Origin of the sequence: Pseudomonas sp. CAN1, from assembly GCF_030462585.1 — a bacterium.
Classification (GTDB): domain Bacteria; phylum Pseudomonadota; class Gammaproteobacteria; order Pseudomonadales; family Pseudomonadaceae; genus Pseudomonas.
Genome location: NZ_JASMRU010000014.1, coordinates 55619 through 112188 on the forward strand (window position 1 = coordinate 55619; position 56570 = coordinate 112188).

Consider the following 56570-nt stretch of genomic DNA (forward strand, 5'->3'; position numbering starts at 1 on the left):
GTGGCATGCCGCACCACCCGCTGATTCATTCAGGCGTCGCCGGAAACCTCAGGAGGAAGTGCGTCGGCCCTTCCTCCGAGCTCTGCGCGCTGGCCGAGCCCAGGTGCAGCTCCATGATCGAACGCACGATGGCCAGCCCCAGGCCCGTGCCACCCTGGGCCCGCGAGCGGCCCTTGTCCACCCGGTAGAAGCGCTCGAACAGGTGCGGCAGGTGCTCGGCGGCAATGCCCGCGCCGGGGTTCTGCACCTGCAGCGTCACCGCTTCGCCATCGTCCTGCACCTGCACGTTGATGCGCTCGCCCTCCGGGGTGTGGCGGATGGCGTTGGACAGCAGGTTGGAAATGGCGCGCTGGATCATCAGGCGGTCGCCCACCACCCGCCCATGACCTTGGATGTCGATGCGCAGCGCCTTCTCCTCGGCGCTGAAATCGAACAGCTCGGCGACCTTCGCCGCTTCCTCTTCCAGCTGCACCGGCTCCTGCGGCAGCAGTGCACGCGGGTGGCTGACCTGGGCGAGGAACAGCATGTCGCTGACAATCCGCCCGACCCGTTCCAGCTCCTCGGTGCTCGCGGCCAGCACCGTTTCGTACTCTTCCTTTTGCCGTGGTCGCGATAGCGTCACCTGGGCCTTGCCCAGCAGGTTGCCGATGGGCGAACGCAGTTCGTGGGCGATGTCGTCGGAGAACTGCGTGAGCTGCTGCACGCCGCCGTCCAGCCGGTGCAGCATCAGGTTCAGCGCCTGCGCGGCCTTGCCCAGTTCCCGTGGCAGGTCCTGCAGCGGAATGCGGTGGCTGAGGTCCTGGGTGGTGACCAGCGCGGCCACCTGGCCGAACTGTCGAAGCGGTTGCAGGCCGCGCTTGGCTACCAGGCGCGCACCAATGGCGATCAGCAGCAGCAAAGGTGGAACCGCCAGCCAGGCCGAGCGCAGGAAGGCGCCAAGCAGGGCGTCGTCGTCGCGGCGATCCAGGGTCAGGAATACCCGCAGGCTATTGCCGTCGCGCAAACGGATCAGGCTGCGTTCGGTTAGCAGGCGACGACCGTCGGACGCGGTCCAGCCAAAGGCACGGCCGTTGCCGGCGAACTCATCGAGTATCGGCAGATCGGCAATCGGCCCACTGCTGAATTGCGCCGGCCGCCCGCGTTGTTCATCGAGCAGCGCCGCGCTGAGATTGTCGTGCCCCATCAGTTGGTCTTGCAGGGCGTGGCCACGCAGGGGCAGGGCGGCGAGGCCGGGGTCGGCCTCCAGCGCGTGGCGCAGTTGCCCGAGCTTGTCTTCCAGTTCGCGGTGGGCACGCTGGTCCAGTTGGTGGTCGAGGGCGAGGTAGGCGAGGGTGAGCAGCAACAGGGTCAGTACCGAACCCAGCAGGCCAACCCACAGGCCGATGCGCAGCGACAGGCTGGCGGGCTTCACGCGCGCGCCTCCAGCACGTAGCCGACCCCGCGCAGGGTGTGGATCAGTTTGGCGGCGAAGGGATCGTCGATCTTCGCGCGCAGGCGGCGGATGGTGACTTCCACCACGTTGGTGTCGCAGTCGAAGTTCATGTCCCAGACCAGCGAGATGATCTGCGTGCGCGACAGCACCTCACCGCTGCGGCTCATCAGCAGGTGCAGCAGGGCGAACTCCTTGCTGGTCAGGTCGATGCGCTGGCTGTCGCGGTAGGCGCGGTGGCGGCCGGGGTCCAGCTCCAGCCCGCCGATCTCCAGCACCTGCGGTTGGTCGATACGTTCGCTGCGGCGCAGCAGCGAGCGCACGCGGGCCAGCAGTTCGGGGAATTCGAAGGGCTTGAGCAGGTAGTCGTCGGCACCCAGGTCGAAGCCCTTCACGCGCTCGGTGAGTCGGCCGCGGGCGGTGAGCATCATCACCCGGATGTCGCTGTGCTGGCGCAGGCTGGCGAGCACGTCCCAGCCGTCCATCTGCGGCAGGTTCACATCGAGGATGACCAGGTCGTAGGCGCATTGCCGGGCCAGGTGCAGGCCGTCGACGCCGTTGTCGGCGCGGTCGACGACATAGCCGCTTTCGCTCAAGCCCTGGTGCAGGTAGTCGGCCGTCTTGTGGTCGTCCTCGATGAGCAGGATTTTCATGGATAGTTACCCGGTAATTGCGTGAAGAGTGGTACGGCAGGCGCAGGGAAGTTCCGCTGCCTGGGGAAAGCGCGCGCAGTCTAGAAGCTGTAGCGACTTCAGGGTCAATCGTGTCGATGTCGCACTTTTGGCCCTGTAAAAGATCCTGGATGTTCTGTAGGTCTATGGTTTTAAAGGGATTTCAGGAATTATGAAGTTCAGCAGGAATGCGCCGAATTGTTTCCTGAAGTTACCTGGGAGAGGCGCGTGGCCTTTTTAAATACATACAACGGGAAGTCGGCGAATAGCCAATTACATGTTTGTAATTATCCAGTCACCTTGCCGCTAGAGAGACACTTCTAGATTCGCCGGTGGAAATGACGGGAAACCGTCGTAGTTGACTCCACCGTGCGAGGTTCGCCGTGTTTTCAAGACGTTCTGTAGTCGCAGCCAGAGCCACGCTGCTGGCGCTGCTGCTCTGGCAATTCCCGGGTTGGGCGCAGGCCCGCGAGATCGGCATCGAGGAGGCCCTGCAGGCTGCTGCCAGCGGTAACCCGGAGCTGGCCGCCAGCGGCCGGGAAATCGGCATCGCCCAGGGGCTGCGCGAACAAGCCGGCCTGCTACGCAACCCGACGCTGTCCTGGGAGCAGGAGGGCACCGAATCGCGCAATCGCACCACCACCATTGGCATCAGCCAGCCGCTGGAGCTGGGCGGTAAACGCGGCGCGCGGGTGGAGCTGGCCGAGCGCGGCCAGGACGTCGCCGCACTGAGCCTGGAGGCGCGGCGCAACCAGTTGCGCGGCGAGGTGATCGCGGTTTTCTACACCGCCCTGCGCGCCCAGGAGCGCGAGCGCCTGGCGCAGCAGTCGGTGGAGTTGGCGCAGCGTGGCGTGGCCGCAGCGGAAGGGCGCGTGCGTGCTGGCAAGGCGCCGCCGCTGGAGGCCAATCGCGCTCAGGTGCAACTGGCAGAGGTACGCCTGGAGCAGGACCGCGCCCGTCGCGAACGAGCCGATGCCAACCAGGCGCTGGCCGCGCTGATGGGGCTGGCGTCGCCGGACTTTACTGGCGTGCGCAACGACAGCGCCCGGCCTTTGCCTGCACTACCAAGCCCTGATGAGCTGCTGCGCCGTCTCGACGGCAGCGCCGAAATGCGCCTCGCGCAAACCCGTATCGACGAGGGTGAAGCTGCGGTGCGGCTGGCGAAGACCCAGCGCATCCCCGACCTCGATGTCAGCCTGGGTAGCCAGGAAGCCATCGAGGAGGGCAATCGCGACCGCATTGCAGTCATCGGTTTCAGCCTGCCGTTGCCGCTGTTCGACCGCAACCAGGGCAACATCCTCGCCCAGTCGCGCCGCGCCGATCAGGCCCGCGACCTGCGCAACGCCACTGAGCTGCGCCTGCGCCAGGAAACCCAGCAGGCGCTGCAGCAGTGGAGCACCGCCCAGGGCGAGGTGAATGCCTTCCGCCAGACCATCCTGCCCAGCGCCCAGACCGCCGTGGAAAGCGCCACGCGCGGCTTCGAGATGGGCAAGTTCGGCTTCCTCGAAGTGCTCGACGCCCAGCGCACCCTGATCACCGCCCGCGACCAGTACCTGCGCGCGCTGTCCCAGGTCAGCGATGCCTGGGGGCGGATCGAGCGGGTCTACGGCGATGTCGGCGCGGCCCGTTAACCGTTGCCGGGCCTGGCTCGGCCTGCTGCTTCTGAGCCTGTCGCCATCGACTGCCGCACCCATTACCGGCGTGCCCGCGCACTGGTGCGTCCACGACCTCTTCAGCACCCTCCATCACCCGCAGGCACCCGCGCAAAAACGCGCTGCCGACGGATTCATTGCGGAGCTTCCATGATCAAGAAAACCCCACTCGCCGCCGCCGTGCTGCTGGCCTCGGCGCTGGCTGTCAGCGCCTACGCCTGGATGGGTAGCGAACAGGCCGGCGGCAGCCATCTCGACGACGCGACCCATGCTGACGGCGAGCACCATAACAGCGCCGCACCGACCCGCCATGCCGAAGCGGCGAGCCATGCCGACGGCGAACATCACGCTGCCAAGGAGACAGCCGTCGAAGAGGAGGGCCTGCACCTGAGCCCTGCGCAGATCGAGGCCGCCGGCATTCAGCTGGCTACTGCCGGGCCGCAGGCGCTGGACGAAGCGTTCAGCCTGCCCGGCGAGATCGGCTTCGACCAGGACCGCACTGCCCACGTCGTGCCGCGCACCCCCGGCGTGGTGGAGTCGGTGGCGGTGGAGCTGGGGCAGAGCGTGAAGAAGGGCGAGCTGCTGGCGGTGATTGCCAGCCAGCAGGTCTCCGAGCTGCGCAGCGAACTGGCCGCCGCCCAGCGCCGAGTCAGTCTGGCGAGCAAGACCTTCGCACGCGAACGGGAGCTGTGGCAGGAGAAGATTTCCGCTGAGCAGGACTACCTGCAGGCGCGCCAGGACCTGGAAGAAGCGCGCATCGCCCTGGCCAACGCGCAGCAGAAGACCAACGCCCTGAGCGGCGTATCGGCCAGCGCTGGCGGCAACCGCTACGAACTGCGCGCGCCTTTCGACGGCGTGGTGGTGGAGAAGCACCTGGTGCCCGGCGAGGTGGTCAGCGAGACCACCGCGGCCTTCACGCTGTCCGACCTGTCGCGGGTCTGGGCCAGCTTCAGCGTGGCCCCGCAGGACCTGGCGCGGGTGCAGGTGGGCAAGGCCGCGCGAGTGGAGGCGACGGACCTCGGCATGCAGGTTGATGGCCGCGTCAGCTACGTCGGCAACCTGCTCGGCGAACAGACCCGCAGCGCGGTGGCCCGCGTCACCCTGGCCAATCCCGATGGCGCCTGGCGCCCCGGCCTGTTCGTCAATGTGCGGGTGAGCAGCAGTGCGCGCCAGGTGCCGATCGCGGTGCCGGAGCAGGCGATCCAGGAGGTGGAAGGCAAGCCCAGCGTCTTCGTGCGCAGTGCAGAGGGCTTCGATCCGCGCCCGGTCGATCTCGGCGCGCGCAGCGCAGGTCAGGTCGAGGTGCTGGCCGGCCTGGCCGCCGGCGACCAGGTGGCGGCCGAAGGCAGCTTCGTTCTCAAGTCGGAGCTGGGCAAGAGCTCGGCGTCCCACGCGCACTGACGGAGCCAGAGCATGTTCGAACGCATCATTCGTTTCGCCATCGAGCAGCGCTATCTGGTGCTGCTCGCCGTCCTCGGCATGGCCGGCCTGGGCATCGCCAGCTACCAGAAGCTGCCCATCGACGCGGTGCCCGACATCACCAACGTGCAGGTGCAGGTCAACACCTCGGCGCCGGGCTTCACCCCGCTGGAGACCGAGCAGCGCGTCACCTACCCGGTGGAGACCGCCATGGCCGGCCTGCCGGGCCTGCAGCAGACGCGCTCGATCTCGCGCTCGGGGCTGTCGCAAGTGACGGTGATCTTCAAGGACGGCACCGACCTGTTCTTCGCCCGCCAGCTGGTCAACGAACGCCTGCAGCAGGCGCGCGAGCAGTTGCCCGAGGGTGTCGAGTCGGCCATGGGGCCGATCTCCACCGGCCTCGGGGAAATCTTCCTGTGGACCATCGAGGCCGAGCCGGGTGCGCGCAAGGAGGACGGCAGCGAGTACACGCCGACCGACCTGCGGGTGATCCAGGACTGGGTGATCAAGCCGCAGCTGCGCAACGTGCCCGGCGTCGCCGAGGTGAACACCATCGGCGGCTTCGCCAAGCAGTTCCAGGTCGCCCCGGACACCCGCCGCCTGGCCGCCTACCGGCTGACTCTGGCGGATGTGATCGCCGCACTGGAGCGCAACAACGCCAACGTCGGCGCCGGCTACATCGAGCGCAACGGCGAGCAGTTGCTGGTGCGTGCGCCAGGGCAGGTGGGCAGCCTGGAGGACATCGCCAACATCGTAGTGGCCAATGTCGACGGCACGCCGATCCGCCTGCGCAATGTCGCCGAAGTCGATCTTGGCCGCGAGCTGCGCACCGGCGCCGCCACCGAGGATGGCCGCGAGGTGGTGCTCGGCACGGTGTTCATGCTGATCGGCGAGAACAGCCGTACCGTCGCCAAGGCTGCTGCCGCCAAGCTCGACGAGATCAACCGCACGCTGCCGGCCGGGGTCAAGGCGGTGACTGTCTACGACCGCACCCAACTGGTGGACAAGGCCATCGCCACGGTCAAGCGCAACCTCACCGAGGGCGCGATCCTGGTCATCGCGGTGCTGTTCCTGTTCCTCGGCAACATCCGCGCGGCACTGATCACCGCCATGGTGATTCCGCTGGCGATGCTGTTCACCTTCACCGGCATGTTCGGCAACCGCATCAGCGCCAACCTGATGAGCCTCGGCGCGCTGGACTTCGGCATCATCGTCGACGGCGCCGTGGTGATAGTCGAGAACGCCATCCGCCGCCTGGCCCACGCGCAGCAGCATCACGGCCGCATGCTGACCCGCAGCGAGCGCCTGCACGAAGTCTTCGCCGCGTCGAAGGAAGCGCGCCGCGCGCTGATCTACGGCCAGCTGATCATCATGGTGGTGTACCTGCCGATCTTCGCCCTCACCGGCGTCGAGGGGAAAATGTTCCACCCCATGGCCTTCACCGTGGTGCTGGCGCTGCTGGGGGCGATGATCCTCTCGGTGACCTTCGTGCCGGCGGCCATCGCGCTGTTCATCACCGGCAAGGTCAGGGAAGAGGAAAACTTGCTGATGCGCGGTGCGCGCCGCGCCTACGAGCCGGTGCTGGACTGGGTGATGGCGCGCCGCGCGCTGGTGTTCGCCGGCGCTGCTGTGCTGGTGGTGCTTTCCGGGCTGCTCGCCAGTCGCATGGGCAGCGAGTTCGTGCCGAGCCTGGGCGAGGGCGACTTCGCCCTGCAATCGCTGCGCACGCCGGGGACCAGCCTGTCGCAATCGGTGGCCATGCAGGAAAAGCTCGAGCGCCAGGTGCTCGACAAGGTGCCCGAGGTGCAGCGCATGTTCAGCCGCACCGGCACGGCGGAGATCGCCTCCGACCCGATGCCGCCGAACATCTCCGATGCCTACGTGATGCTCAAGCCCAAGGAGCAGTGGCCCGACCCGAAGAAGAGCCGTGCGCAGCTGGAGGCGGAAATCCAGGAGGCCGCCAACGGCGTGCCGGGCAGCGCCTACGAGCTGTCGCAGCCGATCCAGCTGCGCTTCAACGAGCTGATTTCCGGGGTGCGCAGCGACGTGGCGGTGAAGGTCTTCGGCGACGACATGGGCGTGCTGAACCAGACCGCCGAACAGATCGCCGGCGTGTTGCGCCAGGTGCAGGGTTCGTCCGAGGTGAAGGTCGAGCAGACCAGCGGCCTGCCGGTGCTCACCGTCAACATCGACCGCCAGCGCGCAGCGCGCTACGGGCTGAATGTCGGCGATATCCAGGACAACGTCGCCGTGGCCATCGGCGGCCGCCAGGCGGGCACGCTGTTCGAGGGCGACCGCCGCTTCGACCTGATCGTGCGCCTGCCGGAGAACCTGCGCAGCGATATCGACGCGCTGTCACGCATGCTCATCCCGGTGCCTGCGCCGGCCAACGCGACGGATTCGCGCATCGGCTTCATCACCCTGGGCGAGGTGGCTCGCCTGGAACTGGTGCAGGGGCCGAACCAGGTCAGCCGCGAGAACGGCAAACGTCTCGTCGTGGTCAGCGCCAACGTGCGCGGGCGGGACATCGGCTCGTTCGTCTCCGAGGCCAGCGCCAGCATCGGGCAGCAGGTGAAGCTGCAGGCCGGCTACTGGACCACATGGGGCGGCCAGTTCGAGCAGCTGCAATCGGCGGCGCAGCGCCTGCAGATCGTGGTGCCGGTGGCGCTGCTGCTGGTGTTCACCCTGCTGCTGCTGATGTTCAACAACGTCCGCGATGGGCTGGTGGTGTTCACCGGGATTCCCTTCGCCCTCACCGGAGGAGTCGTTGCGCTGTGGCTGCGCGACATCCCGCTGTCTATCTCGGCTGGTGTCGGCTTCATCGCGCTGTCGGGGGTGGCGGTGCTCAACGGCCTGGTGATGATCTCCTTCATCCGTAGCCTGCGGGAGGAAGGGCGGGGCCTCGATACGGCGATTCGCGAGGGCGCGCTGACTCGCTTGCGCCCGGTGCTGATGACGGCGCTGGTGGCCTCCCTGGGCTTCGTGCCCATGGCCCTGGCCACAGGCACCGGCGCGGAGGTGCAGCGGCCGCTGGCGACGGTGGTGATCGGCGGCATCCTGTCCTCGACCACGCTGACGCTGCTGGTGCTGCCGGCGTTGTATCGCTGGATGCATCGGCGGGATGAGGAGCTGTAGGTTCTGCCGGACTTGACCTGATAAGACAATTGGACGTCGACGGGAGGGGAGTGCTCTTCCTCCTGTCTCGTCCTTACCGCAAACAAACCTTCGTTATCCAGATGCCAATCGTTCTTGTGAGTCGTTAGAGACGGTTATCTATCAAGCGAATTTCAAGCGCCCACTCCGACAGGGTGTGCTTTATGTTGTGCAGCAGCAGAAGATCCGACAGTTTGTCGATATCCTGTTCAGTTACCTTGTGCAGGAAGTTCTCCTCGAAGAATCCACAGAATTCGAAGCGCCTGGGAATTATCAGGTGAGCTATCGATGAGTACTTGAAGGGCTGCCCCCAATTACCACCGTCACCGATACCCGTGCTGCCGTATTCACCTGCTTTCGGAAGGCCCGACGCCCAATATTGCGCGTCACTGTTCATGCGCTCAAAGGTGGTCCAGGAGCACCAATTTACAGAGTGGAGAAGGGAGTGACTTCCTTCTCCCAGAATCTCATTACAGAGATCCAGTAATTTGACCCAGATTTCATCATTCATGGCAATTCAGATATTCCAGGGCTTCATGGGCACGTCTTCGAGCTCCAACCTTTCGCAGTGGGAGGCCCGTCATTCACAAGTTGAGCGTTCCACTTCTCGAACAGGTTCATATCTGCATCGAACTCCATGCAGGTTTCATGGGGAGCGGTCGGGGCCGAATTATACAATGCGGCTGCCTTCTCTACGGTGGTCGGTTGCCCGTTGACTCTGATTTCTGACTTGGCGAACGAGTAAGTGATAACGCGGTTTTCACCTGCTGATACAGAAATGCTGAAAGCTGAAATAAGCAGAAGAATCCCTTTCATTTGTTAATCCCAATTTTAGCTGGTTCTAGAAAGCCACCCATACTTTCTGGGTCGGGTGGTGTTCGCGAATGGTTTCGACGGCAGCTGCAATGCCGACAAGATCGTCTGCATTCAATTTGTAATTGAAAACCGAGACCTCCATACCTTTTGCGCGTAGTGAGTCGATTTCCGGTTCCGCCATGATGTCGGCGGTCAGCCATAGGTGCGAATTGATATCGCCGAGTGCCTTGAATGCCTGATAACCAGATTGATCGATGACGAGAAATACCATTTTCAATTCCCGGAAATTAAGGTTGAGCCGATCATTGCGTCGACATTCGATTGAAGTCTGCAATGTTCTGGAATACTGCCTCTTCTTTTCGTTTTCCATCTACCAGAAGGCTCAGTCCGCCAACGATGGAGGCGAGATTGTCTAGCCTTGGATCGACGCCGGTGCTTGAGCTTCCAGCCATCGGAGGTGCCTGTGATGTATGTAGGGAGTACTCGAACTCCGCTCCGTCGAGGATGATGTGTGGGCCGCTCTGTTTGGCTTGTGTGAGCTCCCGTTGCCATAGCGCTATCAAGCTCAGGTAAAGGTCATGGCTGATATTCCGGCTTTTGAGGCTGACGGTAACGTCCCTGATGTCGCCCTGCGGTGGAAGGCCGTCGAACCCCTGGAGTTTGTATCCTTGCTGCCGCTCGATGACGTCTCGATTTTCCTGCACGTAATGCCAATAGATGCTGGCAGACGCCGTAGCGACGAACAGGGTGGCACCGGCCTGGGCTGTTTTCACGTAAATGACTTTTTCAGCTGACGTGCTGCTACGAATCATGACCTGCACGATTGAGTCGCTGGCATAGGCGTCCCTGAATACTGTGCGCAGCATTTCAGAGTACTGGTCCGTTCCGTCCAGCATCAGGTTTCGAGGTTCGAGATAGGTCTCTGCATTCGCTCGCGGGCCGAGGAGGAGCATCAGAAGCAGAACTGCATATCTTGGGGAGAGCATCATCAACATCCTTGTTGCCTGATGGAGCTTGCTTGTGAGACGGCCTCTTCCGGCCACGGCATGATGCCTGACATCTTAGGTGATGTTCTGCAGTCATAGGTGAACAAGACGGATTCTAGATACGCTCGGAACTTCGAGTGTCGCTTGCTTGCGAGTTGGCTTGGTGTTTCGTACGAGCTTGCAGGAGAAATTGGTCTCGCAATTCACACGTAAAAAAGGCGCCCATGCGGGCGCCGAGAGTTCCTCTCCCCCCAAAGGGCACGTGGAGCGCCAGGGAGAGCAACGTTGCTGCGGGGAAATCATCACCAGAAGCCTTGGGGGGCGGTGATGGTTTCCGTTATACGCAGGCGTGCCTAACGGGAGGCTGAGGCGCAGCTGACAATTCCGTCATCCGCCCGCCAGGCGCCGGGCATCAGAGAATCGCCAGCGGGTATTCGACGATCAGCCGCACTTCGTCCAGGTCCGATTCGAAGGCGGTGGCGCGGGTAGTCGCCTGGCGCACGCGCAGGGACAGGTCCTTGAGCTGGCCTTGCTGGAACACGTACCTGGCCTCGATGTCGCGTTCCCAGCGCTTCTGATCGGTGAGCGGGTCGCCGTTGTCATCCGTGCGCATGTACACGGCGTTGGCGTTGGAATAATCGGCGTCGGTGCCGCGGGCGTATCGGGTCATGAAGCTCAGGCCGGGCACACCGTAGGTGGCCATGTCGAGGTCATAGCGGACCATCCACGAGCGCTCCTTCGGCGAGTTGAAGTCGCTGTACTGGATGGAGTTGTCCAGGTAGATCGAGTCGGCCTGGCGCAGGTAGTCGAAGTCGTTGTTGCCGTTGTTGCGCTGGTGGCTGACGGCGATGCGGTGGGCGCCGAAGTGCACGCCGGCGCTGGCGCTCCAGATGTTGGTGTTGAACTCGCCGAGCAGCTCGCGGCCCTCGTCCTGCGACTTGTAGTAGTTGAAGCCGCCGAACAGCTCTACGGTCTCGCTGAGCGGGAAGTTCAGCGCGGTGCCGAAGTAGTACTGGTTCCAGGCGTCCTTCAGGCGGCTGCTGTAGAGGCTGACGCTGGCATTGTCGTTGATGGCGTAGTCGCCACCGCCGTAGGCGAGCCAGGCCGAATCCACCGGGCCGGCGTAGAAGGTGGCGAAGCCGTCGTCCATCTGCCGCGACTGCGGCTGACTCATGGAATGCAGACGGCCGCCTTGCAGCGTCAGGCCTTCGAGGCTGGTGTTGTGCAGGGTGAAGCCGCGGAAGGACTCGGGCAGCAGGCGCGAGTCACCGTAATGCACCACGGGGGTCTCCGGGAATACGTCACCGGCCTTCAGCACGGTGTCCCACAGGCGTACCTTGGCCGCGCCGCCGGCCTTGGCGTAGTCGCTCTCGGTGCGCCCGTCGTTGTCGGTGGGCAGCACGTCCACCGAGCTGCCGGCGCCGTTGCGGCCGTCGCCGGTGTCGAGCTGGAAGCCGACCATGGCGAAGGCGTCGACGCCCACGCCGACCGTGCCCTGGGTGAAGCCGGATTCGAACTTGCCGATGATCCCCTGGGCCCAGACTTCCGAGTAGCCGTTGCCGCGCGGCGGCACGGACTGGCCGTGGCGGGCGTCGCGGTTGAAGTAGAGGTTGCGGTTGAGGATTTCCAGGCTGGCGCCTTCGAGGAAGCCTTCGGCTTTCTCTTGACTTTCGGCCTCGGCGAAGACGGTCGGCGAAGCGACCCCCAGTGCCAGCAGCGAAGCGGCCAGCGGGAATTTGCGTCGATACATGGTTTGCTCCCAAGGGCAGGAATGGTCGGTGACCACCTGCTGTTGTTGTTTTTGCCCAGGCGTGGCGAGGGCCACGGGCATCGTGTGGGAGCGCGGATAACGGGCAGGTGAGCGGCGGATGACAAATCTGTCAGACGGAGGAAGAGAGGAGGCAGGCAGCGCTGGCAGACATACCGATGTCGAATCCAGGCAACTCGCTGTTGCGGTTCATGGCTAGGGTGGCGGACCTTCACCGCAACGACTGGAGCTGTCATGTCCGATTTCATCACCGTACTGCGCGACACCTGCCCGACGCCCGTGCTGGACGCCACCAAGTGGAAGCGCATCGGCGGCGACCCGCACACCGTCAACCTCAACGCCTACCTGTCGGCGGACGGCAGCAAGATCATGGGCACCTGGATCTGCACCCCCGGCAAGTTCGAGGTGAACTACGAGAAGTGGGAGTACTGCCATTTCCTCGATGGCTACTGCGTCATCACCCCCGAGGGCGAGCAGCCGATCCACCTGCGTGCCGGCGATGTGTTCGTCATCGAGCCGGGCATGAAGGGCACCTGGGAAGTGGTGGAGACGGTGCGCAAGTACTTCGTCTTCGCCTGATATCGGGCGAAGACGAGAAGGGGAGCCGATGGCTCCCCTTTGTCGTTTCAGCGTTCCGGGTAGATGTTTTCGAACCACCAGCGGCGGCGCACGGCGTAGGGGTCGTCCAGCAGCGCGGGTTGCTGGTCCAGGCTGAGCAGGGGGCGCTGCCCGGCGTCGTACAGTGGCCAATGCGGCAGCCTGTCGCCTGGGGATTCGCTGGCGCCGGCGTAGTCCAGGAGCATGCCTTGCATCAGCCGTGACAAGCGATCGCGCTCCGCAGCGTCGGCGGCGTCCTGCGGCGTGCCAGCCAGCAAGCGGCCGACGTAGGTGTCCAGCTTGCCGAAGAAGTAGACCTGGTCGGCAGCGTGCTGGGCGCGACGACGCGGGTCGGTTTCGCGGTCGAAGCGATAAACCTGCACCCGGTTCCGTGCGGCCAGGCCCTCCGCGGCCCAGAGCGCGGGCATGACGAAGGCGCAGTCGCCCAGCAGGTGCATGGCGCGGACGCCGTCGTCGTCCTCGGGAAATTGCTCGCGGTACAGGGCCTTGGCGGCGTCCTTGAGCGCCGCCGGGATGATCGCCAGGCGCTGCACCAGCGCATCGAGGCCGAGGCGGTCGAGGCTGTCGTCCCAGTTCAGCCACAGCCCCATCTCGTAGTGGGTGAAACCGATCAGGATGTCGATGCCGGTGGCGGCTCCGCGCCGGGCGAACTCGATGGGGTCCAGCGCCGCCCTGGCGTGGGTCTTGGGCCAGAACAGCGAGTCCATGTGGAACAGCATGTCGGTGCTTTCGGCCAGGGCATGCACCCTGGTCATCAGGGCGTTGGTGTCCAGTTGCTGCAGCTGCGCGAGGCTGTCTATGCCGCAATCGGCGAAGAAGCCGCGCGCGAGTTCCTTTGCCGAGGCGTCGCTGAGGCCATGGGCCAGATCGCCGCTCAACCCCGGCAGGCCGGCGTAGCCGCTCATCATCACCACGCGCCGCAACAGCCCCTGCAGATGACCGCCGGCGAGCAGCCAGCTGATGTCGATGCTGCCGGCGGACTCGCCCATCAGGGTGATGTTGTCCGCGTCGCCGCCGAACCGGGCGATGTTCTGACGAATCCAGCGCAGCGCCTGGAGCTGGTCGAGCAGGCCATGGGAATGCGAACCGGCGAACTCCTCGCCGCCCAGCACGCTGACATCGAGGAAGCCGAACAGGCCGAGGCGGTAGTTCAGCGAGACGAACACCACGTCGCCGTTCGCCGCCAGCACGTCGCCGTGGTAGCACTTCAGGCGGCTGCTCTCCAGCCAGTTGGCGCCGCCGTGAATCCACACCACCACTGGCTTGCCTGCGGCGCCGGGGTCGCGGGTCCAGACGTTCAGCGTCAGGCAGTCCTCGGAGCCTACCCAGGGGCGCCCCGGCACTGGAGCGCTGTCGCTGAACTCGGCGTACTCACCCTCGGTTTCGTCGAACAGCTGCGCGGCCGCCGAGCCGAAGCGCTCGGCGCTGCGCACTTGGTTCCAGGGGCGATGGGGTTGCGGCGGGCGGAAGCGCAGGTCGCCCAGCGGCGGTTCGGCATAGGGAATGCCGAGGTAGCGGTAAAGCCCGCTGGCCGGATCGAAGGCGCCGCGCAGCGGGCCCTGGGCGGTGTGGACGAGGGTCTGGTCGGTCATCGCGATAGTCCTGTGACGGGCGCGGGCGCCCGTCGTTGCAGCAGGGAAGGGGGATCAGAGGCCGCTCTTGAAGCGGTTCCAGGCACGGGTCATCAGGCGCAGGTCTTCCGGCGTCGGGTTGGACTGCCAGAACATCTTCTGGCGCACCGCTGCGGGCGGGAACACCGTGGGATTGTTCGCCACCTCCGCAGGCAACAGTGCCTGGCTGGCCGGGACTGCGGTGGCATAGCCGACGGTGGCGGTGAAGTCGGCGCTGACCTTGGGCTCGAGTATCTGGTTCATGAAGCGGTAGGCGGCTTCGGGGTTGGGCGCGTTGCGCGGCATGGCCATGAAGCCGAACCAGGCGACTGTGCCTTCCCTGGGCGCGATGTAGCGGATGTCGTCGCTCTTGCCGGCTTCCTGGGCGCGGCGGCGGGCGATTTCGACGTCGCCGGACCAGCCCAGCACCAGGCAGACGTTGCCGTTGGCCAGGTCGTTGATGTAGCTGCCGGAGTTGATGTAGCGCAGGCTCGGCTTGATCCCGTCGAGCAGCCGGTTGGCCTTGTCGAGGCTCTCGCGGGTGGGCTTCTGCGGGTCGAGGCCGAGGTAGTTGAGGACGATGGGGTAGACGTCCTCGGGGCTGTCGATCAGGCCGACGCCGCAGTCCTTGAGCTGGCCGGCGTTGGCCGGCTTGAACAGCAGGTCGTAGGAGTCCATCGGCGCGTTGGGCAGGCGCGCCTGGACCAGCGTCGCGTTGACCCCCAGGCCGGTGGTGCCCCAGTCGTAGATGAAGGCGTGGCGGTTGCCCGGGTCCTTGCCCTCGACAAATTTCATCAGTTGCGGGTCGAGGTTCTTCCAGTTGGGCAGCTGGCTGCGGTCCAGCTCCTGCAGGGCGCCGGCCTTGGTCAGTTGCTCCAGCGAGGTGCCCGAGGGCACGACCACGTCATAGCCGCTGTTGCCGGTGAGCAGCTTCACCATCAGCGTCGACTCGTTGTCGAAGGTGTCGTACTGCACGCTGATGCCGGTGGCGGCCTGGAAGTCCCTGATGGTGTCCTGGCCGATCAGGTCGGACCAGTTGTACACGCGCACCTGCTGCTGGGCGGCGCCCGCAGCGGGGATCGAGAGCGCGGCGAGCATGCCGAGCGCCAGCTTGATGCCTTTCATCTTCGGTAGACCTCAGGGGTTCTTGTTGTTGTGAAAACTGTATTTTTCTACAAAGTTGTAGTCAACTACAATTTTAGTGCCGAGCCCGGATGGCTTTCACGACGCCATGGCTTGAGTAGAATGCGTTCCTTGACACGAACCGACACGAACCGACACGAACCGACACGGAGCCGCCATGCCCGCCCGCAAGCCCGCCGCCGAGACCTCGCTGCGCGAACGCAAGAAGGAAAAGCAGCGCCAGGCGCTGATCGATGCCGCCACCGAGCTGTTCCGCGAGCGCACCTTCGCCAATACGCGCATGGAGGACATTGCTGCGGTGGTCGAGGTGGGGGTGACCACGGTCTACAACTACTTCCCCAGCAAGCACGAGCTGCTGGTGGCGATCATCGACAACCAGGTGACGCTGGCGCAGCACAAGGTTGGCCGGGTGCTCGACGCGCTACCGGAGGAACCGGTGGACGGGCTGGCGAAGATGATCGGCGCCGACTACGGCAACATGGACCGCATCGAGGACAAGCGCCTGTGGCGCGAACTGCTGGCGGTGATGCTGTTCGCCAGCGCCGAGCACGGCGAGATCGAGCAGTCACGCAATCGCTTCCGCGAGGCCCTGGGCCGCGCGCTGGCGACTTACATCGAGCGCGGCAAGCTGCGAGCCGAGTGTCAGGTGGAGGCGGTGGTGGACATCGTCTACGCCATCTACGCCTATCACTTCCGCAGCCTCGCCTGTGCCGACAAGGCGCGTACCCGCGACGCGCTCAAGCTGGTGCGCCGGGACATCGAGGTGCTGCTGCGGCCGCACCTCGTCTGATGCGAGTTACTGCGGCCCGTCGCTGACCGACCAGCTGGCCGCCGACACGTAGGGTGCCAGCGCCAGCTCGCCGACCAGGGCTTCCAGCAGGCTGTCCTTGTCGGCGGGTGCCAGTACCAGGGCGGCCACTTCCACTTCGCCGCCGGTCTTGCGCGCGTGACTCTCCAGGCTTTGCAGGGCGAGGCCATTGGCGCTGAGGCGGCGCAGCAGGGTGGAGCGCACCAGGGCTTCCTGGTGGCCTTCGGTGACGGCCTCGACGGTGTAGTAGCGCTCGCTGCTCGGCTCGATGGGCGCGTGGCGCTGGATCCAGCGGGTCACCGAGGGCAGGGTGAGGTTGCACAGGACGATCAGCAGGGTGGCGGTCAACGCCGCAGCAAGGAAACCGGCACCCGCCAGCACGCCCACCGCGCCGGTACACCAGACCGTGGCCGCAGTACTCAGGCCGCGTACGCTGAGGCCGTCGCGCATGATCACGCCGGCGCCGAGGAAGCCGATGCCGGTGACCACCTGGGCGGACATGCGCACCACCTGGTCTTCCGCACCCATGAGGAAGGGCAGGGTGGCGAAGGTGGCCGCGCCGAGGGCGACCAGGCCGTGGGTGGCGACGCCGGTGAAGCGCTGGCGCCACTGGCGCTCCATGCCGATCAGCGCGCCGAAGCAGAGCGCCGCGAAGAGGTCGAGGACGATTTCGAAGGACATGCCTTTGTACTCCGCGCCGGCCCCGCGCCGACGCTGGTGGAAAGGGGCATCGTGCCCCCGGTGGATAGGAAGGTGCGGTCAGTCTAACGGGCTGGCCTGGTAACCGGGGTGATATGTGGCAGGCCGGCGCCGACTGGGCTTGTAGGAGCGAGCTTGCTCGCGAACCGCTTGATGTCGGAAGTGCCGGGAGGGCTGTTCGCGAGCAAGCTCGCTCCTACAGCGCATGGCGTTCCGAATAGTGGGTGGGGCGCCGGCCTTGCCGGCGGATCGCGGATAAGATCCGCTCCTACGAGAGCAACATGGAGCACCCGGCAGGGTGAGCTCCGACAATGGACTGAGCGCAGGGTCGAATCCGTTTACCGATCTGCGGATTTGCCCGGTACAGTGTCCGCCCCTTTCACCGGAAGAGAGTTGGCGAGATGGTCACCTGTTACCTGCGCTACGTGCTGGACCCGTACAAGCTCAAGGAATTCGAACACTACGGCCGCTTGTGGATCCCGCTGGTGGAGCGCTTCGGCGGTCAGCACCACGGTTACTTCCTGCCCTCGGAAGGCGCCAGCAACATTGCCCTGGCGATGTTCACCTTCCCCAGCCTGGCCGAGTACGAGCGCTACCGGCAGGAGTCCATGGACGATCCCGAGTGCCAGGCGGCGTTCCGTTATGCAGAGGAAACCCGCTGCATCCTCAGCTACGAGCGCAGCTTCTTCCGGCCGGTGTTTGGCGGCTGACTTTCGTGCACCAGTGCGGCGGATAACCCGTTCCGGGTTATGCGCCCTACGGACAGGTCCGATCTGACACCGTAGGAGCGGACCTTGTCCGCGAAATCCATCGCGGCCGAATCCATGGCGGCAGGTGCATACCGGCGTATGGCGCCGGCCCTGCCGGCGGATCGCGGATAAGATCCGCTCCTACAGGGAGAGCATGGCGTCCAGGCCCAGCGTAGGGCGAATAACGCCTTGGGCGTTATCCGCCGTTGCAGGGCAGAGGATCAACGCTGCGCCGTGACGTCACCGCTCCAGCCACCGCCGAGGGCGCGGAACAGGTCCACCAGGGCGATCTGCCGCTGGGTGCTGGTCTCGATGTAGGCCGACTCGTTGACGAAGTTGCTGCGCTGCGCGTCGAGGTAGCGCAGGTGGCTGTCGACGCCGCCTTCGTAGCGTGCCTTGGCCAGCTTCAGCGTTTCGTTCGTGGTGTTCGCCAAAGCCCTGCGCGCGGCTTCCTCGCGGCGCAGGGTGTCGGTGGCGGCGAGGGCGTCAGCCACTTCGCGGAACGCCGTCTGGATGGTGCCTTCGTAGGCGGCCACCGCCGAGTCCTTGCGCACCTTGGCCAGGTCGAGGTTGGCGCTGTTGCGGCCGGCATCGAAGATCGGCAGCGACAGGGTCGGCACGAAGCTCCACGAGCGCGAGCCGCCGTCGAACAACCCGGACATTTCCGCGCTGGAGGTGCCGAAGCTGCCGATCAGGCTGATGCGCGGGAAGAACGCCGCGCGGGCCGCGCCGATATCGGCGTTGCGCGCCTTGAGCACGTACTCGGCGGCGAGGATGTCCGGGCGCCGCTCGATCAGCTCCGACGGGGTGCCCGGCGCGATGTCCTGGATCAGCATCGGCTTGTCCTGCGGCACTTGCGGGATGCGCTTGGCCGCATCGGATGTGCCGAGCAGCAGCACCAGGGCATTGAGCGCCTGCTGCTTCTGCCGGGCATTGCTTTCCAGCTCCGCGCGGGACTGTTCCACCAGCCCCAGCGCTTCCTGATAGTCCAGTGCCGTGGCCGCGCCAGCAGTGCGCCGCTGGCTGATCAGGGCCAGCGAATCCTCGCGGCTGGCCAGGGTCTGCTCGGTCAGCTGCAGCCGGCGCTGGGCACCGTCGTAGGTGAGATAGGCCTGGCTGACCTCGGCGATCAGAGCGATGCGCGCACTGCGGGCGGCTTCCTCGGTGGAGAGGTACTGCTCCAGCGCAGCGTCGGTCAGGCTCTTCACCCGGCCGAACAGGTCCAGTTCGTACTCGGGCAACGCCAGGCCGACCTGGTAGCWGCTGCTGACCGCCGAGCTGCCGCTGTTGGACAGGTCCGCCGGCAGGCGCTGGCGATTGCCGTTGGCGGCGCCGCTCAGGCCGGGCACGCGGTCGGCGCGCTGGATGCGGTACTGCGCGCGGGCCTGTTCGATGTCCAGCAGGGTCTGGCGCAGCGAACGGTTGTTGTCCAGGGCGACGTTCACCAGCTCGCGCAGTTCGCTGTCGACGATGAAGGTCTGCCAGTCGAGGTTGCTGGCAGCAGTGCCGGGCTGGGCGGCGGGGCCGCTCCAGCTCTGCGCCACCGGTGCCTCGGGGCGTTCATAGGAGGGCGCCATGGAACAGCCGGCTATCAACAAGAGCGAAATCATTGCCAGCAGCGGGGCACTAGCGGCAAAGGCGGGTTTGCGCAGGGAAGTCATTGCGCGGCCTCCGTGGGTTGTTGCGCAGGTTTGGGTTGGCGACGCAGCAGCGAGAGCAGCCAGACGAAGCAGATGGGCACGAAGATCACCCCCAGCAGCGTGGCGCTGAGCATCCCGCCGATCACCCCGGTGCCGATGGCGCGCTGGCTGGCGGCGCCGGCGCCGCTGGCGACCACCAGCGGCACCACGCCGAGGATGAAGGCCATGGAGGTCATGATGATCGGGCGGAAGCGCAGGCGCGCGGCCTGGATCGCGGCGTCGCGCAGGCTGTGGCCCTGTTCCCAGAGCTCCTTGGCGAACTCGACGATGAGGATCGCGTTCTTCGCCGCCAGGCCGATGATGGTGATCAGGCCGACCTTGAAGTACACGTCGTTGGGCAGCCCGGTAACCGTCACCGCGAGCACCGCGCCGAGGGCGCCGATGGGCACGATGAGCATCACCGACAGCGGGATCGCCCAGCTCTCGTAGAGCGCCACCAGCAGCAGGAACACCACCAGGATCGCCAGGGCGAACAGCTGGGTGGCCTGGCCGCTGGCGACCTTCTCCTGGTAGGAGAGGCCGGTCCACTCGTAGCCGATGCCGGGCGGCAGCTCGCTCACCAGACGCTGCATCTCGGCCATGGCTTCACCGGTGCTGACGCCGGGAGCGGCGTCGCCGGCGATGCGGATCGACGGGTAGCCGTTGTAGCGCGCCAGCTGCACCGGGCCTTCTTCCCAGCGGGTGCTGACGAAGGCGGACAGCGGCACCAGCTCGCCGGCGCTGTTGGGCACGTAGAGCTTGAGCACGGCTTCCGGGGTCATCCGGTCGCCCTGTTCGGCCTGCACCACCACGCGCTGCTGGCGGCCGGCGTTGGCGAAGTCGTTGATTACCGACGAGCCGAAGGCAGTGGACAGCGCGCTGCTGATGGACTCGAAGCTGACACCGAGGGTGCGCGCCTTCTCGCGGTCGATCTCCAGGCGCAGCTGGGGTGCCTCGGCGAGGCCTTCCATCATGGCGTAGAGGATCTTCGGGTTGCCGTTGGCCTGGCCGAGCAACTGGTCGCGAGCGGCCAGCAGCGCCTCGCGGCCGAGGCCGGCGCGGTCCTGCAGGCGCAGCGAGAAGCCGCCGGAGTTGCCCAGGCCGTCGATCGGCGGCGGGGTGACGGCCATGATCGCGCCGTCGCTGATGCCGGCGAAGCGCTCGTTGATCGCCGCGGTTTCCGCCTCGGCGGACTGCGATTTGTCACGCACGGACCAGTCCTTCAGGGTCGGGAAGGCCAGCGCGGCGTTCTCGCCCATGCCGGAGAAGCTGAAGCCCATCACCAGGAAGGACGAGGCCACGGCCTCGCGGGACTTCAGGAACTGCTCCAGCTCCTGGCCGGTCACGTCGGCGCGCGCACGGGTGGCGCCCGGCGGCAGCTGGATGTCGACGATCATGTAGCCCTGGTCTTCCACCGGTACGAAGGATTCCGGCAGGCGCAGGTAGCTGTAGCCGAGCAGGGCGACGATGCCGGCGTAGATCAGCATGTAGCGCCCGGCGCGTTTCACCAGCGCGGTGTTGAGCAGGGTGTAGCGCTCGGTCAGTCGGTTGAAGCCACGGTTGAACGCGCCGAAGAAGCCGCGCTTCTCGTGATGACCTTCCGGGATCGGCTTGAGCAGGGTTGCACACAGCGCCGGGGTGAAGGTCAGGGCGAGGAAGCCGGAGAACAGGATCGACACCGCCAGCGACAGGGAGAACTGCTGGTAGATAACCCCCACCGAGCCGGCCATGAACGCCAGCGGCAGGAACACCGCCGACAGCACCAGGGTGATGCCGATGATCGCGCCGGACACCTGGCCCATCGCCTTGACCGTGGCGGCAGGCGGCGAGAGACCTTCCTCGGCCATGATCCGCTCGACGTTCTCCACCACCACGATGGCGTCGTCCACGAGGATGCCGATGGCCAGCACCATGCCGAACATGGTCATCATGTTCACCGAGAAGCCCAGCAGGTACATCGCCGTCAGCGTGCCGAGCAGGCATACCGGCACCACGATGGCCGGGATCAGCGTGTAGCGGACGTTCTGCAGGAACAGGAACATCACCAGGAACACCAGCACCATGGCTTCGAGCAGGGTGTGGATGACCTTCTCGATGGCCACGTCGACGAAGCGCGAGGTGTCGTAGGGCACCGAGTATTCGACGTCGTCGGGGAAGTTCACCGACAACTCGGCCAGGCGTTCCTTCACCAGCGCAGCGGTCTGCAGGGCGTTGGCGCCGGGGGAGAGCTGGATGGCCCCGGCCACGGTGGGCTTGCCGTCCAGGCGCGCGGTGAAGTTGTAGCTTTCGCTGCCCACTTCCAGGCGCGCCACGTCGGCGAGCTTGACGGTGGAGCCGTCCGGGTTGGCGCGCAGGACGATGCGCCCGAACTCCGCCGGGTCGTCCAGGGTGCCTTTCACGGCCAGGGTGGCGGTCAGCTCCTGCTCGGTGCTGCCGGGGGAGGCGCCGAAGCTGCCGGCCGGCACCTGCACGTTCTGCCCGCGAATGGCGTTGCCCACGTCATCGATGGACAGGCCGTAGCCGACCAGCTTCTGCGGATCGATCCACACGCGCATGGCGGCTTCAGAGGAGAAGAACTGCAGCTTGCCGACGCCCTGGACGCGGCGCAGCTCGTTGTTGATGTTGCGCGCGGCGTAGTCGCCCAGGGCGGTGGTATCGGTGCGCGCGGAGCCTTCCTTGTAGTTGAGCGCGTAGATCAGCAGGAAGCCGGCGCTGGTCTGCTCGACCTCCAAACCTTGCGTGAGCACGGCCTGGGGCATGCGCGCCTCGGCCTTCTTCAGGCGGTTCTGCACGTCCACCTGGGCCAGCTCCGGGTTGGTGCCGGGCTGGAAGGTGACCACTACTTCGGCCATGCCGTTGGAGTTGCTGGTGGACTCGAAGTAGAGCAGGCCCTTGGCGCCGTTGAGCTCCTCCTCGATCACGCTGGTGACCGAATCCACCAGCACCTGCGCCGAGGCGCCGGGGTAGGTGGCGGTAACGGTGATCTGCGGCGGCGCCACGCTGGGGTACTGGGCCACCGGCAGCAGCGGGATGGCCAGCAGGCCGGCCAGGGAAATGAACAGCGCCACCACCCACGCGAAGTTGGGGCGCTTGATGAAGAACAGTGACATGGGAATTCCTCGCGGCGATCCTCGCCTTACTGGCGCGATGCCTGCTGTTGCTGCTGGGCGTGACGGGCTTCGACCTTGGCGCCCGGCTGCAGGCCGGTGAGGCCGCCGACGATCACCTGGTCGCCGCTGGCCAGGCCCTGGCTGATCTGCCAGCGCGAGCCCTGCATGGCGCCGGTCTGCACCTGGCGGGTCTCGACGCGGCTATCGGCGCCGATCACCAGCACGTGGGCGGTGCCATCGGTGGCGCGCTGCACGGCGCGTTGCGGCACCAGGATGGCCTTGGCATCGGTGCCCTGCGGGGCTGTGACGCGCACGTACATCCCCGGCAGCAGCAGGCCGTCGGTGTTGGCGAACTTGCCGCGCAGCGAGACCTGGCCGGTGCCACGGTCCACCGAGATATCGGTGAACAGCAGCTCGCCCTGGCGCTCGTACTGGGTACCTTCGACGCGCAGGCTCAGGGTCTGGCTCTGGCCGGCGGGGAGGTTGCCGCTTTTCAGCGCCTCACGCAGGCGCAGGGCGTCGGCTACCGGCTGGGTGAAGTCGGCATAGATCGGGTCGAGTTGCTGGATGCGCGCCATCAGCGTGGCGTCGCCCTGGCCGACCAGCGCGCCCTCAGTCACCAGCGCGCGGCCGATGCGCCCGGAGATCGGCGCCTTGACCGAGGCATAGCCCAGGTTCAGCCGTGCGGTTTCCAGGTCCGCCTGGGCCGAACGAACCGAGGCCTGGGCACTGCGCAGGTCGGCGGTGGCGGTGTCGAAGTCTTGCTGGCTGACCGCTTCGATCTTCACCAGCGGCTCGTAGCGCTTCACCCGTGCCTGGGCTTCCTGCTGAGCCGCCTGGGCGCGGGCCAGTTCGCCTTCAGCGCGGGATACGGCGGCCTTGAGCGGTGCCGGATCGATCTGGAACAGCAGGTCGCCGGCCTTCACATCGGCGCCTTCCTCGAAGCGCTTCTGCATCACGATGCCCGCTACCCGTGCGCGCACTTCGGCGACGCGCATCGGCTCGATACGCCCCGGCAACTCCGAGGTCAGGGTGAGGGGCTCGGTCGCGACCGCTACCACATCCACTGGCCGCGCCGATTCGGCGGCGGCCTGTGGCTCGCCGGATTGTCCGCAACCCGCCAGTGCCAGCGCTGCTACCAGCGCACTGATTGTCCCTACTGCACGCAACCTGCCCATGTTTCACCCGGGGTCTGACTTTCCAAGAAGTTGCGTATGATCTTTCCGAAGTTAAAATGAGTCAATATTGACTCACGTGAGTCATTTGTGAACAAAAGTGTCATTTCCTTTGTGAAGGTGAGGCTTTTTTCTGCACAATGAGTCGAACCCAACTCCCACTGACCCTCCATCACGAGGCCCCGCCGATGTCCCTGACTGCCCATGACGAACGACTCCTCAAAGCGCTGGCCGTGGCCATCGTCGACCGCCCCCGGGCGACCCTGAAGGAGCTGGCGGAATCGGCAGGCGTGAGCAAGGCAACCCTGCATCGCTTCTGCGGGACCCGCGACGGGCTGATGGAAATGCTCGAGGGCTATGGCCATATCGTCATCCGCCAGATCCTCGAAGCCTCGCAGCTGCAGCAGGTCGAGCCGATGGAGGCGCTGCGCGGGCTGATTGCCGAGCACCTGAAGAACCGCGACATGCTCAACTTCCTGCTGTTCCAGTACCGCGCCGAGAACCTCGACATGGAGGCGACCACCGAGCGCTGGGGCTACTACACCGAGGCGGTCGACGCCTTCTTCCTGCGCGGCCAGCAGAGCGGCGTGTTCCGCATCGACATCACCGCCGCGGTGTTCACCGAACTGTTCCTCTCCATGCTCTACGGCATGGTCGACGCCGAGCGCTACGGCCGCGCCGCCAGCTCCAGTTCGGCCCAGGTGCTGGAGCAGCTGTTCCTCCACGGCGCGCTGGTCCAGCCCAAGGGCTGAACGCGACCGGCTGCGGGACTGGCGGGTGGCCGGGCAGGGGCGTTTGCCGTAGCATTGCCGGCCCTTCGTGATCCCCGCTTCCGAGTAGAAAAATGAAACCCGCCCGCCTGCGTGCCGATGTCCTGGCCGGACTCACCACGTCCTTCGCGCTGGTGCCCGAGTGCATCGCCTTTGCCCTGGTCGCCCACCTCAACCCGCTGATGGGCCTGTACGGCGCCTTCATCCTCTGCACCCTCACCGCGCTGTTCGGCGGCCGCCCCGGCATGGTTTCCGGCGCTGCCGGCTCGATGGCGGTGGTGATCGTCGCGCTGGTGGTGCAGCACGGCGTGCAATACCTGCTGGCTACCGTGCTGCTGGGCGGGGTGGTGATGATGCTGTTCGGCCTGCTGCGCCTGGGCAAGCTGGTGCGCATGGTGCCGCACCCGGTGATGCTGGGCTTCGTCAACGGCCTGGCSATCGTCATCGCCATGGCYCARCTSRARCACTTCAAGGACGGCGAGCACTGGCTCAGCGGCAACCCGCTGTATGTGATGCTGGGGCTGGTGGCCGTGACCATGGCGGTGGTCTACGGGCTGCCGAAGTTGACCCGCGCGGTGCCGCCGGCACTGGTGGCGATCCTCGGCGTCGGGCTGGCGGTCTACCTGCTCGGCCTGCCGACCTGCACCCTGGGCGACATGGCGCACATCGCCGGCGGCCTGCCGCAGTTCGCCCTGCCGGATATCCCGTGGAACCTGGAAACCCTGCGGATCATCGCGCCCTACGCCTTCCTCATGGCCATGGTCGGTATCCTGGAAACCCTGCTGACCCTCAACCTCACCGACGAGATCACCGAGACCCGTGGCTTCCCGGACCGTGAGTGCGTGGCCCTGGGCGCGGCCAACATGGTCTCCGGCGCCTTCGGTGGCATGGGTGGTTGCGCGATGATCGGGCAGACGGTGATCAACCTCAGCTCCGGCGGCCGTGGCCGGCTCTCTGGCGTGGTGGCGGGGGTGATGATCCTGCTGTTCGTGCTGTTCCTCTCGCCGCTGATCGAGCGCATCCCGCTGGCGGCACTGGTGGGCGTGATGTTCGTGGTGTCCCAGCAGACCTTCGCCTGGGCTTCGCTGCGGGTGCTGAACAAGGTGCCGGTCAGCGATGTGCTGGTGATCATCGCGGTGACGGCGATCACCGTGGCGACGGACCTGGCCACGGCGGTGTTCTGCGGAATCATCCTGGCGGCGCTGGATTTCGCCTGGAAGCACGCCCGCGAGCTGTATGCGGATATCCATGAAGAGGCCGACGGCAGCAAGCTGTACCGCGTCCACGGCACGCTGTTCTTCGCTTCCACCACGCCCTTCCTCAACCAGTTCGACCCGGCCGGCGACCCGCAGCAGGTCACCCTGGACTGCGCACACCTGAGCTTCGTCGACTACTCGGCCATCGCCGCGCTGATGACCCTGCGCGAGCGCTACAGCAAGGCCGGCAAGCATCTGCGGGTGGTGCACCTGTCGGAGCGTTGCAAGCAGTTGCTCAAGCGCGCCGGTGCGCAGCACGCCTGAATGCAGGAGCTGTAGGAGCGAGCTTGCTCGCGAACAGATGTCCAGGCAGCTCCAGCGTTGGGCGGTTCGCGAGCAAGCTCGCTCCTACAACAGCGAAGAGCCCCGCGTCAGCGGGGCTTTTTCATGTCGATGCAAATCAGCAAGCGCAGGTTAGGCTCAATGCTGCGGCGAAGCCATCTGCTGGTAGGCATCTTCCAGCGCATCGGCGTCGCGCATCAGTTGGCGGGCGGCGCAGCGCAGGCGGCGGTTGAGCTCGGCGCTGGCGATGAAGGGGGCGAGTTCGCGCAGCAGCTGCGCGGCCAGTTCGTTGTTGTAGGCGGTCGAGCGCACGTTGCGCAGCGCCTGGAGATCCGGGTCTTGCATGGCGGTAGCCTCCGGTTTCAGCTCGCTGGAGCTTGAGGAAGTCGAGATAGAGCGTGGCGCCATTGTCGTCATTCAGCGGCCAGCGAAGCCGGTCGGGCCGGCTGGCGCCGGACTGTCCGAGCGGCAGCCGTGTCTGGTCGGCCGACGATGGCGCAAGCCGGTAAATCTACCGGTTTCGGTCGTCGACGATTTTCGAAAGGCCCTGCTGGCGCACTAGCCGGTCGCGGCGTATCAGCCTGCGCAGGTCAGCGATTGCAGCGCGAGGGCGCTGAGGTACAGCCCCAGGCCGAAGATGGCGTGGGTGATCAGGCTGTGCAGGCGTGCCTTGCCCGGGTTGGCGGTCTTCGCGGCGGCGACGCCCAGGCCGAAGGCCGGTTGCATCAGCAGGAACGGCATCGCCACGGTCACCACGCCGAACAGCAGGGCGGGGAGCAGGCTGGGCTGGCACAGCCAGCTGGCGCCGGTCAGGGCGAGCAGCGCCAGGGCGAAGACGATCCCAATGAAGTAGTGGGCGATCCAGCCCAGTGCGCGTTCGCCGGCCACCGGCGCGGCCTTGCCGATGGCAGCATGCTGGAAGCGGCCGCGCGGCATGTGCCCGAGCCAGCGGCCGAGCAGCGCGTAATCCAGTGCGGGCACGCCGAGCAGGCGCTTGCGCAGGACGGTCCAGACGTCCATCAGCAGGGTGGCGCCGATACCAATGGCGATAGCGGACATGAGTGTTGAGAGCGACATGGCGGATTCCTTCGAGTGGGCGATGGAATCAGCATCCCGGTTCAAGTGGACTTGAGGTCAAGCCCCGCTGGCGGCGCGTCGGCTCAGGTTCGAGCCGATCACGTAGAACACCCCTCCGCCGACGATGAAGGCGCCGAGCATGACGAACACCCAGTGCGGCGCGAACAGCGTGAGGAACCAGCCGACGAGGATCGGCCCGAAGGCGCCGCCCAGGTTGGCCAGGTTCTGCGTGCCGTAGTACACGCCGCGCAGGTGCGCCGGGGCGATGCGGTCGATGAACATGTACTCGGCGGGGATCACGATGATCTCGCCGAGGGTGAACACCACCATCGCCAGCCCCCAGTGCACCAGGCTGTGGGACAGGCCGAAGCCGACGATGCCGAGCACGAACAGCGCAAGGCCCACCACCAGCCAGCGCTCCAGGTGCTGGTTGCCAATGCGCTTGCCCACCAGGTACTGCAGGGCGATCACCGTCACCGCGTTGACCCCCAGCAGCGTCTGGATCACCTGGTAGGCGTACTGCGCCGTGCCGGTGGCCACCAGGTACTGCGAGAGGTAGGCGGAGAACTGGCCGAACACCACGGCGGTGAGCACGCCGCCGATGGTGAAATACATCAGCCGGTGATCCTTCGACAGGACGCCCAGCACCGCCAGGAAGGACGGCGGCGCGACGCTGGCGGCCGGGCGCATCTGGCGGTCGCCCAGGCGTGCGAAAGCCAGCAGGAACAGCGCGCCGAGGCTGGCGGAGATGATGAAGGGCAGGTGTGGATTGCCCTGCGCGAGGTAGGCGCCGACGAAGGGGCCGATGGCGTAAGCGAGGTTGATCAGCGTGTAGCGGATGGAGAAGGCACGGCCTTGCTCCTCCGCCGGCAGCAGGCGGCCGAAGATGGTCTTCACCACCACGTCGGTGACCGAATAGGCGAAGTTGAAGCCCAGCAGGAACAGGAAGAACAGCCACAGCTGGCGGGTCAGCAGCATGCCGGCGAAGGCGGCGACGAAGCAGGCGCCGAAGCCGAGGATCAGCCGGAAGCCGGGCAGGCGGTCGATCAGGAAGCCGCCGTAAAGGCTCAGCAGCGAGCCGCCGAACAGGGCGCCGCCCATGATCAGGCCGATGCGGCTGACCGGCAGGTCGAATTGGGTCGAGAGGTAGATCACCAGGTAGGGCAGGGTGATGGCGCGGCCCAGGGTGAGCAGGAAGGTGCCGCTGAGCAGCAGGTTGACCTGTAGCGGATAACGCTTGAGCGCGGCGAGCATTCCTTGCCTCGGCTGACAGTGGGAGCAGGTGGGCTCCCGATCCTATCAGCACCAGCTTGGTGCATGGCAAGCGCCGGTGGCCCCGGCAGGGCCCCGGCGTGCCCGCTGCGTCAGCTGTTGCCGTGCTTGCCCTTGGCCTTCAGCTCGGCAACGGTCTTGCCGCCCACACCCCAGGCGTCGGTGGCGATTTCCTGGATCACCACGTAGGTGGTGGACGGCGGCTTGCGCAGCACGCGCTCCAGCAGTTCGGTGACGCCTTCGATGAGCTGACGGCGTTCGTCGGCAGTCACGCCTTCGTCGGTGACCTGGATGTTTACGTAGGGCATGGCGGTTCTCCGTTGTTGTTGTGAGGGTTGGTTTACCAGACGCCGGTGGTGGAGCCACCGTCGACGTTGAGGATGGTTCCGCTGACGAAGGTGGAGTCAGTCAGGTAGAGCACCGCGTCGACGATATCCTGCGGGCTGCCGATCTCGCCACTGGGCGTGAGCCCGCGGAGGAATTCGCGGGTGCCTTCGTCATCGGCGTGCAGCGGGGTCTGGATGATCCCCGGAGCCACCGCATTGACCTGTACGTGGGAAGCCGCCAGCTCCAGAGCCAGGCCGCGCACCGCGCTGTTCAGGCCGCCCTTGATCAGCACCGGCAGCAGCGCCGGGACCTTCACGTTGGGCTGCATGGCAATCGACGCGGTGATGGTGACGATGTGCCCCGAGCCGTTGGCCGCCATGTGTCGTGCGGCGGCCTGGGACGGGTAGAAGAAGCCCATCAGGTTGGTGCCGACGATGGCGTTGACCTCTTCCTCGGTGTAATCGGTGACCGGCTTGGGAATGAAGATGCCGGCGTTGTTGATCAGGATGTCCACCTGGCCGAACGCCTCGATGGCCTGGGCGAACAGACGGCTGGCAGTTTCCGGCTGGGCGATATCGCCAGCTACGGCGAGGAAGTTCTGCGGGTTGCCCAGCTTCGCCGCGGCTTCTTCCAGGCGGGCCGTGGTGCGGGCGTTACCGACCACATTGTAGCCGCGCTCCAGGTAGGCGCGGGCGATGGCGAAGCCGAGGCCGCTGGAGGCGCCGGTGACGATGACGGTCTTGCTCATGGTGCTGTCTCCGAGAGTGGGGCGGGGCGATGTGCCCGCGTCTTGCTGACCACTCTAGGGCCCGGTCGCCGCTTGAAAAATGTGGCTGGCGGCATTTGAATTGATACCTTGTGTAATCAATCGAGCCGCGCCATGACCCGCCATTTCGACGACCTGCAACTGGGCAGCATCGAGCTGTTCTGCCTGGCTGCGGAAACCGGCAGCTTCACCGCCGCCGCCAACGCCGCGGGCATCACCCCGGCGGCGGTGAGCCGCACGGTGGCGCGGCTGGAGGAACGCCTGGGCGTGCGGCTGTTCGTTCGCACCACCCGGCAGATGCGCCTCACCGAGGCCGGGCGCGGCTACTTCGAGCAATGCCGCCAGGCACTGACGCAGCTGGTGGATGCCGAGCGCGCGGTATCCGGCAGCCAGAGCGTGGCTTCCGGGCGCCTGCGCATCAGTGTGCCGACGCCCTACGCGCATTACCGGTTGTTCCCGCTGCTGCCGGAGTTCCGCCGACGCTTCCCGCAGGTGCAGGTGGACGTGCATGTCAGCAACCGCAACATCGACTTCGCCGGCGAGGGCTACGACCTGGCTATCCGCGGCCGCGACCCGGCGGACTCCAGCCTGGTGGCGCGGCGCCTGGAGGTGGCGGAGAACGTGGTGGTCGCTACCCCTGACTACCTTGCGCGGGCTGGCACGCCGCAGACGCCGGCCGATCTCGCTGCACATGAGTGCATCCAGTTCGAACTGCCCAGCACCGGGCGCCGCGTGCCCTGGACCTTCCGTATCGACGGCGCGGAAGTGGAGATCGAGACCTCCGGCAGCCTCACCGTGCTGGAGGATTACCTGGCCACCGCGACCCTGGCCAAGTGCGGCGGCGGGTTGATGCAGGCGTATCGCTTCACCGTGCAGCAGGAACTGGAGCGCGGCGAGCTGGTGGAGGTGCTGAAGGATTACGGCCAGACCACGCGGCCCTTCCTGCTGATCTACCCGCACGCGCGCCACGTACCGTCGCGGGTGCGGGCGTTCATCGAGTTCATGCTGGAAATGCGTTCCACCCCTGCGTAGGAGCGGACTCCGTCCGCGATCGATTGATCGTCGCTCCGATCGGTCAGGGAGTTGTGCGCAGCCATCGCGGACGGAGTCCGCTCCTGCGCAACACCCAAGTTGCGCGCAGGTTTCGTCATCGCGAAATAAGATACGAAGTATTCGCATTTACAAAGAATTTACATCTGCATACACTTCGGCCTCCCGTCGGCGTCCACCACGTCGGCATTCGCCAACCCGAGTCATTGCGCCACCAGAGCGCAAAACCTCGTACCGAAGGATCCTCCAGCAGATGAAAGACGTAGCCTCGGGCGCGCTCCTGCTCAGTCTCTCCACCTTTGCTCTCTCCGCGGTCGCCGCCCCTGTGGCCATCGACCTGCCCAAGCAGCCCCTGGCCGCTTCCCTGGAGCAATTGCAGTCCGCAACCGGAATGCGGATTTCCTATGATCGTGTCCAGGTCGCCAAGGTTGGCGCGCCGGCACTCAAGGGCAACATGGAGCCGAGCGAGGCACTCGATCGTCTGCTGGCGGACAGCGGCCTGCAGGGCACGGTGAACGGCAACAGTGCGCAGGTCAGCGGTGCTGCACACGGCAATGCGCCGGGCAACGACAGCGTCGATCTGGGCGCCACCGAGATCGTCGGCGCCGCCCCTGTGGCGCCGGGCACCACCGAAGGCACCGGCTCCTACACCACTGGCGTGATGCAGACTTCCACCAAGCTGAACATGACCGTGCGCGAGACGCCGCAGGCGGTCAGCGTGGTCACCCGCCAGCAGATGGAAGACCAGAACATGCAGGACCTCGACGACGCGATCCGCGGCGTCACCGGCATGACCGTCCAGCAGTACGGCCCGGCGCGCGTGAGCTATGCCGCGCGCGGCTTCGACGTCGACAACATCATGTACGACGGCCTGGCCACCAGCATTTCCACCTACACCCAGGACGTGATTTCCGCCGCGGACCTGGCGATGTTCGACCGCGTCGAAGTGGTGCGCGGCGCCACCGGCCTGATGCAGGGCGCGGGTAACCCGGCCGCTGCCGTCAACATGGTGCGCAAGCGCCCGACCCAGGACTTCCACATGAGCCTGGAAGGCAGCGCCGGCACCTGGGACCGCTACCGCAGCCAGGTCGACGTGTCCGGCCCGCTGAACAGCGAAGGCACCCTGCGTGGCCGCGCGGTGGCGGCCTATGAGACCCGCGACAGCTTCCAGGACGTGGTCAGCGGCGAGCGCGGCGTGCTCTACGGCATCACCGAGGCCGACCTGAACCCTGACACCACCCTGACCCTGGGCGCGTCCTACCAGAACGACAACAAGAACGACAACTGGGTGGGCCTGCCGGCGCCGCTGGGTGGTCGTCACCTGGACCTCAAGCGCTCCGACTACTACGGCGCCGACTGGTCCTACTGGGATACCACCACCACCCACCTGTTCGGCGACGTGGTGCACCGCTTCGACAACGGCTGGCAGATGAAGGTCGCCGCCGACAAGCTGTGGGCGCGCATCGACATGCTCGGCCTGTACAACAGCTGCTACTACACCGAAGGCTGCCCGACCATGGTCCAGGGCCCGGGCAAGTATGCCTACACCGACGACCACCAGAGCTACGACGCCTTCGCCAACGGCCCGTTCCAGGCCTTCGGCCGCGAGCACGAGCTGGTGTTCGGCGGCAGCTATCGCGAAGAGCGTTTCGACGGCCACGGCGGCTGGGGTGACCTGACCTACAAGGACGGCTCGCCGGTGACTCCGTTCGATCCGACCCAGTGGGACCCCAGCTCGGTGCAGAAGCCGAACATCGACATGAGCCTCTGGAACATGAAGCTCGACCAGGAGCAGAAGGGCGCCTACGTCACCACCCGCCTGAACGTCGCCGACCCGCTCAAGGTCATCCTCGGCGGGCGCCTGGACTGGTACGAGGCCGACCCGCACAACGATACCGGCACCCAGAAGGTCACCCGCAACGTCACCCGCTACGCCGGCGTGGTCTACGACCTGAACGACGTCTACTCGGTCTATGCCAGCTACACCGACATCTTCAAGCCGCAGAGCAACTTCGATTCCAGCGGCAGCCTGCTCGACCCGATCACCGGCAAGAACTACGAGATCGGCCTGAAGGGCGAGCACTTCGGCGGCACGCTGAACACCCAGCTCGCGCTGTTCCAGATCGACCAGGAGAACCGCGCCACCGATGACACCAGCGGCCCCTCGCCGTGCCCCAGCTCGCCGACCTCGATGTACTGTTCGCGGGCTTCGGGCAAGGTGCGCAGCCAGGGTGTCGACATGGAGGTCAGCGGCGCCATCACCGAGAACTGGCAGGCCATGGCCGGCTACACCTATGTCGACGCCAAGTACAAGCACGACAGCAACGAGGACAACGTCGGCAAGCCGTTCGACCCGAGCAAGCCGCGCCACCTGTTCAAGCTCGCCACCAGCTACACCCTGCCGGGCGAGCTGCATAAATGGCGCGTAGGCGGCAACCTGGTGACCCAGAGCCAGACCGAGGACACCTCCACCGGCTTCCAGCAGGGCGGCTACACGGTGACCAACGCCATGCTCGGCTACAAGGTCAACGAGAACATCGACACCCGGGTGAACTTCAACAACATCTTCGACAAGTACTATTACAGCGGCATCAGCTTCGGCAACCTGAACTACGGCGAGCCGCGCAACCTGATGTTCACGGTGAAGTACTCGATGTGATCCGCCTGCCCTGAACGAAAAAGCCCCGCATCGCGGGGCTTTTTCTTTGCTTTTCGCAGGAGCGAGCTTGCTCGCGAACAATCTGCAGGCGGCTCCGGTGTGGGGCGGTTCGCGAGCAAGCTCGCTCCTACAGCCGCATTGCGTGTTCGACGCAGTGCGGCCCACCTTGGCGTAGGAGCGGACTCCGTCCGCGATCGGCTTCGCTTCACAGCGGACCTCATCGCGGACAAAGTCCGCTCCTACGCTATCCGGAAATGTTGTGCGGGTCTTTGGAAGGCCGGCGCGCTCAGCCCCGACCTTCCGCCTTCTCGAACAGCTCCAGCAGGTCCGTCAGCGTGCTTTCCAGGTACTCGCCCGCACGGTACGCGGGCTTCAGCGCATCACCGCCAGCCACCACCTCCAGCGGCCGTTCGATGAAGCGCCCCACCGGCTGGAAATCGCCATCGAGCACCAGCACCACCGGGATCAGGATGCGCTCCAGCGCCATGCGCTCACGCAGGTCGTCCTCGGCGCGGCCCTTGCTGATCACCGCCAGCTCCACCCGCGGTTGCAGGCGTTGCAGGTGGTCCATCACGGTGACGTTGATCTGGCAGTCCGGGCACCACATCTCGCCGGCGATCAGCAGGTGGTAGCGGCCCTCGATGGCCTGGATGCGGCGCAGGGTATCGGCGCTGATCGTGCCGGGCTTGGCCAGCAGCTGCTGGACCTTGCGCACGCCGGCGATCTCGTCGGGCAGGCCGTGGTTGACGAAGGCGTCGAAGCCCTCGCCGATGGAGAAGAGTTCCTCGAAGGAGGCCATGGGGATTTCCTTGAACGGGTGATGGCCCATCCCAGCAGAAATCCCCGAGGCGGGCAATCAGCTCTTGGCGGTCTGCGCCTTGGCTGCAGCCAGGTAGGGCGCCAGGCGGCGGCCCATTTCCTCGCCCAGGGCCTGCAGGCCGCTGAGCGGGCGGACCATCACCTCGAACTCGACGATCTTGCCGCTCTCGTCGAAGCGGATCATGTCGATGCCCTTGAGGTCCTTGCCGTTCACCGTGGCGCTGAATTCCAGCACTACGTTGAGGCCGTCGCCGGTGGCCAGTTCGCGGTGGTAGGTGAAGTTCTCGAACACCTGCAACACGGTGTTGAGGATGGTCGAGACCACCGGCGCGCCGGGGTAGGGCGAGTGCGCCATGGGCGAGCGGAACACCGCGTTGGGTGCCAGCAGCGACGGCAGGCTGGACAGGTTCTTGGCGGCCACCATCTGGTGCCAGCTGGCCAGCGAAGCGGCGGCCTGGGGATGCAGGTTCAGTGCGGTCACGGGATTACCTCCTGGGAGTTCTTGTTGTTCACTCAGGACGATACGGCCGCGCCGGCAACTCGCTCAATGATCGGAAATGACAGAAGACTGATCCTGGCGTACAGCGCTTTCAGTGTGTGGCCGGGCTGATCAGGTAGCTCACCAGCTGCGGATCGTCCCCCGGCTCGATGCTCTGCACCGGGCGCGGCAGGTCGGCGAACACGGCTTTCCAGAAGGCTGCCGCCACTTCGTCCTGGGCATAGAAACGCACCAGCCACGGGCCGGGATTGCCCAGCAGCACCTGGTTGGCCAGCGCGCGGCCGATGCCCATGCGCCGGTACTTCTTCAGCACGAACAGGTCCGACAGCTCCAGCGCGTCGATGCCCGGCAACTCGCTGCCTTCCACCAGCAGGAAGCCGGCGATGAAGCCGTCGGCAAGGATCAGGTTGGCGCTCCACTCCGGCTCGCTCCAGTAGCGCGCCAGGTGCTCCTCGTGGATGTAGAAGCGGCCGTCGACCTCGACGTCCTCGTCTTCCCAGTCCGACGACTCGTAGGCGTAGTACTGGTAGAGGTTGCGGATCAGGTCCTGGTGCTCGGGGCCGGCCTGCACCAGCTGGATGGAAAGGTCGTTCATGGTCAGGGCTCGCGGGGCGGCGGAAGAGGGCGCGTGACCGCCATTGTCGCCCATTCCGCTGGCAATGCCAGTGGCAGACGGGTTTGAACCGCGCCGCGGCGGGGTGCGATGATGCAGGCGCCTTCCCCTTCGAGACCCCGCCGTGCGAACCGACAGCCGCCTCTCGCGCATGCTCCACGTGCTGCTGCACATGGCCCGCGATGACCAGCCCGTGACCTCCGAACGCATCGCCCAGATGCTCGGCACCAACCCGGCCGTGGTGCGGCGGACCATGGGCGGCCTGCGCGAGGCCGGTTACGTGCGCTCGGAGAAGGGTCATGGCGGCGGCTGGACGCTGGACTGCGACCTGGCCCAGGTGACGCTGCTGGACGTCTACCGCGCCGTGGGCAGCGAGCGCCTGTTCGCCATGGGCTTCGATAACGACAACCCGGACTGCCTGGTGGAAAAGGTGGTCAACGCCGCCCTGCAGGACGCCATGGAGCAGGCCACCGCCATCCTCCTGGAGCGCCTGGGCGCCGTGTCCCTGGCTGATCTCGCCGAACGCTTCACCGCGCTCTATCCGAAAGACCGCTGATTACGATTTGTCGATAAACGACGCGGCTCCTGGTGGATCTGAGACGTTTTCATTGAACGATATGTCGGCCTTTCCCGAGAAGTTCGTGCCGGTTTTTCCCCCTCACCCCAGCCCTCTCCCTCAGGGAGAGGGAGCCGTCTGTACCGGCTGATGCCGTGGCTTCATCCTGCACCGAACGGTCCCCTCTCCCTGAGGGAGAGGGTTAGGGTGAGGGGCTCTTGTCCCTAAATGGACCAGCATTGCGGTCGATGACTGGCGTTGACCCTGTGCGTCCAATCAAGTTACTTTAAAAGTAACGAAAGATTCGAAGTCTCAGTCACTGCCCACCAGGAACCCCCCATGATCGATCTCTTGAACTCGCCGCTGGCCGGCGCGCTGTGGACCTGCCTTGCCCTGGCCATCGCTGCCTCCGCGCTATCGATGACCGTTACCCAGACCGAACTGTTCGCCCCGCTGCGGGCGCTGGCCAGGAAAATCCACCCGCAGGTCGGCCATCTGTTCCAGTGCTTCTACTGCTTCAGCCACTGGGTGGTGATTGCCGGCACCCTGGTCTACCGTCCGGTGGTGATCGCCAGCGGCTGGGCGCCGGTCGACTGGCTGGTGGCGACCTTCTTCACCATCGCGCTGACGGCGATGTTCTGCGGCCTGCTGTTCAAGGTGTTCCTCACCGCCATGGCCAAGGCCGTCAGTGAGCGGGAACTGAAGAAGCTGTTCGCCAGCGAGTGATAGGCAAAAGGACTCCGCATGAACCACTCCGAACTGATGGCCCCGTTCCACGATCCCGACGCCGCCGCGCGTTACGCGGAAAACCCGCCGCGCTTCGTTCCCGGCCTGTTCGACCTGCACCGCATGGCGGCCATCCTGCTGGCCGAACAGGCGCCGGCGGACGGCCACCTGCTGGTGCTCGGCGCGGGTGGCGGCATGGAGCTGCGCGCCTTCGCCGAAGCCCAGCCGGGCTGGCGCTTCACCGGTGTCGATCCGTCTGCCGAAATGCTCGCGGTGGCAGCGCAGATGCTCGGCCCCAACGCCCAGCGCGCGGACCTGCTGCAGGGCTACATCGAAGACGCTCCGCCAGGCCCGTTCGACGGCGGCGCCTGCCTGCTGACCCTGCACTTTTTGCCCGAGGCGGAACGCCTGCGCGTGCTGCGCGAAATCCATGCCCGGCTCAAGCCGGATGCGGCCTTCGTCATGGCTCACCTCTGCGTCCCGCAAGGCGCCGGTGAGCGGGCGCGCTGGCTGTCGCGCTATGCCGAGTTCGCCGTCAGCGCGGGGATGGAGCCCGGCAACGCCCAGCGGGCACGCAACGCCGTGGATGCGCACCTGAACATCCTCACGCCCGAGCAGGACGAAGCGCTGCTCTGGGAAGCCGGCTTCAGCCGCATCGAGGCCTTCTACGTCGGCTTCGCCTTCCGAGGCTGGGTTGCGCTCGCCTGATACTGACCTCTGCTAGGCTGGCGTCCCGTTTTGCGCTGGACGCCAGTCGATGCAGATTCCTGCCACCCACGTCATCCACCAGACCGAGCACTGGCTGCTCAATCACCATCTGGCGTCTGCCTTGCCCGGCTACCTGATGCTCGGCTCGAAGCGGCCGGTGGAGTCGCTGGCTGACCTGCCGGAAGCCGCGCTGGCAGAGATGGGCGGGCTGTTGGCGAAGGTGCAGCGCATCCTCGAAGACACACTGCAACCCAAGTGGCTATACATCGGCCGTTTCGGCCATGCGCCGGGCTTGCCGATCCACTTCCATTTCATTCCGGTTTACACCTGGGTCGAGGATGCGTTCTGGGCCGATGAGCGCTATCGCTCGCTAACTCAGTTCGCCCACATCGACGATGCCGCCACCCAGACCGATGGCGCCGAACTGACCCTGTTCATCTGGCGCGAATTCGGTGAAGCGCCGCTGCCGCCGGCGGTGCAGGGGCCTTCGATCGAACAGGTGATCGAGCAGCTACGCGGGCGTTTCGTCCAGCCCCAGTGACGCCAGCAGCCAGTCATGGAACAGCTGAGCTGCCGGTGACAGCTGGCGGTGGCGCAGGGACACCAGGTACTCGCCGCGCTCGGTGACCATGGCCAGCTCCGTCACCCGTTGCATCTCGCCGTTGGCCACCGCTTCGTCGGCCATGAAGCCCCAGGCCAGGCCGATGCCCATGCCCTGCTGCACGGCGCGGTAGGCGAGGGTGAGCTGGTTGAACACCGGGTCGCCCTCCGCCGGCTGGTAGTCCTTGCCGAAGTGGCCGAACCAGTCGTGCCAGTCCAGGCAGCTCCAGGCTGAGGTATCCAGCTGCACCAGCGGCGCGGCGGCGAGCTGGTCGAGGGTGGTGATGCGCGAGGCATCGAAGTCCGGTCGGGCCACCGGATAGACCACTTCGGGCAGCACGAAGCGGCTGTTCAGTGTGGTCCAGTCGCCGGCGCCGTAGAGGATGCCCAGGTCGAAATCCACCAGGCTGGCTTCGTCGATCTCGTTGATCGCGTGTACGTGCACGGCGATGCCGGGGTGCGCCTTGTTGAACTCGATCAGCCGGGGGAACAGCCAGAACTGCGCCAGCGCATGGGTCGCCAGCACCGACACGGCGTTGCTCTGATGCACGTTGCGGATGCGCCGCACGCTGTGTTGCAGGCGATCGAGCAGCATGTCGACGGTGCTCAGCAGCTCCGTGCCGGCGGCGGTGAGAGTGACGCCGCGTGGTTTGCGCTCGAACAGCGGCACCTTGAGGCTGTCTTCCAGCGCGCGCATCTGCTTGCTCACCGCGCTCTGGGTGAGGAACAGCTCGGTGGCGGCCTGGGTGAAGCTGCCGCAGCGGCCCACGGCCTCGAAGGTGATGAGGGTTTCCAGGGGCGGCAGGGTGCGCAGGTAACGGCTGATGACGGCTCTCCGGTGAAAGGGCTGAGGCATTCCTGGCGGGAATGTCTCGGTGCGGATTTATCCTTGGTCAGAACCTACCACAACCGCTACCGTGGCGGCTCTTTATGGGCATTCACTGAAGTATCGAGGTTGTTGCAGATGAAACGCGGGGTGGTCTACGCAGGCATGGCAGGGGCGATCTGGGGCGGGGTGATCCTGGCGCCGTCGCTGGTGCCGGAGTTCAACCCGCTGCTGATCAGCTCCGTGCGTTTCGCGCTGTATGGCGCCATCTCGCTGCTGATCGCCCTGCCGGTGGCCCTCGGCCTGCTGCGTCGGGTCAGCCGCGAGGACCTGTCGATGCTGATTCGCCTGTCCCTGGCCGGCAACCTGCTGTACTTCGCGCTGCTGTCGGCGGCGGTGCAGTTCGCCGGGGTGGCGGCGGCCTCGCTGATCAACGGCATCATGCCGCTGGCGATCAGCTACCGCAGCCGTTCGGAGCAGGACTCGCTACCGCTGTCGCGGATGAAGATGCCGCTGGCGCTGGTCGCCCTGGGCATCCTCTGCATCAACCTCGATCCGTCGGCGCTGATGGCTGCCGGCAGCACGCCGGGCGAGCGCATCCTCGGCATCGTCTGCGGTTTCTCGGCGGTGATCTGCTGGTCCTGGTACGCCACGGCGAATGCGCGCTACCTGAAAGCCAGCCACTTCACCAGCCACCAGTGGTCGACGCTGACCGGGGTGGTCACCGGCGTCATGGCCGTGGTGCTGGCGGGAGTGGGAGTGCTGATCGCGCCGCAGGCGGTGCCGACCGGCATTTCCTCGGAGCGCTGGATGGTGTTCCTCTGGGTCTCGCTGTTCCTAGCCATCTTCGGCTCGTGGGTCGCCAATGGCCTGTGGAACGCCGCAACGCGCCGGCTGCCGATGAGTCTGGGCGGCCAGCTGATCGTCTTCGAAACGCTGTTCGCCTGCGCCTACGCCTACATCAACGAGCAGCGCCTGCCCGGCCCGGTGGAGGCGTTGGCGATCATCCTGCTCACCGTCGGCGTGCTCTGGGCCATCGGCCTGCACCGCGCGCCGGCCGAGATCGAAGGGCGCGCGGCGCAGTCCTGAGTCACATCCCGAGGTCGTTGCGGCGGTTGCCCGAGCCCTCGATGGGGTCGTCGTCCAGGCGGATGCCCTGCACGCCGATCTCCTTCTCCAGCGCCAGCAGGTACTGGCGCAGGGCGTGGCGGGTGGATTCCTCGCGCAGGCTGTGATGGACCTTGTGGGCGACCTGGGCGTAAGGCAGCGGCTTGCGCTCCTGGCGCGCGTCGATGCTGACGATGTGCCAGCCGTAGCGCGACGCCAGCGGCCGGTCGTGCAGGCCTACCGGCAGGCGCTGCAGGGCCTGGTCCAGTTCGGCGACGGTCTGCCCGGAGGTCAGCCAGCCCAGTTCGCCGCCTTCGTCCTTCGACGGGCAGGCGGAGTGCCGCTGGGCCAGGTCGGTGAAGCGTTCCGGGTGTGCGATCAACTCCTTCAGCAGCTTTTCGCCCAGGCGGTAATGGGCGTCGCGGGCCTTGGCGTCTTCCGGTGCGGCGGGCAGCAGGATGTGCCGCACGCGCAGGCGGGTGGGCTCGGAGAAGCGCTCGCGGTGGGTGTCGAAGTAGCGCTGGCAGGCGCCTTCGTCCGGCTCCGGGACGTTCAGCTCGCGCTCCAGCAGCAGCGCCACGGCCTGGTCGTTCTCGTCTTCGCTGCCGGCCTTGTCGTTGCCGGCCGTGAGGCCGAGCATGGCGGCGCGCTGGCCGAGCAGCTCGCGCACCACCAGCGCCCGCGCGGCCTTGAGCTGGGCCTCGGCGAGGCTGGCGGAAGGGTGGAAGGGCGTCTCCTTTGCGATGTCCGCTTCGGAGAGTTCGGTGTCGCCGACGCGGATTACCGCGAGCGGCGCATCGGGCAGGTTTTCGACGGCAATCATGTCCATCTGCATCTTCCTTAGCCGCGACGGCGGACGATCTGGTAGTTACGCCCGAAGTAGCCCAGCGGGATGCTCCACACGTGGACCAGGCGGGTGAAGGGGAACAGCAGGATGATGGTCAGGCCGAGGAAGATGTGCAGCTTGAAGATCAGCGGCGCTTCCACCACGAAGTCGGCGGCGCCACCGCGGAAGAACACGATGGCCTGCGCCCAGTTGGCCAGCGCCAGCATCATGCCGCCGTCGAGGTGGTCCATGGATTCGAAGATGGTGGTCAAGCCCAGGCACGCCTGCAGCAGGAGCAGGGCGATGATCAGGTTGTCCATTGCGCTGGAGGAGGCGCGCACGCGCGGGTTGCTCAGCCGCCGCCAGAGCAGCATGGCGCCGCCGATCACGCAGAGCACCCCGGCGATACCGCCGAAGATGATCGCCATCAGCTGCTTGTGCCCGGCCGAGAGGAACGGCGCATAGACCCAGTGCGGCGTCAGCAGGCCGACCAGGTGGCCGCCGAAGATCGCCAGGATGCCGATGTGGAAGAGGTTGCTCGCCAGGCGCATGTTCTTTGACGAGAGCATCTGGCTGGAGCCGGTCTTCCAGGTGTACTGGCCGTAGTCGTAGCGCATCAGGCTGCCGATCAGGAACACCGTGCCGGCGAGGTAGGGGTAGATGCCGTAGATGAATTGGTGCAGGTATTGCTCGAACATGATGGGCCTCCGTTCATTCGCTCGTTGGCATTAGCTCATTGGCGCTCTGACGGCATGATCTGCACGACCTGGGGCAGCGCTTCGTACTTGCGCTCGGCCAGGCGTCGTCCTTCGGCGGATTGCAGGCTGCAGTCCTTGTCGGTTTCGGCGTGGAAGCGCACGGCTTCTTCCTCCCACACCGCATCCAGTGCCTGGGGCGTGTTGTCCGGCTCTTCGCTGGCGGCCACCGGGCGCTGCTCTTCGACCGCCTCGGTGGCGCCGATCAGGGCGAGCAGGGCGTGGGGCACCAGCGCGTAGCGGGTGTCGCGCTCATCCAGGCGCGCGGCGAGCAGGGCGAGGATGTGCTGGATGTCGCCCAGCCACTGGCCGATCTCCTCGTGGCTGCGGGTGGACAGGTACTCCAGAAACAGCGGCAGGTAGTCCGGCAGCTCGCGGGCGTCGAGCTGGAAGCCGGCGGCCTCGTACTCGGCCAGCAGGTTGACCATGGCCTGGCCGCGGTCGCGGGATTCGCCATGCACGTGCTCGAACAGCAACAGCGAGGTGGCGCGGCCACGGTCGAACAGCTCGACGTAGGCTTCCTCCAGATCGAGCAGGTCGCCTGCGGCCAGCTCACCGCACCACTGCGCCAGCTCGGCACGCAGCTTCAGCGGCAGGCGGTCCTCGGCGTCGAGAATCTCCACGGCTTCGGCGCTGGCAGCCTGCAACTCGGCGGTGGGGTAGTCGAGCAGGCGCGCCAGCACGCGCAGGCTGAGCAGGCCGACGATGGGGCCTTCATACGGCTCGTAGTTACCCATGGCGGCTGTCCTCCACCGGGTCGAAGGTCTCCACCGGCTTGACCAGCGTGGTGGTGTTCTTGCGCCCGCCGAACAGGCTGACCTGGCTGTTGCCGCCACCGTTGCAGCCGTCGCCGAAGGTGAAGCCGCAGCCGCTGCGTTCGGCATAGGCCTCGGGGATGTGCTCGCGGTGCCCGGTGGGGATGACGAAGCGATCCTCGTAGTTGGCGATGGCCAGGTAGCGGTACATCTCCTCGACCTGGTTCTGGGTCAGGCCGACCTGTTGCAGCACTTCGGTGTTCAGCTCCTTGTCGACGTGCTTGGCGCGCATGTACACGCGCATCGCCATCAGTCGCTTGAGCGCCAGCACCACCGGCTCTTCCTCGCCGGCGGTGAGCATGTTGGCCAGGTAGCGCACCGGGATGCGCAGCGACTCGACCTTGGGCAGCACGCCATCGAACTCCACGTGCCCGGCCTCGGCGGCGGACTGGATGGGGGAGAGCGGCGGCACGTACCAGACCATCGGCAGGGTGCGGTATTCCGGGTGCAGCGGCAGGGCCAGCTGCCAGTCAATGGCCAGCTTGTAGACCGGCGAGGCTTGCGCGGCGGCGATCACGTTGTCGGGGATGCCGTCCTTGCGTGCCTGGGCGATGACGGCCGGGTCGTGCGGGTCGAGGAAGATCTCGCACTGGCGATGGTAGAGGTCGCGGTCATCCTTGGAGGCGGCCACTTCCTCGATGCGGTCGGCGTCGTAGAGCAGCACGCCGAGGTAGCGGATGCGCCCGACGCAGGTCTCCGAGCAGACGGTGGGCTGGCCGGTCTCGATGCGTGGGTAGCAGAAGATGCACTTCTCCGACTTACCGCTTTTCCAGTTGTAGTAGATCTTCTTGTACGGGCAGCCGCTGATGCACATACGCCAGCCGCGGCACTTGTCCTGGTCGATGAGGACGATGCCGTCCTCCTCGCGCTTGTAGATCGCGCCGCTGGGGCAGGAGGCCACGCACGCCGGGTTCAGGCAGTGCTCGCACAGGCGCGGCAGGTACATCATGAAGGTGTTTTCGAACTGCCCGTAGATGTCCGCCTGGACCTGGTCGAAGTTGATGTCCTTGCGCCGCTTGGCGAACTCGGTGCCCAGCAGTTCTTCCCAGTTCGGGCCCCATTCCACCTTGTCCATGCGCTGCCCGGAGATCAGCGAGCGCGGTCGTGCCACCGGCTGGTGGTCGCCCTGCTTGGCGCTGTGCAGGTGCTGGTAGTCGAAGGTGAAGGGCTCGTAGTAGTCGTCGATCTCCGGCAGGTCCGGGTTGGCGAAGATGTTCGCCAGCACCCGCCACTTGCCGCCGATGCGCGGGTTGATGGAGCCGTCGGCGTTGCGCACCCAGCCGCCGTTCCATTTCTTCTGGTTCTCCCATTCCTTGGGGTAGCCGATGCCGGGCTTGGTCTCGACGTTGTTGTACCAGGCGTACTCGATGCCTTCGCGGCTGGTCCAGACGTTCTTGCAGGTGACCGAGCAGGTGTGGCAACCGATGCACTTGTCGAGGTTCAGGACCATCCCGACCTGGGAACGAATCTTCATTTGACGGCCTCCTGCTGATAGTCGTTGCCTTCACCGTCGAGCCAGTCGATGCGGCGCATCTTGCGCACGATGACGAACTCGTCGCGGTTGGAACCCACGGTGCCGTAGTAGTTGAAGCCGTAGGAGAGCTGCGCGTAGCCGCCGATCATGTGGGTCGGCTTGGGGCAGACCCGGGTGACCGAGTTGTGGATGCCGCCACGGGTGCCGGTCATCTCCGAGCCCGGGATGTTCAGGATGCGTTCCTGGGCGTGGTACATCATCGCCATGCCCGGCCGCACCCGCTGGCTCACCACCGCGCGGGCGGCGATGGCGCCGTTGGCGTTGTACAGCTCGATCCAGTCGTTGTCGGAGACGCCGATGGAGCGCGCGTCATCCTCGGACATCCAGACGATCGGCCCGCCGCGCGACAGGGTCTGCATCAGCAGGTTGTCGCTGTAGGTGGAGTGGATGCCCCACTTCTGGTGCGGGGTCAGCCAGTTCAGGGCGATCTCCGGGTTGCCGTTGCTCTTCGGCGCGGCAACGCTGGCGGCGGCCTTGGTGTCGATGGGCGGGCGATAGACCATCAGGCTTTCGCCGAAGGCGCGCATCCACGGGTGGTCCTGGTAGAACTGCTGGCGGCCGGTGACAGTACGCCAGGGAATCAGCTCGTGGACGTTGGTGTAGCAGGCGTTGTAGCTCACGTGCTCGTCCTCCAGGCCCGACCAGGTGGGGCTGGAGATGATCTTGCGCGGCTGCGCGACGAGGTCGCGGAAGCGGATTTTCTCCTCTTCCTTGGGCTTGGCCAGGTGCGTGTGATCGCGCCCGGTGATCTTCGACAGCGCCGCCCAGGCTTTCACCGCCACCTGGCCGTTGGTCTCCGGCGCCAGGGCGAGGATCATCTCGGCGGCGTCGATGGCCGAGGCGATCTTCGGCCGGCCGGCGGCGGGGCCGTCCAGCTTGCGGTAGTTGAGCTTGCCGAGCAGGTCGACCTCGGTCTCGGTCTTCCAGGCGATGCCCTTGCCGCCGTTGCCAATGGTGTCCAGCAGCGGGCCGACGGAGCTGAAGCGCTCGTAGGTTTCCGGGTAGTTGCGCTTGACCTCGATCAGCGACGGCATGGTCTTGCCGGGGATCGCCTCGCACTCGCCTTTCTTCCAGTCGAGCACTTCGGGCTGGGCCAGTTCGCCGGGGCTGTCGTGCTGCAGCGGCAGGGTGACGAGATCGGTTTCCTCGCCCAGGTGGCCGACGCACAGGCGCGAGAAGGCCTGGGCGATGCCGTCGTAGATCTGCCAGTCGCTGCGCGCTTCCCAGGCCGGGTCGGTGGCGGCGGTGAGCGGGTGGATGAAGGGGTGCATGTCCGAGGTGTTGAGGTCGTCCTTCTCGTACCAGGTAGCGGTGGGCAGCACCACGTCCGAATACAGGCAGGTGGTGGACATGCGGAAGTCCAGGGTGGTCAGCAGGTCGAGCTTGCCTTCGATGGGGTCGTCCTTCCAGACCACTTCCTCGGAGCGTTGCTTGCCCGCTTCGCCCAGGTCCTTGCCGAGCACGCCGTGCTTGGTGCCCAGCAGGTACTTGAGCATGTACTCGTGGCCCTTGCCGGAGGAACCGAGCAGGTTGGAGCGCCAGACGAACAGGTTGCGCGGGTGGTTCTGCGGGTTGTCCGGGTCTTCGCTGGCAAAACGCAGCTGGCCGCTTTTGAGTTGTTCGACGGTGTAGTCCACCGTGCTCTTGCCTGCAGCCTGGGCAGCGGCGGCCAGGCGCAGCGGGTTGATCCCCAGCTGCGGCGCGGAGGGCAGCCAGCCCATGCGTTCGGCGCGCACGTTGAAGTCCACCAGGCTGCCGCTGAAGTCCTGCGGGCGAGCGAGCGGGGAGAGCAGTTCCTTCACTTCCAGCTTCTCGTAGCGCCACTGGCTGGAGTGGTTGTAGAAGAACGAGGTGCCGTTCATGTGGCGCGGCGGGCGGTGCCAGTCGAGGGCGAAGGCCAGCGGCGTCCAGCCGGTCTGCGGGCGCAGTTTTTCCTGGCCGACATAGTGCGACCAGCCGCCACCGCTCTTGCCGATGCAACCGCAGAGGATGAGCATGTTGATCAGCCCGCGGTAGTTCATGTCCATGTGGTACCAGTGGTTCATCCCGGCACCGACGATGATCATGGAACGCCCGTGGGTCTTGTCGGCGTTATGGGCGAACTCGCGGGCGATGCGGATCATCTGCGCCCCCGGCACCCCGGTGATCGCCTCCTGCCAGGCCGGGGTGTAGGGCTTCATCTGCCCGTAGTCGCTGGCGCCGTCGTCCTCGCCCGCGCCGCCGACGGTGGCTTGCAGGCCACGGTCGATGCCGTAGTTGGCGGCGGTCAGGTCGAACACGGTGACCGCCAGCACCTCGCGGCCATCGGCCAGTTTCAGGCGCTTGGCCGGCACGTGGTGGTAGATGACGTCGCGCACTTTCACGTTGGGGAAGTGCTGGCGCTCGATGCCGCCGAAGTAGGGGAAGGCCACCCGCGCCACTTCGTCATGCTGGCCGAGTTGCGACAGGCGCAGGCTGATTTCCTTGCCGTCGGCGTCGACCTGTTCCAGGTTCCAGTGGCCGCTCTCGCCCCAGCGGAAGCCGATGGCGCCGCGCGGCACCACCAGGCGGTCGCCGCTTTCGTCCCAGGCGACGGTCTTCCATTCGGGGTTGTTGGCCTGCTCCAGGTTGCCGTCGAAGTCGCTGGCGCGCAGTTGCTTGCCCGGCACCAGGCTGCCGTCGTCGCGTTGTTCCAGCTCGACCAGGATCGGCATGTCGGTGTAGCGGCGGATGTAGTCGGTGAAGTAGGCGCTGGGTTTCTCCAGGTGGTATTCCTTGAAGATCACATGGCCCATGGCGATGGCCAGCGCGGAGTCGGTGCCCTGCTTGGCGCTCATCCACTCGTCGCAGAGCTTGGAGATTTCCGCGTAGTCGGGGGTGATGGCGATGGTTTTGGTGCCCTTGTAGCGCACCTCGGTGAAGAAGTGCGCGTCGGGGGTGCGGGTCTGCGGGACGTTGGAACCCCAGGCGATGATGTAGCCGGAGTTGTACCAGTCGGCGGACTCGGGCACGTCGGTCTGCTCGCCCCACACCTGGGGCGAGGCGGGTGGCAGGTCGCAGTACCAGTCGTAGAAGCTCAGGCATACGCCGCCGATCAGCGACAGGTAACGGGTGCCCGAGGCGTAGGAGACCATCGACATCGCCGGGATCGGCGAGAAGCCGGCGACACGGTCGGGGCCGTAGGTCTTCACGGTGTAGACGTTGGCGGCGGCGACCAGGGTCTGCATCTCGTCCCAGTCGGCGCGGACGAAACCGCCGCGACCACGGATGGACTTGTACTGCTTCGCCTTCTGCGGGTCCTCGACGATGCTCGCCCAGGCCAGCACCGGGTCCTTGTGGGTCGCCAGCGCCTCGCGCCAGAGCTGCACCAGCGCCTTGCGCACCATGGGGTATTTCAGCCGGTTGGCGCTGTACAGGTACCAGGAATAGCTGGCGCCGCGCGGGCAGCCACGCGGCTCGTGGTTGGGCAGGTCGGGGCGGGTGCGCGGGTAGTCGGTCTGCTGGGTTTCCCAGGTCACCAGGCCGTTCTTCACGTAGATCTTCCAGCTGCAGGAGCCGGTGCAGTTCACCCCGTGGGTCGAGCGGGCGATCTTGTCGAACTGCCAGCGCTGGCGATAGCCGTCTTCCCAGTCGCGGCTCTCATCGCGGGTTTCGCCGTGGCCACCGGCAAACTCCGGGGGACGCTTGACCAGGTAGCGCAGGCGGTCGATGAAGAAGCTCATGTTTCTCCTCCTTGGCTGGGTGCGCGCTTAGCAGCGCAGCTCTTTAGCAACGAACTTCGGCATTACCACGGGTGTAGTAGAACCAGGTCAGCGCGATACACAGCACGTAGAACACGATGAACCCGTAGAGCGCCCATTCCGGGCCTCCGGTGAGGTCGAACGAACTGCCGAACGATTTCGGGATGAAGAAGCCGCCGTAGGCCGCCACCGCCGAGATGAAGCCCACCGCCGCGGCGGATTCCTTCTCGCTCTGCAGGCCCTGCTGCTCGGCGGGCAGGCTGGGGAACAGGCGCGGCGTCATGATGCGGAAGATCGCCGGGATCATCTGCGTGGTGCTGGCATTGCCCACCCCGGAGAAGAAGAACAGCAGCAGGAACATCGCCAGGAAGCCCCAGAAGGCCCCCGGCTGGTCCTTGCCTTCGATGAAGAACAGCACGCCGCCGACGCACACGGCCATGGCGACGAACACCCAGAGGCTGATCCGCCCGCCGCCGAAACGATCCGCCAGGCCGCCGGTGAAGGCGCGGGCCAGGGCACCGATCAGCGGCCCGAGGAAGGCGAACTTGAGCACGTCGACGCCGGGGAACAGGTGTCCGGCCAGCAGCGGGAAGCCGGCCGAGAAGCCGATGAAGCTGCCGAAGGTGCCGGTGTAGAGCACGCTCATCAGCCAGGTGTGCTTGCGCTTGAAGATTGCCATCTGGTCGGCGAAGGACGACTTGGCGCTGGCGATGTCGTTCATGCCGAACCAGGCGGCGATGGTCGCAATGATGATGAACGGCACCCAGATGAAGCCGGCGTTCTGCAGCCACAGCGGCGTGCCGGCGGCGGTCATCTGCGGCTCGCCGCCCATGCTGCCGAACACTGCCATGGTGATGCACAGCGGCACGGCGAACTGCATGACGCTCACGCCCAGGTTGCCCAGCCCGGCGTTCAGGCCCATGGCCGCGCCCTTGGCCTGTTTGGGGAAGAAGAACGAGATGTTCGCCATGCTCGAAGAGAAGTTGCCGCCGCCCAGGCCGCAGAGCAGGGCAAGGATCAGCATCACCAGGTACGGCGTGTTCGGGTTCTGCACGGCGAAGCCGATCCACAGCGCCGGTAGCAGCAGGGATGCGGTGGACAGCGCCGTCCAGCGCCGGCCGCCGAAGATCGGCACCATGAAGCTGTAGAAGATGCGCAGGGTGGCGCCGGACAGGCCGGGCAGGGCGGCCAGCCAGAACAGCTGGTTGGCGCTGTACTCGAAGCCCGCCAGCGGCAGCTTGGCCACCACCACCGACCAGACCATCCAGATGGCGAAGGCCAGCAGCAGGTTGGGGATGGAGATCCACAGGTTGCGCGTGGCGATGCGCTTGCCGGTCTGTTCCCAGAACGCCGGGTCTTCGGGGTGCCATTCGCGCAGGACGAAACTGCTGGGGGTGGAGAGTTCCGGCAGGTCGCGGGAGGAACTGCGCTCGGCCCATTCCACCCGTTCGGCCATGCGGATCGCATAGTGCATCCAGGCCAGGGCGCCGGCGGCGATCAGGAACAGCAGCATGAAGCAGCTCTGCCAGATGCCGACCACGTCGTTGAGCATGCCGAAGGTCAGCGGCAGCAGGAAGCCGCCCAGGCCGCCCATCATGCCCACAAGGCCGCCGACCACGCCGACGTGCTGCGGGTAGTAGGTGGGGATGTGCTTGAACACCGCCGCCTTGCCCAGGGACATGAAGAAGCCCAGCACGATGATGATCGCGGCGAAGCCGATCAGCCCCAGGTGCATGGCGAACTCCACCTCGCCGCGCACGCCGGTGACCACATAGCGGGTGGGTGGGTAGCTGAGCAGGAAGGTGCAGATCACCGACAGGCTCAGGGTCCAGTACATCACCCGGCGCGCGCCGTAGCGGTCCGACAGCCAGCCGCCGAGGATGCGGAACAGCGAGGCCGGCACGGTGTACAGCGCGGCGACGAAACCGGCGGCGGCCAGGCTCAGGCCGTAGACCTCCATCAGGTAGTGCGGCAGCCACAGGGCGAGGGCGACGAAGGCGCCGAAGACGAAGAAGTAGTAGAGCGAGAAGCGCCACACGCGCAGCTCGGCCAGCGGAGCCAGTTGCTCGGCCAGCGGAACGGCCTTGGCCTGGCGGGTGGCAGCCAGCGGGTCGGTCTTGGCCAGCAGGATGAACAGGATGCCCATGACGCCCAGCACGATGGCGTAGACCAGCGCGGCGCCGCGCCAGCCGAGGGCGAGCATCAGCAGCGGGGCGGCGAGGTTGGTCAGGCCGGCGCCGACGTTACCGGCACCGAAGATGCCCAGCGCGGTGCCCTGTTGCCCGGCTTCGAACCAGGTGGCGGTGTAGGCGGTGCCGACGATGAAGCCGCCGCCGGCCAGGCCGACGCCGAGCGCGGCGACCAGCAGCATCGGGAAGCTGTTGGCGAAGGTCAGCAGGTAGACGCAGACGGCCGACACCAGCATCAGCAGGCCGAACACCCAACGGCCGCCGTAGCGGTCGGTCCACAGGCCGAGGAAGATGCGCGAGATCGAGCCGGTCAGCACCGGCGTCGCCATCAGCAGGCCGAGCTGGGTATCGCTGAGGCCGAACTCGCCCTTGATCTGCAGGCCGAGGATGGAGAACAGCGTCCATACGGCGAAACACAGGGTAAAGGCCAGGGTCGACAAGCCGAGCGCGCGATAGCGGTCGCCGGCTGGAATTGAAGTAGCCATTCTGCACGCAGTCCCTTGAAGGTACCGTCAGCAACGGTTCGTTCCATCCAGCCGTAGCCACCCGGACGGGCGAGGGGTGCCCGTACTTGCGGGGAAGGCCATGGGCCGAATCACGGTGTCTTGTGGAGTCTCTCTTTCTACTTGGCACCCGCAGGTGCTGCAGAGCCTCAGCCTAGACGCTGATCAAGGGGATTTCCAAAACGAGGCGGGATATTGCTGCGAATGTGCAGGACTTTGTGTTTCGCTGTATAGATTAGGCAATAGCGATGGCTATCTAATTGCCATCTTTTGGCGTTCCCTGCAGGCGCGGGCTCCAGTCCTCGACCTGACCTTGCTCCAGCCGCCGGCCGAGGGTGCGTTGCCAGTTTGGCGGCAGCGGTAGTTGCAGGCATTCGCGGAGGATGTCGGCGTTCACGCGCTTGTCGAACAGCACTCCGCACAGTCGCTGCAGCGACCAGTCGGCGAAGCGCCGCTCCACGATTTCCAGCGTCGCGCCAGCGCCCACCACGCCATCCTCCAGCACCCGGTAGTACCAGCCGGTACGCCCGGATTCCTGCACCCGCAGTGCCATCTGTGCCACGGCGAAGCGGTCATTGAGCTTCCAGCACGGCATGCGCCCCTGGGACACCTCCAGCAACGCCGTGCCTGCGCGAATACGGTCGCCCAGGCAGAGATCGGCCTCGGTCCAGCCGCGGGTGCTGAAGTTCTCGCCGAAGGCGCCGGGTTGCTCCAGCAGTGGATGCTCGCCCAGCTCTGCGGTCCAGTCCGCGTAGTGTTCGCGAGGGTAGTGGTGGATGGCCTTTTCCACGCCGCCGTGGACGCGCAGGTCGCCCTGTTCGTCGCTCTCCAGGCCCAGGCTGGTGACGCCCAGCGCGGCCAGGCGTGGCTGCTTGGCGATGGCGCTGAACGAGCCGGGCCGGCTGAAGGGCACGGCGCGGCCGGTAAGCAGGGAATCGAGGCGGACGGCGGAAAGGCTCATGGCGAAGATCTCGGATGCAGCGACGGATATGGTATCGATCAAAAACTACCTGGACAAAATCCGCCAGATCGGTAGGCTCTGTCAAGGTATCGAATCGACACTTTGTGTTTTCCCCTGTCCGCTTCCGGTGAGTTCCCCATGCAGAAATACCGCCTGACCCTCCAGCGCCACGGCCAGTTGCTCGGCCATTTCGACTCCGACCTGCCCTGGGCCCGCGACGCCGTGCGTGCCGTCGCCGAAGCCCTGGACGGCCAGGGTTTCGACCTGGAACTGCAAGTGGCCGATGGCGAGCGGCGCTTGCTGGAAAGCTCCCCGGAGGGCATCCGCGTGTTGGCCAGCGAGCCCTTGTATCGGCCCATACCGCTGGAAAGCCTCTGACGCGGGATTGCGCTACCGACCACCCGTTGGCGGATAACGCTGACGCGTTATGCGCCCTACAAAAGCCGGCAGAGGCACAACGCAGGATGAGCGGGCAGGGTGGGCTCTTCGTAGGAGCGAGCTTGCTCGCGAACGGATTTCCCGGCAGCTCCTGAGCTGGGCGGGTTCGCGAGCAAGCTCGCTCCTACAGGTTTTGCCGGAAGCTGGAATGGTAGGGCGGATAACCCGGAACGGGTTATCCGCCGAATGTCCCACGGCGGATAACGCTTGCGCGTTATGCGCCCTACGAGAGCGGCTGGGCGTCTGGGGCGGTGCACCTCACCCCAGCTTCTGCCCCAGCTCGCCGATGAACTGGCGCAGCCAGTCGTGGTGGGGTTTGTTGTGGCGGGCGATGTCCCAGACCATGAAGCAGCGGAAGGACGGCACCGGGAAGGGCACCGGGCTGACGCTCAGGTCGGTCATCGCCGCGTAGCTCTCGGCGGCGAAGGTCGGGATGGTGGCGATCACTTCGCTGCTCATCAGCGTCGTCAGCGCACCGCTGAAGTGGGTGAAGGAGGCGGTGACCCGGCGTGCATAACCGGCGGCCTCGAACATGTCGTCGATGAAGCCGCGACGGCCGTCGTAGGACACCCGCACATGGTTCGCCGCGAAGTACTCCTCCAGTGCGATGGGCTGTTCCGCCGCACGGCCGCGTGGGCGGAACAGGCAGGAGTAGGACGAGGAGAACAGCACCTGGGACGAGTAGCTGGTGCCGAAGTCCTTGGGTTCGCTGCAGATCACCAGGTCCATGTCCGGGTCCTGCAGGGACTGCTTCCACAGCGAGCTGTTGCTCTGGTGGAAGGCGAAGCTCACGCCCAGCCCATCCGCCGCCGCGGCGTTGACGATGCGTGGCGCGAGGTACGCCTCGATGTCGTCGGACAGGCCGATGTTGAACACGTAGCTGGACTCGTGGGCGGAGAATTCCGGTTCGCTGCCCAGCACCCCGGAGATCGAGGTGAGCGCCTCGGCGATCTTCGGCGCCAGCTCCATCGCCTTGCGCGTCGGCTGCATGCCCGACGCGGTACGGATGAACAGCTCGTCGCCGAAATGCTCGCGCAGCCGGCGCAGCGCCGCGCTCACCGCGCCCTGGGTCACGTGCAGCACGGCCGAGGCGCGGGTGGCGCTGCGCTCGGTCATCAGGCAGTGGAAGGTGAGCAGAAGGTTGAGGTCGATCCGCGAGATATTACGTACGTTAATCCGGCTCATATTTCCTAATCGTTTGCCCTGCGCCCGCGGGGATTCCTAGTCTGGCGTCCACACAACCATAACAAGGGATGGAGAATCCTGTGGACGCGATTTCGCAAAGCGTGGGTGCAAGCAGCATCCGTACCAGGGGCGGGCAGTCGGACATCCGCAAGCGGGCCATCGCGGTCGGCATCGGCAACTTCATGGAGTGGTTCGACTTCGCCATCTACGGCTACTTCGCCGCGGTGATCGGCATGCTGTTCTTCCCCTCCAGCGCGCCGGGAGTCTCGCTGCTCTCGTCGCTGGCGGTGTTCGCCGTGGGCTTCCTCTCGCGGCCCTTCGGCGCGCTGATCCTCGGCCCCATCGGCGACCGTTTCGGCCGCCGCGCGGTGCTGATCATCACCGTGTTCGGCATGGGCGTGTGCACCACCATCATCGGCCTGTTGCCCTCCTATGAGGCAATCGGCATCGCCGCGCCGATCCTGCTGATCGCCATGCGCTTCATCCAGGGCATGATGGTCGGCGGCGAGTGGTCCAGCGCCGGCATCTACATCGTCGAGAGCGCACCGTCGAACCGTCGCGCCACCGCCGCCAGCGTGATCACCGGCACCGCCGGGCTGGCCTTCCTGTTCGGCACCTTCACCGCCGCGAGCATCTCCTCGGCGCTGGACGATGCGCAGCTGGCGGCCTGGGGTTGGCGCCTGCCGTTCGTGGCGTCCATCGTGATGACGGGTATCGCCGTGTTCATCCGCCGCAAGCTGGGTGATACACCGGTCTACGAGGAGATGGTCCGCCAGCGCGATGCGCTCAAGGCCCAGGCACCGAGCAAGGCCGTGCGCCGCCGCGCCTTCATCACCACATTCGCCTTCTCCGCGCTGTTCGGCGTGTCGCTGTACTACTTCATCACCTACGCCAACAACCACCTGGTCAGCACCGTCGGCCTGCCACGCAGCAGCGCCCTGTGGTTGTGCAGCATCGCGCTGGTGGTCTACGTCATCGTCAACCCGCTGATCGGCCGCCTGAGCGACAGCATCGGTCGACGCAAGCTGCTGCTGGGCGCCGCCGCCGCGCTGACGCTGCTGGCCTATCCGATCTTCCTGCTGCTCAACACCGGCAACCCGGTTGCGATCCTGGTCGGACTCACCGTCATGGGCGTGCTGGTGGCGATCACCGCGGTGATGGACGTGGTGCTGCTGGTGGAAGTGTTCCCGGCATCGATCCGCTCCACCGGCGCGGCCCTCGGGCACAACCTGGCCCTGGCGATCCTCGCCGGCCCCGGCCCTTTCATTGCCGCTGCGCTGATCCGCCAGACCGGCGATGCGAACCTGCCGGCGGCCTACCTGGCGGCGGTTTCCCTGGTGTGCCTGGTGGTGCTGTGGAAGACCCTGCCGGAAACCCGCGACAACGATATCAGCCGTTTCTAAGTCCCCCAGTTTCTTGTACAGACAGGAGTCCCCATGACCCGTGTAGCAATCATCCAGGCCGCCTCCGTGCCCTACGAACCCATGGCCAGCGTCGAGAAGGCCGCCGGCATCCTGCGCCGGGTGGCGGAGCAGGGTGCGAAACTGGCGGTGTTCCCGGAGGCCTATATCGGCGGCTACCCCAAGGGCGCGGCGTTCGGCAGCGTGGTGGGCAACCGCAGCGCCGCCGGCCGTGAGCTGTACCAGCGCTACGTCGAGGGCGCTGTGGCGCTGGACGGCCCGGAGCTGGCGGCGCTGGCCGAAAGCGTCGAGCAGACCGGCGTGACCACGGTGGTCGGCATCATCGAGCGCCTCGGCCGTACCCTCTACTGCACCGCCGTGACACTGGTGCCCGGCCGCGGCATCGCCGGCTATCACCGCAAGCTGATGCCCACCGGGCAGGAGCGGCTGATCTGGGGCTTCGGCGACGGCTCGACCATCGAGCCGGTGAATACCGAACTCGGCGTGTTGGGCAGCGTGATCTGCTGGGAGAACTACATGCCGGCGCTACGCCAGGCCATGTATGCCCAGGGCGTGCAGCTGTACTGCGCGCCGACGGCAGATGACCGCCCATCCTGGGCCGCGTCGATGCAGCACATTGCGCTGGAAGGCCGGGTGTTCGTGCTCTCGGCCTGCCAGGCGATTCGCCTCGGCGAGTACCCGCAGCAGCACCGCGAGGTCTTCGGCCTGGCCCATCAGGAAGACGACTACGTGATGCGCGGCGGCAGCATGATCGTCAGCCCGCTGGGCGAGGTGCTGGCCGGGCCGGTGTTCGATTGCGAGACCGAGCTGTACGCCGACCTCGACATGGGCCTGCTGGAGCAGGGCAACCTCGACTTCGATGTGGTCGGCCACTACGCGCGGCCGGACGTCTTCGAGCTCAAGGTGAATACCGCGCCGCTGCGCCCGGTGACCTTCGAGGGTTGATAGCAAACGCCCGGCACCGATGGACGCCGGGCTTTCTTTCTCAGCGGTCGACGCGCTGCTGCAGGTGCGCCGGGTAGCGTTCGCCGACGATTTCGATCTCGCGCAGCGCCGCTTCGATGGCGGCGAGGTCGGTGGCATCCAGCACCAGCGAGGCCGCGCCGAGGTTCTCTTCCAGCCGCTGCAATTTAGTGGTGCCGGGGATCGGCACTATCCACGGCTGCTGCGCCAGTAGCCAGGCAATGGCGATCTGCGCGCGGGTTGCGCCCTTGCTTTGGGCGAGGCGGCCGAGTACCTCGATCAGCCCGGCGTTGGCCCGGCGGTTTTCCTCGGAGAAACGCGGTACGACGTTGCGAAAATCGTTGGCCGAGAACTGCGTGCGCTCATCGATGGCGCCGGTGAGGAAGCCCTTGCCCAGTGGGCTGAAGGGCACGAAGCCGATACCCAGTTCGCCCAGCAGCGGGAGGATTTCCTTCTCCGGCTCGCGCCACCACAGCGAATACTCGCTCTGCAACGCCGCCACCGGCTGCACCGCGTGGGCGCGGCGGATCGATTGTACGCCGGCTTCGGAGAGGCCGAAGTGCTTCACCTTACCCTCGCGGATCAGCTCGCCGACGGTGCCGGCGACGTCTTCCATGGGCACGTTCGGGTCGACGCGGTGCTGGTAGAAGAGGTCGATACGGTCGGTCTTCAGACGCTTGAGCGAGGCTTCCGCCACCGCGCGGATGTTCTCCGGGCGGCTGTCCAGGCCGAGGGACACGTCACCGTCCTTGAAGCCGAACTTGGTGGCGATCACCACCTGGTCGCGTACCGGCGCCAGGGCTTCGCCCAGCAGTTCCTCGTTGACGAAGGGGCCGTAGGCCTCGGCGGTGTCGAAGAAGGTCACGCCGCTATCGAAGGCGGTACGTAACAAACGGATGCCATCGTAGCGGTCGACCGCCGGCCCGTAGCCGTAGCTCAGGCCCATGCAGCCCAGACCCAGGGTCGATACCTGCAAGCCGTTGTGGCCCAGTGTGCGCTTGTCCATCGGAGTCTCTCCTGTCGAAAGTCTGTCCTGAAGCGGGAAGGGCAGGATTGCCCGGCGAAACGTCTGGAATGGACTTTACTCAAGGGTTTTCGCCTTGATTAGTCGGCTGGGAGCGCATTCGCCTATGAGCGTGGCTCATGGATTATCCCCGGTCATTCATGAAAGGCCTTCATAGGTCCAAGCGCGTTTTCCCTCTTAATCGACCGCGCACGGCCACCTAGCATGGTCAGCCTGACGAACAGCGAAGCGGAGAACACCATGAGCGAACCAGCCTCCACCGCCCACAAGGCCTTCGGCGATATCGCCCCGGCGCTGGCCGATTACACCGACCAGGTACTGTTCGGCGATGTCTGGGAGCGCCCCGGCCTGTCGCCGCGCGACCGCAGCCTGGTCACGGTCTCCAGCCTGGTGGCGCGCTACCAGGCCAACGAACTCCATTTCCACCTCGGCAAGGCGCTGGACAACGGCCTGACCCGCGAGGAACTGATCGAGGCCATCACCCACCTGGCTTTCTATTCCGGCTGGCCCACGGCCTCCACCGCGCTGGGCGTCGCCCGCCGCGTGTTCGCCGAGCGCGATGCCACCTGAGGAGCATTCCATGCAATACCGTTACCTGGGCCGTAGCGCCCTGAAAGTCTCGCCCCTGTGCTTGGGCGCGATGATGTTCGGCGGCGAGACCGACGAGCCGACCTCGCGCCGCATCATCGACAAGGCCTTCGAGCAGGGCGTCAACTTCCTCGACACCGCCGACGTCTACCACAAGGGCCGTTCCGAAGAGGTGGTCGGCCGCGCGGTGGCCGCCCGGCGTGATGACTGGGTGATCGCCAGCAAATTCGGCAACGCCCTGGGCGACGGCC

At 66.0% G+C, this 56570-nt stretch carries 51 protein-coding genes and 1 pseudogene (2 of these 52 running past the window's edge); 21 read left to right on the forward strand and 31 right to left on the reverse strand.

Annotated elements, in window-relative coordinates; genetic code table 11:
- A protein-coding gene (locus QO207_RS18570; protein WP_301533791.1) for a DUF2790 domain-containing protein crosses the window boundary here: on the forward strand, positions 1–24 show its 3' portion. The gene continues 300 nt to the left of window position 1, outside the view; 24 of the gene's 324 nt are visible here — the last part of the coding sequence; its start codon lies off the left edge, out of view; it ends in the stop codon at positions 22–24.
- Position 25: 1 nt separating this feature from the next.
- Here QO207_RS18570 and QO207_RS18575 read toward each other — a convergent pair whose 3' ends face one another.
- Together QO207_RS18575 and QO207_RS18580 are read right to left on the reverse strand one after the other, a co-directional pair.
- A complete protein-coding gene (locus tag QO207_RS18575; protein ID WP_301533792.1) occupies positions 26–1411 on the reverse strand; it encodes a heavy metal sensor histidine kinase in 1386 nt (461 codons plus the stop codon).
- Positions 1408–2082 (reverse strand): heavy metal response regulator transcription factor, encoded by a 675-nt coding sequence (locus QO207_RS18580; protein ID WP_301533793.1) that lies wholly within the window; start codon positions 2080–2082, stop codon positions 1408–1410. The genes QO207_RS18575 and QO207_RS18580 overlap by 4 nt, the downstream gene beginning before the upstream one ends.
- Before the next feature lie 440 nt (positions 2083–2522).
- On the opposite strand from QO207_RS18580, the gene QO207_RS18585 reads away from it, so the two are divergent.
- The 3 genes from QO207_RS18585 (at position 2523) to QO207_RS18595 (ending at position 8306) form a co-directional block, all read left to right on the forward strand.
- On the forward strand, positions 2523–3731 hold the full coding sequence (locus QO207_RS18585) for a TolC family protein (RefSeq protein ID WP_301533871.1): 1209 nt from the start codon (positions 2523–2525) through the stop codon (positions 3729–3731).
- A 171-nt stretch (positions 3732–3902) separates the two neighbouring features.
- Entirely contained in the window at positions 3903–5153 is a 1251-nt protein-coding gene (locus QO207_RS18590) for an efflux RND transporter periplasmic adaptor subunit (RefSeq protein ID WP_301533794.1), read from the forward strand.
- A 12-nt stretch (positions 5154–5165) separates the two neighbouring features.
- Entirely contained in the window at positions 5166–8306 is a 3141-nt protein-coding gene (locus QO207_RS18595; RefSeq protein WP_301533795.1) for a CusA/CzcA family heavy metal efflux RND transporter, read from the forward strand.
- A gap of 124 nt (positions 8307–8430) precedes the next feature.
- Here QO207_RS18595 and QO207_RS18600 read toward each other — a convergent pair whose 3' ends face one another.
- The 4 genes from QO207_RS18600 to QO207_RS18615 form a co-directional block, all read right to left on the reverse strand.
- The gene (locus tag QO207_RS18600) at positions 8431–8835 is read right to left on the reverse strand and encodes a hypothetical protein (protein ID WP_301533796.1); all 405 of its coding nucleotides are present in this window, start codon (positions 8833–8835) and stop codon (positions 8431–8433) included.
- Positions 8836–9165: 330 nt separating this feature from the next.
- Positions 9166–9411, reverse strand: coding sequence for a hypothetical protein (locus tag QO207_RS18605; protein ID WP_301533797.1), 246 nt, complete (start codon positions 9409–9411; stop codon positions 9166–9168).
- A gap of 31 nt (positions 9412–9442) precedes the next feature.
- Positions 9443–10135 (reverse strand): hypothetical protein, encoded by a 693-nt coding sequence (locus tag QO207_RS18610; protein WP_301533798.1) that lies wholly within the window; start codon positions 10133–10135, stop codon positions 9443–9445.
- A gap of 403 nt (positions 10136–10538) precedes the next feature.
- On the reverse strand, positions 10539–11876 hold the full coding sequence (locus QO207_RS18615) for an OprD family porin (protein WP_301533799.1): 1338 nt from the start codon (positions 11874–11876) through the stop codon (positions 10539–10541).
- A 252-nt stretch (positions 11877–12128) separates the two neighbouring features.
- Here QO207_RS18615 and QO207_RS18620 point away from each other — a divergent pair, with 252 nt between their 5' ends.
- Complete coding sequence (locus tag QO207_RS18620) at positions 12129–12473, forward strand: cupin domain-containing protein (protein WP_184595441.1); 345 nt, start codon at positions 12129–12131, stop codon at positions 12471–12473.
- 47 nt (positions 12474–12520) lie between these two features.
- On the opposite strand, the gene QO207_RS18625 is transcribed toward QO207_RS18620, so the two are convergent.
- Together QO207_RS18625 and QO207_RS18630 are read right to left on the reverse strand one after the other, a co-directional pair.
- Positions 12521–14104, reverse strand: a complete 1584-nt coding sequence (locus QO207_RS18625; protein ID WP_301533800.1) for a carboxylesterase/lipase family protein — start codon at positions 14102–14104, stop codon at positions 12521–12523.
- Positions 14105–14158: 54 nt separating this feature from the next.
- Positions 14159–15247 (reverse strand): polyamine ABC transporter substrate-binding protein, encoded by a 1089-nt coding sequence (locus QO207_RS18630; protein ID WP_301533801.1) that lies wholly within the window; start codon positions 15245–15247, stop codon positions 14159–14161.
- Between the two features lie 175 nt (positions 15248–15422).
- Between QO207_RS18630 and QO207_RS18635 the strand changes: the two genes are divergently transcribed.
- Positions 15423–16055: a TetR/AcrR family transcriptional regulator gene (locus tag QO207_RS18635; RefSeq protein ID WP_301533802.1), complete on the forward strand. Its 633-nt coding sequence runs from the start codon at positions 15423–15425 to the stop codon at positions 16053–16055.
- A gap of 6 nt (positions 16056–16061) precedes the next feature.
- On the opposite strand, the gene QO207_RS18640 is transcribed toward QO207_RS18635, so the two are convergent.
- A complete protein-coding gene (locus tag QO207_RS18640) occupies positions 16062–16754 on the reverse strand; it encodes an MgtC/SapB family protein (RefSeq protein WP_301533803.1) in 693 nt (230 codons plus the stop codon).
- 419 nt (positions 16755–17173) lie between these two features.
- On the opposite strand from QO207_RS18640, the gene QO207_RS18645 reads away from it, so the two are divergent.
- Complete coding sequence (locus tag QO207_RS18645; protein WP_301533804.1) at positions 17174–17482, forward strand: NIPSNAP family protein; 309 nt, start codon at positions 17174–17176, stop codon at positions 17480–17482.
- A 260-nt stretch (positions 17483–17742) separates the two neighbouring features.
- Here QO207_RS18645 and QO207_RS18650 read toward each other — a convergent pair whose 3' ends face one another.
- The 3 genes from QO207_RS18650 to QO207_RS18660 are packed head-to-tail and all read right to left on the reverse strand — an operon-like array spanning position 17743 to position 23488.
- Positions 17743–19173: an efflux transporter outer membrane subunit gene (locus QO207_RS18650; RefSeq protein WP_301533872.1), complete on the reverse strand. Its 1431-nt coding sequence runs from the start codon at positions 19171–19173 to the stop codon at positions 17743–17745.
- A gap of 5 nt (positions 19174–19178) precedes the next feature.
- Entirely contained in the window at positions 19179–22310 is a 3132-nt protein-coding gene (locus QO207_RS18655) for an efflux RND transporter permease subunit (RefSeq protein ID WP_301533805.1), read from the reverse strand.
- Between the two features lie 26 nt (positions 22311–22336).
- Complete coding sequence (locus tag QO207_RS18660; RefSeq protein WP_301533806.1) at positions 22337–23488, reverse strand: MexC family multidrug efflux RND transporter periplasmic adaptor subunit; 1152 nt, start codon at positions 23486–23488, stop codon at positions 22337–22339.
- 185 nt (positions 23489–23673) lie between these two features.
- Here QO207_RS18660 and QO207_RS18665 point away from each other — a divergent pair, with 185 nt between their 5' ends.
- Positions 23674–24237 (forward strand): TetR/AcrR family transcriptional regulator, encoded by a 564-nt coding sequence (locus QO207_RS18665; RefSeq protein ID WP_301533807.1) that lies wholly within the window; start codon positions 23674–23676, stop codon positions 24235–24237.
- A gap of 92 nt (positions 24238–24329) precedes the next feature.
- Positions 24330–25775 (forward strand): SulP family inorganic anion transporter, encoded by a 1446-nt coding sequence (locus QO207_RS18670; RefSeq protein ID WP_301533808.1) that lies wholly within the window; start codon positions 24330–24332, stop codon positions 25773–25775.
- Between the two features lie 156 nt (positions 25776–25931).
- On the opposite strand, the gene QO207_RS18675 is transcribed toward QO207_RS18670, so the two are convergent.
- The 5 genes from QO207_RS18675 to QO207_RS18695 all read right to left on the reverse strand — a co-directional run bounded on the left by QO207_RS18675 (position 25932) and on the right by QO207_RS18695 (position 29217).
- On the reverse strand, positions 25932–26138 hold the full coding sequence (locus QO207_RS18675; RefSeq protein ID WP_301533809.1) for a hypothetical protein: 207 nt from the start codon (positions 26136–26138) through the stop codon (positions 25932–25934).
- Positions 26139–26369: 231 nt separating this feature from the next.
- Entirely contained in the window at positions 26370–26870 is a 501-nt protein-coding gene (locus QO207_RS18680; RefSeq protein ID WP_301533810.1) for a DUF2938 domain-containing protein, read from the reverse strand.
- A gap of 57 nt (positions 26871–26927) precedes the next feature.
- Positions 26928–28124 (reverse strand): MFS transporter, encoded by a 1197-nt coding sequence (locus QO207_RS18685; RefSeq protein ID WP_301533811.1) that lies wholly within the window; start codon positions 28122–28124, stop codon positions 26928–26930.
- Positions 28125–28234: 110 nt separating this feature from the next.
- Positions 28235–28450, reverse strand: a complete 216-nt coding sequence (locus tag QO207_RS18690) for a 4-oxalocrotonate tautomerase family protein (protein WP_301533812.1) — start codon at positions 28448–28450, stop codon at positions 28235–28237.
- Positions 28451–28482: 32 nt separating this feature from the next.
- On the reverse strand, positions 28483–29217 hold the full coding sequence (locus QO207_RS18695; protein WP_301533813.1) for an SDR family NAD(P)-dependent oxidoreductase: 735 nt from the start codon (positions 29215–29217) through the stop codon (positions 28483–28485).
- A 132-nt stretch (positions 29218–29349) separates the two neighbouring features.
- Between QO207_RS18695 and QO207_RS18700 the strand changes: the two genes are divergently transcribed.
- Together QO207_RS18700 and QO207_RS18705 are read left to right on the forward strand one after the other, a co-directional pair.
- A complete protein-coding gene (locus QO207_RS18700; protein ID WP_301533814.1) occupies positions 29350–30267 on the forward strand; it encodes a LysR family transcriptional regulator in 918 nt (305 codons plus the stop codon).
- Between the two features lie 271 nt (positions 30268–30538).
- Positions 30539–32944 (forward strand): TonB-dependent siderophore receptor, encoded by a 2406-nt coding sequence (locus QO207_RS18705; protein WP_301533815.1) that lies wholly within the window; start codon positions 30539–30541, stop codon positions 32942–32944.
- A gap of 286 nt (positions 32945–33230) precedes the next feature.
- On the opposite strand, the gene QO207_RS18710 is transcribed toward QO207_RS18705, so the two are convergent.
- From QO207_RS18710 to QO207_RS18720, 3 genes are all read right to left on the reverse strand, one after another.
- A complete protein-coding gene (locus QO207_RS18710) occupies positions 33231–33743 on the reverse strand; it encodes a thioredoxin family protein (RefSeq protein ID WP_301533816.1) in 513 nt (170 codons plus the stop codon).
- Positions 33744–33800: 57 nt separating this feature from the next.
- Entirely contained in the window at positions 33801–34244 is a 444-nt protein-coding gene (locus QO207_RS18715) for a nuclear transport factor 2 family protein (protein WP_301533817.1), read from the reverse strand.
- Between the two features lie 109 nt (positions 34245–34353).
- Complete coding sequence (locus tag QO207_RS18720) at positions 34354–34857, reverse strand: GNAT family N-acetyltransferase (RefSeq protein WP_301533818.1); 504 nt, start codon at positions 34855–34857, stop codon at positions 34354–34356.
- 142 nt (positions 34858–34999) lie between these two features.
- Between QO207_RS18720 and QO207_RS18725 the strand changes: the two genes are divergently transcribed.
- The 4 genes from QO207_RS18725 to QO207_RS18740 all read left to right on the forward strand — a co-directional run bounded on the left by QO207_RS18725 (position 35000) and on the right by QO207_RS18740 (position 37406).
- Positions 35000–35431, forward strand: a complete 432-nt coding sequence (locus tag QO207_RS18725; protein ID WP_301533819.1) for an Rrf2 family transcriptional regulator — start codon at positions 35000–35002, stop codon at positions 35429–35431.
- 339 nt (positions 35432–35770) lie between these two features.
- Positions 35771–36157, forward strand: coding sequence for a DUF1360 domain-containing protein (locus QO207_RS18730; protein ID WP_301533820.1), 387 nt, complete (start codon positions 35771–35773; stop codon positions 36155–36157).
- 18 nt (positions 36158–36175) lie between these two features.
- Positions 36176–36865 (forward strand): bifunctional 2-polyprenyl-6-hydroxyphenol methylase/3-demethylubiquinol 3-O-methyltransferase UbiG, encoded by a 690-nt coding sequence (locus QO207_RS18735; protein ID WP_301533821.1) that lies wholly within the window; start codon positions 36176–36178, stop codon positions 36863–36865.
- A 49-nt stretch (positions 36866–36914) separates the two neighbouring features.
- Complete coding sequence (locus tag QO207_RS18740) at positions 36915–37406, forward strand: HIT family protein (protein ID WP_301533822.1); 492 nt, start codon at positions 36915–36917, stop codon at positions 37404–37406.
- Here the strand turns inward: QO207_RS18740 and QO207_RS18745 are convergent.
- Complete coding sequence (locus QO207_RS18745; protein ID WP_301533823.1) at positions 37377–38321, reverse strand: LysR substrate-binding domain-containing protein; 945 nt, start codon at positions 38319–38321, stop codon at positions 37377–37379. The two genes, QO207_RS18740 and QO207_RS18745, sit on opposite strands and share 30 nt — an antisense overlap.
- 108 nt (positions 38322–38429) lie before the next feature.
- Between QO207_RS18745 and QO207_RS18750 the strand changes: the two genes are divergently transcribed.
- Positions 38430–39380, forward strand: a complete 951-nt coding sequence (locus QO207_RS18750) for a DMT family transporter (RefSeq protein ID WP_301533824.1) — start codon at positions 38430–38432, stop codon at positions 39378–39380.
- A 1-nt stretch (position 39381) separates the two neighbouring features.
- Here QO207_RS18750 and QO207_RS18755 read toward each other — a convergent pair whose 3' ends face one another.
- The 8 genes and pseudogenes from QO207_RS18755 to QO207_RS18785 all read right to left on the reverse strand — a co-directional run bounded on the left by QO207_RS18755 (position 39382) and on the right by QO207_RS18785 (position 50700).
- On the reverse strand, positions 39382–40227 hold the full coding sequence (locus tag QO207_RS18755) for a peptidylprolyl isomerase (protein WP_301533825.1): 846 nt from the start codon (positions 40225–40227) through the stop codon (positions 39382–39384).
- A gap of 11 nt (positions 40228–40238) precedes the next feature.
- Positions 40239–40922: a respiratory nitrate reductase subunit gamma gene (gene narI / locus QO207_RS18760; protein ID WP_301533826.1), complete on the reverse strand. Its 684-nt coding sequence runs from the start codon at positions 40920–40922 to the stop codon at positions 40239–40241.
- Positions 40923–40957: 35 nt separating this feature from the next.
- The gene (gene narJ, locus QO207_RS18765) at positions 40958–41716 is read right to left on the reverse strand and encodes a nitrate reductase molybdenum cofactor assembly chaperone (RefSeq protein ID WP_301533827.1); all 759 of its coding nucleotides are present in this window, start codon (positions 41714–41716) and stop codon (positions 40958–40960) included.
- Complete coding sequence (narH, locus tag QO207_RS18770; RefSeq protein WP_301533828.1) at positions 41709–43268, reverse strand: nitrate reductase subunit beta; 1560 nt, start codon at positions 43266–43268, stop codon at positions 41709–41711. Before narH ends, narJ begins: the two co-directional genes overlap by 8 nt.
- On the reverse strand, positions 43265–47029 hold the full coding sequence (locus tag QO207_RS18775; RefSeq protein ID WP_301533829.1) for a nitrate reductase subunit alpha: 3765 nt from the start codon (positions 47027–47029) through the stop codon (positions 43265–43267). The genes narH and QO207_RS18775 overlap by 4 nt, the downstream gene beginning before the upstream one ends.
- 43 nt (positions 47030–47072) lie before the next feature.
- Complete coding sequence (locus QO207_RS31530; RefSeq protein WP_367620478.1) at positions 47073–48458, reverse strand: NarK family nitrate/nitrite MFS transporter; 1386 nt, start codon at positions 48456–48458, stop codon at positions 47073–47075.
- Between the two features lie 381 nt (positions 48459–48839).
- Positions 48840–49721, reverse strand: a pseudogene (locus QO207_RS31535) (nitrate/nitrite transporter); the annotation flags it as partial.
- Between the two features lie 274 nt (positions 49722–49995).
- Positions 49996–50700 carry an MOSC domain-containing protein gene (locus QO207_RS18785; RefSeq protein WP_301533831.1) on the reverse strand — a complete coding sequence of 235 codons (705 nt, stop codon included), beginning with the start codon at positions 50698–50700 and terminating at the stop codon, positions 49996–49998.
- Positions 50701–50838: 138 nt separating this feature from the next.
- On the opposite strand from QO207_RS18785, the gene QO207_RS18790 reads away from it, so the two are divergent.
- Positions 50839–51078, forward strand: coding sequence for a cytoplasmic protein (locus QO207_RS18790; RefSeq protein ID WP_301533832.1), 240 nt, complete (start codon positions 50839–50841; stop codon positions 51076–51078).
- A 318-nt stretch (positions 51079–51396) separates the two neighbouring features.
- Here the strand turns inward: QO207_RS18790 and QO207_RS18795 are convergent, their stop codons facing one another.
- The gene (locus tag QO207_RS18795) at positions 51397–52323 is read right to left on the reverse strand and encodes a LysR family transcriptional regulator (RefSeq protein ID WP_301533833.1); all 927 of its coding nucleotides are present in this window, start codon (positions 52321–52323) and stop codon (positions 51397–51399) included.
- An 80-nt stretch (positions 52324–52403) separates the two neighbouring features.
- Here QO207_RS18795 and QO207_RS18800 point away from each other — a divergent pair, with 80 nt between their 5' ends.
- Positions 52404–53726 carry an MFS transporter gene (locus QO207_RS18800; RefSeq protein ID WP_301533834.1) on the forward strand — a complete coding sequence of 441 codons (1323 nt, stop codon included), beginning with the start codon at positions 52404–52406 and terminating at the stop codon, positions 53724–53726.
- Positions 53727–53759: 33 nt separating this feature from the next.
- A complete protein-coding gene (locus QO207_RS18805) occupies positions 53760–54689 on the forward strand; it encodes a carbon-nitrogen hydrolase family protein (protein ID WP_301533835.1) in 930 nt (309 codons plus the stop codon).
- Positions 54690–54729: 40 nt separating this feature from the next.
- On the opposite strand, the gene QO207_RS18810 is transcribed toward QO207_RS18805, so the two are convergent.
- Positions 54730–55713, reverse strand: a complete 984-nt coding sequence (locus tag QO207_RS18810; protein WP_301533836.1) for an aldo/keto reductase — start codon at positions 55711–55713, stop codon at positions 54730–54732.
- 258 nt (positions 55714–55971) lie between these two features.
- On the opposite strand from QO207_RS18810, the gene QO207_RS18815 reads away from it, so the two are divergent.
- Positions 55972–56301, forward strand: a complete 330-nt coding sequence (locus tag QO207_RS18815; RefSeq protein ID WP_301533837.1) for a carboxymuconolactone decarboxylase family protein — start codon at positions 55972–55974, stop codon at positions 56299–56301.
- Between the two features lie 10 nt (positions 56302–56311).
- On the forward strand, positions 56312–56570 hold the beginning of the coding sequence (locus QO207_RS18820; RefSeq protein WP_301533838.1) for an aldo/keto reductase. 749 nt of this gene lie beyond the right edge of the window; the window shows 259 of its 1008 coding nt (coding positions 1–259); the start codon lies at positions 56312–56314; its stop codon lies off the right edge, out of view.

Coding starts and splice junctions, on each gene's coding strand:
- QO207_RS18720 (WP_301533818.1), bottom strand. CDS start 34,857: ATGAACGACCTTTCCATCCAGCTGGTGCAGGCCGGCCCCGAGCACCAG.
- QO207_RS18790 (WP_301533832.1), top strand. CDS start 50,839: ATGCAGAAATACCGCCTGACCCTCCAGCGCCACGGCCAGTTGCTCGGC.
- QO207_RS18685 (WP_301533811.1), bottom strand. CDS start 28,124: ATGCTCGCCGCGCTCAAGCGTTATCCGCTACAGGTCAACCTGCTGCTC.
- QO207_RS18730 (WP_301533820.1), top strand. CDS start 35,771: ATGATCGATCTCTTGAACTCGCCGCTGGCCGGCGCGCTGTGGACCTGC.
- QO207_RS18645 (WP_301533804.1), top strand. CDS start 17,174: ATGGTCACCTGTTACCTGCGCTACGTGCTGGACCCGTACAAGCTCAAG.
- QO207_RS18700 (WP_301533814.1), top strand. CDS start 29,350: ATGACCCGCCATTTCGACGACCTGCAACTGGGCAGCATCGAGCTGTTC.
- QO207_RS18675 (WP_301533809.1), bottom strand. CDS start 26,138: ATGCAAGACCCGGATCTCCAGGCGCTGCGCAACGTGCGCTCGACCGCC.
- QO207_RS18680 (WP_301533810.1), bottom strand. CDS start 26,870: ATGTCGCTCTCAACACTCATGTCCGCTATCGCCATTGGTATCGGCGCC.
- QO207_RS18625 (WP_301533800.1), bottom strand. CDS start 14,104: ATGACCGACCAGACCCTCGTCCACACCGCCCAGGGCCCGCTGCGCGGC.
- QO207_RS18630 (WP_301533801.1), bottom strand. CDS start 15,247: ATGAAAGGCATCAAGCTGGCGCTCGGCATGCTCGCCGCGCTCTCGATC.
- QO207_RS18785 (WP_301533831.1), bottom strand. CDS start 50,700: ATGAGCCTTTCCGCCGTCCGCCTCGATTCCCTGCTTACCGGCCGCGCC.
- QO207_RS18580 (WP_301533793.1), bottom strand. CDS start 2,082: ATGAAAATCCTGCTCATCGAGGACGACCACAAGACGGCCGACTACCTG.
- QO207_RS18805 (WP_301533835.1), top strand. CDS start 53,760: ATGACCCGTGTAGCAATCATCCAGGCCGCCTCCGTGCCCTACGAACCC.
- QO207_RS18815 (WP_301533837.1), top strand. CDS start 55,972: ATGAGCGAACCAGCCTCCACCGCCCACAAGGCCTTCGGCGATATCGCC.
- QO207_RS18620 (WP_184595441.1), top strand. CDS start 12,129: ATGTCCGATTTCATCACCGTACTGCGCGACACCTGCCCGACGCCCGTG.
- QO207_RS18605 (WP_301533797.1), bottom strand. CDS start 9,411: ATGGTATTTCTCGTCATCGATCAATCTGGTTATCAGGCATTCAAGGCA.
- QO207_RS18665 (WP_301533807.1), top strand. CDS start 23,674: ATGTCCCTGACTGCCCATGACGAACGACTCCTCAAAGCGCTGGCCGTG.
- QO207_RS18635 (WP_301533802.1), top strand. CDS start 15,423: ATGCCCGCCCGCAAGCCCGCCGCCGAGACCTCGCTGCGCGAACGCAAG.
- QO207_RS18655 (WP_301533805.1), bottom strand. CDS start 22,310: ATGTCACTGTTCTTCATCAAGCGCCCCAACTTCGCGTGGGTGGTGGCG.
- QO207_RS18690 (WP_301533812.1), bottom strand. CDS start 28,450: ATGCCCTACGTAAACATCCAGGTCACCGACGAAGGCGTGACTGCCGAC.
- QO207_RS18810 (WP_301533836.1), bottom strand. CDS start 55,713: ATGGACAAGCGCACACTGGGCCACAACGGCTTGCAGGTATCGACCCTG.
- narH (WP_301533828.1), bottom strand. CDS start 43,268: ATGAAGATTCGTTCCCAGGTCGGGATGGTCCTGAACCTCGACAAGTGC.
- QO207_RS18695 (WP_301533813.1), bottom strand. CDS start 29,217: ATGAGCAAGACCGTCATCGTCACCGGCGCCTCCAGCGGCCTCGGCTTC.
- QO207_RS18750 (WP_301533824.1), top strand. CDS start 38,430: ATGAAACGCGGGGTGGTCTACGCAGGCATGGCAGGGGCGATCTGGGGC.
- QO207_RS18660 (WP_301533806.1), bottom strand. CDS start 23,488: ATGGGCAGGTTGCGTGCAGTAGGGACAATCAGTGCGCTGGTAGCAGCG.
- narI (WP_301533826.1), bottom strand. CDS start 40,922: ATGTTCGAGCAATACCTGCACCAATTCATCTACGGCATCTACCCCTAC.
- QO207_RS18740 (WP_301533822.1), top strand. CDS start 36,915: ATGCAGATTCCTGCCACCCACGTCATCCACCAGACCGAGCACTGGCTG.
- QO207_RS18795 (WP_301533833.1), bottom strand. CDS start 52,323: ATGAGCCGGATTAACGTACGTAATATCTCGCGGATCGACCTCAACCTT.
- QO207_RS18595 (WP_301533795.1), top strand. CDS start 5,166: ATGTTCGAACGCATCATTCGTTTCGCCATCGAGCAGCGCTATCTGGTG.
- QO207_RS18735 (WP_301533821.1), top strand. CDS start 36,176: ATGAACCACTCCGAACTGATGGCCCCGTTCCACGATCCCGACGCCGCC.
- QO207_RS18745 (WP_301533823.1), bottom strand. CDS start 38,321: ATGCCTCAGCCCTTTCACCGGAGAGCCGTCATCAGCCGTTACCTGCGC.
- narJ (WP_301533827.1), bottom strand. CDS start 41,716: ATGGGTAACTACGAGCCGTATGAAGGCCCCATCGTCGGCCTGCTCAGC.
- QO207_RS18610 (WP_301533798.1), bottom strand. CDS start 10,135: ATGTTGATGATGCTCTCCCCAAGATATGCAGTTCTGCTTCTGATGCTC.
- QO207_RS18640 (WP_301533803.1), bottom strand. CDS start 16,754: ATGTCCTTCGAAATCGTCCTCGACCTCTTCGCGGCGCTCTGCTTCGGC.
- QO207_RS18615 (WP_301533799.1), bottom strand. CDS start 11,876: ATGTATCGACGCAAATTCCCGCTGGCCGCTTCGCTGCTGGCACTGGGG.
- QO207_RS18590 (WP_301533794.1), top strand. CDS start 3,903: ATGATCAAGAAAACCCCACTCGCCGCCGCCGTGCTGCTGGCCTCGGCG.
- QO207_RS18600 (WP_301533796.1), bottom strand. CDS start 8,835: ATGAATGATGAAATCTGGGTCAAATTACTGGATCTCTGTAATGAGATT.
- QO207_RS18705 (WP_301533815.1), top strand. CDS start 30,539: ATGAAAGACGTAGCCTCGGGCGCGCTCCTGCTCAGTCTCTCCACCTTT.
- QO207_RS18710 (WP_301533816.1), bottom strand. CDS start 33,743: ATGGCCTCCTTCGAGGAACTCTTCTCCATCGGCGAGGGCTTCGACGCC.
- QO207_RS18775 (WP_301533829.1), bottom strand. CDS start 47,029: ATGAGCTTCTTCATCGACCGCCTGCGCTACCTGGTCAAGCGTCCCCCG.
- QO207_RS18755 (WP_301533825.1), bottom strand. CDS start 40,227: ATGGACATGATTGCCGTCGAAAACCTGCCCGATGCGCCGCTCGCGGTA.